Here is a 48,393-nt window from a genome sequence, read left to right as displayed (position 1 = left end):
CCCCGGTTAACTTCGAAGACCCTCGAACGCCGCGTCGAACTCCTCCTCGGCGATCAGGAACGCATAGGAGTCGAAATGAAATAACTTGCGCGTTTCGAACCCTCCACAGGCCTGTGACCTGCGATGATGCTCTCGATCACGTATTTGTTACTTCATTACGTCCCCATAGTGCTGCGCAGTGATCGACTCAACCGGTGCGGTGGCGAAGTCCAAGGTGACACCGTTTGCGGTGACGACCGGGATGAACGGTCCCCGCGCGGCGCCGACCTTGAGACCGAGGATATCCGCTAGAAACTCGGCCGATTCCCGGTTGTTCCGGGCATGCACAATAGTATGATTCAGCTCGACTGGCATATGGACCTTCTCCGTAAGTCGCTTTGTCGGCACTTCCAGGGCCCGTGGTCCTCGGTGGAGATACCGGGAATGCTCGGATTCGGAATGTCGTAGTCCGCGAAGACGGCGGGGAGCCGGCCCCACCACCTGATTATCCCACCCGGTCCTCGCCGTCTACCCGGTCCTCGTGCTGCCGGCGGTGCTCGTGGGATGGGTGCTCGTGGGATGGGTCATGCTCGTCCGGATCAAGCACCCGTCCTCGGACGAGGGAGTCGACGTGCAGCGTCACCGCGTCCCGGGTGACGTCGAGCGGAGCGACGACGAACCGACCGATTGGCAGGTAGGCGCCGTCGGGCCGGGAGTCCCAGCTGTGCAGCCCCACCCACCAGCGGTCCCGCGCGTCGGTGAAGGCATGGGCCCCGCTCGGTCCGAAGCCGACCTTTCCCCCGGTCAGCATCGGTTCGTCCGCCGGCCGGCAGGGCCCGAGCGGCCCCTTGCACGACGCGGTCGCCACCACCTGCCGTCCACCGAGCGGCGACGCGGCCGAATAGAGCAGATGGTGACGCCCGCGGGTTGAGATCATCGATGGTGCCGAGATCCGCCCCTGCTGCCAGGACAGGCTCGGGCGGAGCATGACGGCGGGTTCGCTGGCGAGCACGAGTCCGTCGGGTCGCAGCCGCTGCGCCCACAGCGTGGGCGGCGCGCCGTGGTTCCGGTCCGAGCCGCCGCCCGCCCCGGGGCTTGCCCAGGCCAGGTAAGCGCGTCCGGCTTCGTCGACGAAGGGGCTCGGATCCGAACTGCCGCCGTCCGCGGTCTGGCAGATGAAGGGCGCGAGAGAGGTGTCGACGAACGGACCGTCGGCGGAGTCGGCGGTCGCCGCGGAGATACAGCGGACGTCGAGGCCACGCACGGCCGTCGCGTAGTACATGACGAACCCATGGCCGAAGGCGCCGACGGCCGCCGGGCCGAGGCCGCCCGTGGGGTCGGCCCAGGGCGGCAGGGTGTGCAGCGCGGCCGGCTCGATCGTCCAGCTCCGGCGGTCCCGGCTGGAGAGCACGTCGACGGTGCCGGGGGAGTCCGGGTCCACGCCGAAGGCATAGGTCGTCCGGTTGTGGGTGATCAGGGACGGGGTCGAGAACTCGATCCCGGGGACGAGGACGGCCCGGGAACCCGGGCCCGGACCGGACCTGGCAAGGTACAACCCGCCTAGGACGATGATGATGACGACCACCGCGGGCTGGCGCCGAGTGAAGTCGATCAGACCCTGAGTGAGCCCGGCGCCCCGCTCTCCGGCCATCCCGCCACCATCCTCAGCGTAAGTATCTGAGTGAGCATCTAATGGCGGAGTGTATTCACGATCAGCTCGACTTCACCGGACGCGGGTCGGTGCCGGCTCGGTCGGTGCCGGTTCCACCTGGGCCGGCTCGGCGGACAGCTTGTGCAGCAGGGTGGCACTACGGGCGTTCACCCCGACCAGGCTCACCTGCGTGCCGCGTTCGCGGTACTTCGCGCACACGTCGTCGAGGGTGGTGACCGCCGCCGAGTCGAGAAGGTGGGCTTCCGAGAGGTCGATGACCACCCGTCCGGGATCGCGCGCGTAGTCGAAGGCGTTCACCAGATCACTGGTCGAGGCGAAGAACAGCGTGCCCTGGACGGAGTAGATCCTCTCCCGGCCCTCCGGGTCGAGCACGCTGGTCACCAGCGCCAGATTCGCGGCCCGGCGGGTGAACAGCAGCGCGGCCAGCACGACGCCCACCCCAACGCCGTAGGCGAGGTTGTGGGTGGGCACCACGACGGCGACGGTCGCCACCATGACCGCGGTCTCGCTGCGGGGCATCCGGCGCAGCGTCGAGGGCTGGATGCTGCGCCACTCGAAGGTCATGACCGACATCATGATCATCACCGCGACCAGCGCCGACATCGGGATGACCCGCACGAGGTCGCGCAGCGGGACGACCAGCATGAGCAGGAAGCCGCCGGCGGCGAAGGTCGACAGCCGGCCCCGCCCGCCCGAGCTGACGTTCACCATCGTCTGGCCGATCATGGCGCAGCCGCCCATCCCGCCGAAGAAGCCGTTGACGATGTTGGCGATCCCCAGGCCCCGGGATTCGCGGTTCGGGTCATGCGTGGTGTCGGTCAACCGATCCACGATCTGCGCGGTCAGCAGCGTCTCCACCAGGCCGACGGCGGTAAGCGCCACCGCGTACGGGGCGATGATCCGCAGTGTCTCCCAGGTCAGCGGCACGTCGGGCACGCCGGGGACGGGCAGTGAGCTCGGCAGCCGGCCCTCGTCGCCGACGGTGGGGACGGAGATGTCGAAACCGGCGGTGACGAGGGTGAGGACCGCCACCGCCACGAGCGGCGGCGGGACCGCTCTGGTCAGGCGGGGGACGGCCAGCAGGATGGCGAGGCCCGCGGCGACGAGGGCGTAGACCTGCCACGACTTGCCGATCACGTGCGGTATCTGCGCGGTGAAGATGAGGATGGCCAGCGCGTTGACGAAGCCGATCATCGCGGCCCGCGGGACGAACCGCATCAGCCGTGCCACCCCGAGCCGGCCGAGCACGAACATCAGCAGGCCCACCCCGATGGTCGTCGCCAGCAGGTAGTTCAGGCCGTGGTCGCGGACCAGGGGGGCGGCGACGAGGGCCATGGAGCCTGCCGCCGCCGAGATCATCGCCGGGCGCCCGCCGGTGAACGCGATGACCACCGAGATGGTGAACGACGCGAACAGACCGACCTTCGGATCGACCCCCGCCACCACGGAGAAGGAGATCGTCTCCGGGATCAGCGCGAGCGAGGTCACCAGGCCGGCGAGCAGTTCCACCCGGACGTAACGAATCCCCGGCCAGTGGCCGGTGAGGCGGCGGGAGTACCAGGGGCCGCCGGGGGCCGTCCGGCGAACGAAGCCCCCGGCGTCGGCGGCCTCTCGGGCGGTTGCACCAGGCATGGCGGCGGCCTCCCCTGCCCTGCGACGAGGGGGCTACCTTCCCCGAGTCCGGTTAGTCCCACTTGACTATACAAAGGCGGTTTCGTCGTGACAGCGGGTGGGTTCGCCGGTCAGGCCCGAGGCGCGCCGAGGCGTACCAGATCGCGCTGCATCTGGTCGATCTCCATCGACTGGGCGAGCACCATCGCCCTGGCCATCGCCCGTACCCGGTCCTCACCGGCGTGCATCGCCGCGTACTGGGCGATGGCCAGCCCCCCACGATGGTGGCGCACCATCAGGGTGAGGAAGAGGACGTCGAGGTCATGGCCCCGGATCGAGGCCAGCCGTTGCAGCTCGGCGGGGGTCGCCATGCCCGGCATGCGCGCGGTGTCCCGCGGGTCGCTGGACGCGTCCTCCGCCGCATCCTCGGCCAGGCCCGGCATGGTCATGCCGGGCCTGGCGGCGCCGTGACCGTCATGACCATCCTGCCCGCCCGAGGCCCCGTTGACGGTGCGGGAGTCCCGCATCCACCGCATCGGTATCCCGGAGGTGGACTGGGGCCGTCCCCATCCGGACAGCCACGAGGACATGATGCCGATCTCGCGTTGCTGGGTCAGCGCGATGTCCTGGGCCACGCTGCGGGTGTCCTGGTCACCGCCGTGACTGAACTCGATCATGGCCATCTGCACCGCCTGGGCGTGATGCTCGGACATGTCCCGGGCGAAGCCGACGTCGACCGACCCCTCAGCCGGTGGCCGGCTGGCGAGGTTGCCCAGCGCCGCGCCGGCCGCCAGCAGGCCGGCTACCACGGCGAGCATCACCGGCGCCCACCACAGCCGGCTTCGGGCCCAGCGGCGTCGCGGCCGCGCGTCACTCCCGCGCGCCGCATCGCCGTCGCTGGCCGGCGGGTCGTCGCCGGCTGGCCGGTCGTCGTTCGCCGTCGTCATGATCACCTCGGTTGGGCGGGTGAGTTGCCCGGGCAGGTGGTCAAACGTGCAGGTGGGAGTTGAAGACGAACGTCCGCTTGCCCACCTGGACGCGGGTGCCGGGGATCAGGGGAGCCGGCTGGTGCGGGCTCAGCGGCGTCCACACGGTCGCCTCCGGCGGGGCGATGTAAGTGCCGTTCGCCGAACCCTGATCGGTGATGACCGCGTCCCAGCCGTTGAGGGTGATGATGGCGTGTACCCGGGAGACCGCGCTCTCGCCGTCCTCGACCGGCAGCGCCCGTGCCTTCCCGGCCCGGACCGCATCGTCGCGGTCCGGCTGGCGGCCGATCACCAGGTCCATGTCGACGTTCATGGTCTGGCCGTCGTCGAAGACGAGGACGCCGACGGGCGGCCGGGGGCCCCAGACCGTGCGGGTGTTCTGCTGGGCGAGCGACAGGCCGCACTCGGAGCAGTACGGCGCCTGCGGGTGGTTGAAGTGGCCGTTGGCGCACAGCACGCCCTCGACCTGAGGCTCGCCGCTGCTCGGCAGCATCGTCGGTGCCTCGTCGTCCTCGATGAGGTCGGAGATGGTGAAGCTCTGGCCCGGGAGCTGGGTCAGGGCGTCGTGCTCGTCGTCGGTGAGGTCGTCGCCCAGATCGTCGGAGAGGCCCTCGCGGTGGCCGACGGGCCCGGCGTGGCCGGCGTGGCCGTGCCTGCCACCCAGATCGCTCCCGGCACGCGGGATCGAGTCACGCTGGGCCAGCTCGGTGGGCGGATCCTCGTCGAGCTCGTCAAGGTCGGCCGCCTGCGTCGGTTCGGCGGCGGCGCGGCGCCGGTGGGCCTCCTCCTCCTTGCTGCGCAGGGGGGCGAGCGCCGGCGGGGTGGTCGACATCGGATCGGGGGCGCGAGTTCCCGGCGTGGGGATGGGCGCGGCGCCGGTCATCGGCTCCCGGACCGGATCGAACCCGACAAGCAGCTGCTCGGCGGAGGCCTTCGGCGCGGGCAGCGACGGCGTGTCGCTGAGCAGCAGACTCACCCCGATCCCGGGCACGGCCCCGATGCGCAGGTCGAGCGGGAAACCGAGATCGCCGAGCCCGCCGGGGAAACCCGTCGGCCCGACCATGCCGGTGGGGCCGACGTCGATCCGGCTGATCTCGGTGGGCAGCAGCCGGTCGACCCACGTGGCCGAGTCGACGCCGGAGAGCGTCACCCCGGAGCTGCCCGTCGCGACGACGTCCATCGCCCCGTGGACCAGCGCGGCGACCCGGTCATTGACCGTGGTCAGCAGGCTGAAGTCGGGCACCCGATCCGGATCGGCGTCGGCCAGCAGCCCTGCGACCCGGCGCACCAGCCGGCGACCCATGGTCGACGCGGTGGCGCCCACCTCGGCGGCGACCTCGGCGCACAGCGCCAGCAGCCTGGTGGTCGTCTCGGCCGTCTCCGACCGGCCGGCACGGGCGACGATGAGTGCGCCGGGCAGCCGGACGACCACTCCCGCCCGATCTCCGCGCCCGGATTCCACGACCACCCGGAAACGGTCCAGTCCCGCCATGACCTCGCCCCTCGTATCCCGCACCTCGAAGGATCCCGACCTTGAAGGATCCCGCACTCCGAACATCGGTGCCGATCTTCAGGCTATCGGCTCCGGTGCGTATCCTCGCCGCCTATCCTGCCGTGCCGCGCCGGCACCGGAAACCGCCCGTCACCGCACACCCGTGGTCACCGCACACCCGTCCTCGGGTCGGTCACCCCAGCGCGCGGTCGAGATGGATCGCGGCACTGATCAGGGCGAGGTGGGTGAACGCCTGCGGGAAGTTGCCGAGCGCCTCCCCGGAGGAACCGATCTCCTCGGCGTAGAGCCCCACGTGGTTGGCGTAGGTGAGCATCTTCTCGAAGACCATCCGGGCCTCGGCGACCCGACCGGCCCGGGTCAGTGCCTCCACGTACCAGAACGAGCACAGGTTGAAGGTGCCCTCGTCACCCGTGAGGCCGTCGCTGCCGTCCGCGGCGTACCGGCGCACCAGACTGTCGCTGACCAGGTCCCCGCTGAACCGTTCCAGGGTCGACAGGAACCGGGGGTCGGTGGGGCCGGAGAACTTCACCAGCGGCATGCACAGCAGGGATGCGTCCATCCGTGGTGAGCCGGGGAACTCCATGTAGGCGCCGCGGGTGGGGTTCCACGCCTCGTTCTGGACGAACCGGTAGGCCTGCCCGGCGTAGTCCTTCCATTCGTTCGTCGGCCCGGGCAGGCCACGCTGGCGCGAGATCCGGCAGGCCCGTTCGAAGGCGACCCAGGTCATCACGGCTGAGTAGGTGAAGCGATGGCGCCCACCCTGGGTCTCCCAGATGCCCTCGTCCGGTTCGTCCCAGTGCTTGGCCAGCCAGTCGAGCTGGCGGCCCAGCGCCTCCCAGAGCTGGAAGGAGATCGGGACCTGCTTGTTGTACAGGTACACCGAGTCCATCAGCTCGCCGTAGATGTCGAGCTGGAGCTGTGTGGCGGCGGCGTTGCCGACGCGCACCGGCTTCGAGCCGCGATAGCCGGACAGCTGGTCGAGGACCAGCTCGTCCAGGTCGGCGTTGCCGTCCACGCTGTAGAGCACGTAGAGCCCGGAGTCCTTGGGTGCCTCGTGACATCGCTGTTCGAGCCAGTCCATGAACGCCGCGGTCTCGTCGGTGAAGCCGAGCGCCATCAGCGCGTACACCGTGAAGGCCGCGTCGCGGATCCAGGTGTAGCGGTAGTCCCAGTTGCGCACGCCGCCGAGCTCCTCGGGTAGCGAGGTGGTCGGCGCGGCCACCAGCGCCCCGGTGGGCCGGTAGACGAGCAGTTTGAGGACGAGAGCGCTGCGTAGCACCATCTCCCGCCACCGGCCGTGATAGCGCCCGCGCCGGATCCAGGCCTGCCAGTAGTTCAGCGTCCGGGTGAACAACGTCTCCGCCTCACCGATGATCAATGGGCGGATGGTCGAGTTCCACTCGAGCACGATGTCGGCACACTCGCCCATCGCCAGCTCGAACTCGGCGACCACGGCCGTGGCCTCGACGCGCAGCGGCAGGGCCGTGCGCAGCACAAGGGTGCCGGCGGTCGACTCGAACACCGCGCCCGAACCGGGTACCAGGGTGACGGTGTGCGGGGCTCGGCCGTAGTCGAACCGGGGGTCGCAGCGCAGCCGGAACGTGGCGGTTCCACGCACCGCTCGCGCCTGGCGGACCACGACGTGCGGCGTCTCGGTGACGTCGCTGTCCACCGGGACCATGAAATCGATGACCTCACCGACCGCGCGGGGGGCGAGGAAACGGGTCATCAGGATGTTCGAGTCGGGTAGGTAGAGCTGCCTGGCCCGGGAGTCCGGACAGTGGATGCGGAACGATCCGCCACGGTCGGCGTCCAGCAGACTCGCGAAAACCGACGGCGCGTCGAAGCGCTGCGGGCAGTACCAGTCGATCGTGCCGTCCGTGGCGACCAGGGCCACGGTACGCAGGTCGCCGATGACCGCGTGCTCTTCGATGGGCGGATAGTCGGTGTCGGGCATTCGTGGGCTCCGCGAAACGTGACCGGCCGAGGTCGGCCGTGGGGGTTGCGGGACAGGGGGGAGGATGGACCACGTTGTCGCGGCCCGCCGGGAGCCGCCCGCGTCCTCCGACCGCCGCCGGTCGCCACGCGATTCGGTGGCAACCAGGCGAAGGTAACCCGTTGCGGAGCCCACGGGACCATGACCGGGCGTAAGCCACAGTGGCCGCGGGGAGCCGGTGAACGTGCGATGCCGGCGGTGGTTCGTGGCCACATCGGTGGCTACCAGGATCGTTGGGACCGGTTCACCGGTGGGGAACGGTAGTTTCCGGCGCGGGTGTGCGGGTGTTGCCGGATGCGCCCTGGTGGGGTCTCGGCGCTCGGGCCCCCACGGCGGCCACCTACGATCACGCTATGGCCGCCCACCCATCGATCGCCGAGGACGGTCGTGCCACGTTGGTGATGTTCGCCCGGGGTGACCGGGTCTTCCCCGTCGACGACCTCGGTGGCGGGGTCTGGTCGCGGCGCGGCACGGTACTCGCCGTCCACCCGGCCGGCCGTCGCGAACCGGCCGGGAACGCTGACCCCGTGCGGGTCGAGTCGGCCCGCGGTGTGACCCCCATCACGGCCCGAGCGACCGTGCTGTGGGACGACGGCACCGCGGAGGTGATGGCGGAGGACCAGCTGTGTCTTGTCTACGACCAGGAGGCACCTGTCGGTATCCGGGTCGTCACGCTGCCGATGGTCGAGCCGGTGGACGTGGTGCAGCACGGTGGCCACGTCGTGCTGGTCCTGCGCGACGGTCTACTGACACCCGCCGACGTGGAGATCCTGCGCGACAAGCTGCGCTCGGTGCGTGCGGCGCTGGCCTCCACACGGCCGGATCCGTCGTCCGTCGCCGAGCTGCGCCGCCGGGATCTCGACCTGCTGCGGGCCCTGATCGCCCAGTTGACCGGGGGATAGCCCGGCACCGCGGGGTACGCCGGGGGTACAGCCCGGCTCGGTGCCGGACGGCTCAGGACGTCGAGTAGGGGCCGGGGCGCACCCCGGGGCCGTAGGCGTTGCCGTTCATGCCGGCCCGCGGCTGCTCGGTCATCGCCTGGCTGACCTTCGACGCGATCGCCTCCGTGAGCCGGATCGCCTGGGTCAGCGACAGGTTCAGCACGATCTCGCTGTCATCGGTCATCGCGAAGCGTACCGACACATCCGCCATGGTGGTTCCTCCCAGTCTCGGCCCGCCCGACACCCGTCTCCGGTGGTTGGAGGTCGGAGGGAGGCCCGTTTGGGCGCTCACTGCCGCACGGCCTCGGGGCATGGTGACCGCCCCACCCTCTCGGATCGACTTCTCGAGCTGTACGCGACCCCCCCGTTCAAGGACCAGGGCGGTGCTGCTAGTGGCGTCCTTGTTCGGCTCTTCGTGACCGTCCAACTTCGATAACCCCTGTCGCTGCGGCTGTCGCCGTTCCGGCTTGCCGATTCGTAATGGTTGCATCGCCTACGGTGGTGATGCCACGAATGGGGCGCGAAGTCGTGAGTCGGATCACGTTGAGGCGACGCCGCGGGCCTCGTCGGGGTTCACGGGTCGGCACCGTGGGCCTGGTGTGGTGTCCTGTCAGATCCAGCCCGGGAACCACATCCGGGCGCGCCACGAGGAGTAGGGGATCACCTCGGCGGCCAGGATCGGGTAGAAGTACGCGAAGAGCAGCACGACGATGATCGTGTAGATTCCGACCGACAGCGCCCCGACCAGGCGGCGGGTCTCCGACGCCTCGCGCGGGCCGAGGACGAGCCCGGCCAGCGCCGTGATGGCGAGGACCAGGAACGGCAGCGACGGCAGCGCGTAGAAGAAGAACATCGTGCGGTTCGGGAGCAGCAGCCACGGCACGAAGGCCGAGCCGAACCCGACCAGCACCAGGGCCGCCCGCCAGTCCCGCCGGGAGACCCACCAGGCGAGCATCGCGACCAGCGCCGCCGTGCCGACCCACCAGATCGCCGGGTTGCCCAGAGCGAGGACCTCCCGGGAGCAGCCGGCCGGATCGTGGCAGCCCGAGGTCCCGTACGCCGGCGAGGAGTAGTAGTACGCGACCGGCCGCGCCATCACCAGCCAGCTCATCGGATGCGACGCGAAGGCGTGCCCCTCGTGGAGTCCCTCGTGGAACTTCAGCACCGCCATCTGGTACTTCCACCAGCCGTGCCACGCGGCGCCGAAGCCGTTGCCGTAGTAGTGGCGGTAGTAGCCGCCGTCGGTGGCGAACCAGCCGGTCCAGGTGGCGAGGAAGGTCACGATGGGGACGAGTAGGAACCCGGCGAACCAGGCCGGGCTGTCCCGGCGCAGTGCTCCCAACACGGGTCGGCGGGCTCCGCCGGTGCGCCGCGCTCCGATGTCCCACGCGAGGGCGAGCGCCGCGAAGCCGATGATCGTGTAGAGGGCGCTCCACTTCACCCCCATGGACAGTCCCAGGGCCACCCCGCAGGCCAGCCGCCAGGGGCGGAACCCCAGCCGCGGCCCGTACGTGTCGAGGAGGCGGTCGGCCCGGGTGGGCGGAGCCGCCGCGGTCGAGCCGCTGTCCGGGCCGGCGGCATTGTCCCCCAGAGGTGCTGATCCGGGACCGGAACCAGCCGGTTCCAGGCGGTCGGCGAGCCGGCGGCGGCCGTCGTCCCGGTCGAGCAGCAGACAGGCCAGCGCCACGACGACGCCAGTCATCAGGAAGATGTCGAGGATCCCGATGCGGCTCTGCACGAACTCCAGCCCGTCGAGGGCGAGGAGCAGACCGGCGAAGCAGCCCAGGAGCGTGGAGCGGAACATCCGTCGGGCGGCGCGGGCGAGGACCAAGACAGCGAGCGTCCCGAACAGCGCGGACGAGAACCGCCAGCCGAGCTCCGGACTGCCGTGCGAGACCCCGGCACAGTCGGTATAGCCGAACAGACCCTCGGAGGCGGCCATCAGCCACTTGCCGAACGGCGGATGGACGACGTAGGCCGGACCGGAACAGGTCGTCGAGTTGATCTCATACCCGGCCGTCAGCAGGCCCCAGGCGTCCTTGGTGTAGTAGACCTCGTCGAAGTAGATCCCGCGGGGCTCTGTGAGGTGCCAGAAACGCAGCAGCCCGGCGACGATCGCGACGGACAGGGTCGCCAGCCACCCTACGAGCGGCGACCGCGGCATCGGTGGGCACAGCCGCTCACGCACCGAGAGCGGCCGACCGCCGGCCGGGCCGGAGGAACCCGGGCCGGCCACCCGCGCCGCGTCCCCGCGACCGGTCGCCGTCCAGGGCAGGTGGGCCGTCGTCGCCGTCACACCGATCAGGGTAGGTCCTGGCTCCTGACAGACTGGTCGGGTGTCCGGGACCCTGGTGCTGTGCGGTGCCCCCATCGGCGACGTCCGGGACGCCAGCCCTCGGCTCGGCGAGATCCTTGCCACCGCGGATGTGATCGCCGCCGAGGACACCCGCCGGGTCCTACGGCTGGCGCACGCGCTCGACGTGACGGTGTCCGGGCGGATCGTGTCGTGCTACGACGCGGTGGAAGGCACCCGGGCCGCCCAGCTCACCGACTACCTGCGCCAGGGTGCCACCGTCGCGCTCGTCACCGACGCCGGGATGCCCGCCGTCTCCGACCCCGGGTTCCGGGTCGTGGCCGCAGCCGCCGCCGCGGGGATGGCCGTGACCGTCGTTCCCGGTCCGTCCGCCGTCACCGCGGCCCTGGCCGTCAGCGGGCTGCCGACGGACCGCTGGACCTTCGAGGGCTTCCTGCCGCGCAAGGGCGGCGACCGGCGTGGACGCCTTCGCGACCTGGCCGGCGAGCCGCGGACGATGGTGTTCCTGGAGTCCCCACACCGGCTCGTGGCCGGCCTGCGCGACCTCGTCACGGCCTTCGGCGCCGACCGTCCGGCGGTGCTCTGCCGCGAGCTGACGAAGACCTTCGAGGAGATCGTCCGCGGCGACCTCGCCGATCTGCTCGGCTGGGCCACCGACGGCCGGGTTATCCGGGGGGAGTTCACGCTGGTGGTCGCCGGCGGTACCCGGGGCCGGGCCGGGCCAAGCGTGGCTGGGCCGATCATCGACGGCAGGATCCTGGTCGCCGAGGTAGCCCGACGAACCTCGGCGGGGATGTCCCCGAAGGACGCGCGCAAGGCCGTGGCCGCCGAGTACGGCGTCTCCCGCAACGAGGTCTATGCCGCGGAGCTCGCCGCCCGGGCCGGGGACCGGGCCGACGGGCGCTGAGCACGGTCGGCGGTCAGCAGTGGCGTTGGAGAACGAGGGCCTTGCCCAGGGCCGCCCACTCGTAGGCGATCACGTACGGCCAGGCCCGGCGCGGGGGCGGGACCCCCTGCATCCGCGTCTCGCCGTCATAGCAACGGTCGAGGCGCAGCCGGGCGCGCGTGCTCTGTGAGGTCGAGGCGACGACCATGAGCGAATGCCACCCGCGGCGTGCCGCCGCCGCGGAGGTCCACCGCGACTCGCCCTGGGTCGTCCGCGGATCGGACGAGAAACAGATCACCTCGACCCCGGGAATGGGCCCGGGGCACGGGTCCTTCTCCGTCGGCGCCGAGACCGCGAGCACGGGTGCGTAGCCGGCTCGCGTGAGTGCGACGGCGCGTTCGAGCCGTCCCGGACTCCCGGCGAACATGACGATCGCGTCCACCGGGGCGGGAGCATCCTGGTGCGGAAAGACGAACAGCCGGGCTGTCGCCACCGCGAAGGCCACCGTCAGGCCACCGAGGATGCCCACTGCGGCCCGGCGGCGCCACGGCCCCGCGGGAGCACGACCGAGCGGACCCGCTGCCATGTTTCCCCCTCCGCGGGCCGCCAAGTGCCGCCGTGAGTTTCTCAGTACCACGGCGGCACCCGAACCAACCACCGTTCACCCGCTCCGGGTGGTCCACCCCCCCCGGATGGGCCACCGCTCCGGACGGTTCACCCGCCCCGGATGGCCCGTCGGCGGCGGAGGCCCACTCACGTGGTGGGGAGTGTGCGCGAGGCCGGAGGCGTCCGAGGCTGCGCGGTCCGAGGCTGCGCGGTCCGGGGCTGCGTGGTCGGGGGCGTCGTCTCCGATCCGGCCGTCGGCGTGGGAGGGCTGATCGAAAACGTGCCCGTCCCCGGCGAAGTCCGCGACGCCGTCCCCGGGCGGCTGGTGAACAGCCGGGGATGGGCGAATGGTGCCCGCGCCGACTCACGGGGCCAGACCGTCCGGGAGGCACCGGCCTGCCACTGCACGATCGGGATCTGGTGGCCGACCTGGAGCCCCGTCGCCTCGTCCAGCCGGAAGCGACCGAGCAACGTGGTCGTGTCGATGCCCCGGGCGGCGGCGAGCACGGAGGTGTCCTGCACGCCTCCGCAGTAGCGAATGGCCCGTCCCAGGATCAGCCCGGTGACGTAGGCCCAGGCCGCCGTTTCGGTCGGCGCGACGCCGTGCAGGGCGGTGAAGTCGGCGGTGAACTCCCGCGCGGTCGGACCGGTCGCGGTCGGCTGGGTGCTCTCGGGCATCCAGCTGCCCGGCGCCAGCAGCTGCTCGCGCAGGTCGCCCAGGCTCGCGGTGGCCTGCGCGCTGACGGCCGTGGAGAAGGCGGCCGCCCGCCACGGCCGGCGCAGCAGGATGTTCGCCGCCGCCAGCTCGTCGTCCGGGCCGGCGTGGACGATGAGGATGTCGCCCGGGGGCAGCCGGGTCGCGGTGAGGGCGGCCTTGCCCGGGGGGAAGACGTGCGAAGCCACCTCGAACGACTGCGCTACCGCGGCGGCCTTCGTTACCGATGTGATCTCGACGGCGGTGTCCCCGGAGGCGAGCAGGACGACCTTGCGGGCCCGTCGATCGGCCGCCCGCACGGCGGCGAGGACCCCGCGCGGCCAGGTCGAGGTGGCCGCGGCGATGTTCACGACGTTCGGGAAGGCCTGCCGGACGAAGCGCGTGGACGGGGCGCCGGTGTTGAAGACCACCCGGTCCGTCGCAGCACAGGCCGCGAGTGCCGCCCGGTGGCCGTAGGGTCCGAGCAGGGCGTCGGGTCCCGCGGCCACCGCGGCGCGCATGGCGGCGGCCGGATCGGGATACGCGTCGTAGGCGGTGAGACTCACCTCGTCCCAGGGCGGTGGGAGGCGTTCGTCACGCGCCCACAGGGTGACCCCTCGTAGCCCGGCGAGGCCCTGGGCGGCGTCGGGACCGGTCAGCGGGGTGACCAGGGCAACGGTCAACGGTGTCGTCATCGCGTGGGGTCCTTGCGCTTGCTCACCCGATTAGCGTCCCATGCCGGGTTGTCTGGCACACTCGGCGGCGGTCGTAGACTTCAGACTTCAGGAAACGAAGGGCGGGCACGGGAGGGCGGGCGAGGTGGCGCAAAACTCTGGCCGGTCGGGTGATCCGCCGCCACCGCCGGACCCTCTTCCTGTGGCCGTGGTCGACAGCCACTGTCATCTCGACCTGATGGGCACCGAAGTTCCGGCGGCGATCGCGGCGGCCCGGGCAGTCGGTGTCACGCGGGCCGTCACCGTCGGCATCGACCTGCCCACCAGCAGATGGCAGGCCGAGGTCGCCGCGGCGCATCCGGAGATCTACGCCGCCGTCGCGATCCATCCTAACGAGGCGGCCCACGGGGTCACCGAGGAGACGTTCGCCGCCATCGCCGAGCTGGCCCGCGCCGATCGCGTGCGCGCGATCGGCGAGACGGGCCTGGACTACTTCCGCACCCCACCCGAGGCGCATGCCGCGCAGCAGGAGAGCTTCCGGCGCCACATCGTGATCGCCAAGGAGACCGGCCGGGCGCTGATGATCCACGACCGGGATGCCCACGACGACACGCTGCGCATCCTCGGCGAGGAGGGCGCCCCGGAGAAGGTCGTCTTCCACGCCTTCTCCGGGGACACGGCGATGGCGAAGATCTGCGCGGACGCCGGGTACGTGATGTCGTTCGCCGGTAACGTCACCTTCTCCAATGCCGCCAATCTGCGGGAGGCGGCGGCCGTCGCCCCGGCGGATCTCATCCTGGTGGAGACCGACGCGCCGTTCCTCACCCCGACCCCTTGGCGGGGCCGGCCCGGCGGCCCGTACCTCATTCCGCTGACGCTGCGGGTGCTGGCCGAGACCCGCGGCGTCGGCGTCGCCGAGCTCGGCACGCACATCGCCGCAAACGCGGAGCGGGTGTTCGGGCCCTGGTAGACACCGACGCGCTGTTCTCGCCGGCTGAGCTTCGGGCCCTCGCGCACGAGCTGGACCTGCGGCCGACGAAACGGCGCGGGCAGAACTTCCTCGTCGACGCGAACACCGTCCGCCGGCTGGTGCGGCTCGCCGGCGTCGGCCCGGACGACACGGTGCTGGAGATCGGGCCAGGACTCGGGTCGATGACCCTGGGGCTCGTCGAGGCGGCGAAGGCCGTCGTCGCTGTCGAGGTGGATCGCCCCCTCGCCGCGGTCCTGCCGGTGACCGTGGCCGCCCGGCTGCCGGCCGACGTCGCCGAGCGGTTGCGCGTGGTGGCCGCCGACGGTCTGCGGGCCACCTCGGCCGACCTGCCCGCCGACGTGGCTGCGCCCGGGGTGCTCGCCGCGAACCTGCCCTACAACATCGCGGTGCCGCTGCTGCTCGGGCTGCTGGAACGGCTGCCCTCGCTGCGCCGCGGGCTGGTGATGGTCCAGGCGGAGGTCGCCGACCGGCTCACCGCGCCGCCGGGCAGCCGGGTGTACGGGGCGCCTAGCGTCAAGCTGGCCTGGTACGCGCACGCCCGGCCGGCCGGCGCGGTGCCCAGACCGGTCTTCTGGCCGCAGCCGAATGTCGATTCAGGGCTGGTGGCCTTCACCCGCAGGCCCCTGCCCGGTCCGGCGCGGCTGCGGGCGGACGTTTTCGCCGCGATCGATGCCGCGTTCGCGCAGCGCCGCAAGACCCTGCGTACGGCCCTGGCGCCCTGGGCCGGATCGCCCGCCGCCGCCGGGGAACTGGCGCGTGCCGCCGAGGTCGATCCCGGTGCCCGGGGCGAGACCCTCGATGTCGCGGCCTTCTGCCGGCTGGCCGCCGCCCGCGCCGCCCGTTCCGACTGACCCGCCCGTTCCGACTGACCCGTCCGGTGGAACGGGCGGGGGGAGGGCGGAACAGCGGGGGAGGCCAGAGCGGGGAAGGTCAGAGCGGGGAAATCCCGATCGCGCGCCGGACCCCGGCGAGCACTGGCCGGGCCCGGTCGCGGGCCCGCTCGGCACCCGCCGCGAGGATGTCGTCCAGCTCGCTGTCCGGGGTGATGAGCTCGGTGTAGCGATCCCGCAGCGGTGACAGCCAGTCGTTGAGCGTCTCGAACAGGGCGTTCTTCACCTCACCCCATCCAGTGCCACCCTGCTCCAGACGGCTGCGCATCTCCTTGATTGCCTCGGGAGCCGCGAAGTTCTCGAGCAGGACGAAGGCCGCGGAACTGTCCGGGTCCTTCGGGTCCGCCAGCGGGGTGCTGTCGCCCACGATCCCACGGACGAGTTTCCGTAGCTGCTTCTCCGGCGCGAAGAGGGGAATGGTGTTCCGGTATGACTTGCTCATCTTGCGGCCGTCGATGCCGGGCAGTACCTTCGCCGAGCTCCCGGCCGGGAGGACCACCTCCGGGATCTTCAGGCTGAACACGTCACCGAACAGATGGTTGAAGGAGCCGGCGATGTCGGCGGCGTATTCCACGTGCTGCGACTGGTCCTGACCGACGGGGACCACGTCGGCATTCATGATGAGAATGTCGACGGCCATCAGAATCGGATAGTTGAACAGGCCCATGTTGATGCCGGCATCCAGATCGGGGACGCCGGCCTCGGCGTTGCGGTCACGGGCTGCCTTGTAGGCGTGGGCCCGGTTCATCAGACCCTTGCCGGTGACGCAGGACAGCACCCAGGCCAGCTCGAAGATCTCGGGGACGTCGGACTGGCGGTAGAAGATCGTGCTCGTCGGGTCGAGTCCGAGCACGAGCCACGTGGCCGCCACCGAGCGGGTGTAGCTCGCCAACTCCTCGCGACTACGCACGGATGTCAGGGCGTGATAGTCGGCGACGAAATAGATCGACTCGTAGGTCGAGGTGAGCTCCAGCGACGGCCGGATCGCTCCGATGTAGTTGCCGAGGTGCGGCTCGCCCGTCGGCTTGATCCCGGTGAGAGACACCTTCGGCTGTTGCGCTGCCATGGCAGGGCAGTCTACGGACGCGGGGCAGCCGCCGGGACGCCCCAGGTCGTTCTTCGCGGCCGTTCGCCTGCCTGCGCCTGTCTCGGTGGCGGGGTGGGAGATCCGAGCCTCGGTCAGGCGTCTCCGCCGAACAGGCCGGTCACCGACCCGTCCTCGAACACGGCCTTGATGGCCGCGGCCAGCAGCGGGGCGATGGACAGTTCGGTGATCTTGTCGATGCGAGCCTCGCTGGGCAGGGGCAGCGTGTTCGTGAGGACGACCTCGCTGATCTCCGAGTTCTTCAGCCGGTCGGCGGCGGGGCCGGACAGCACACCGTGGGTTGCCGCCGCGATGACGCCCGCCGCGCCGTGCTCCTTGAGTGACTCCGCGGCCTTCGTGATCGTGCCGGCAGTGTCGATCATGTCGTCGACGATGACGCAGGTCCGTCCGTGCACCTCGCCGACCACGTCGAACATCTTCACCTGGTTGGGAACGTCCGGGTCACGCCGCTTGTGGATGATGGCCAGCGGGCAGCCGAGCCGGTCGGTCCACCGCTCAGCCACGCGGACCCGGCCCGAGTCGGGGGCGACGACGGTCACCTCGGACGTGTCCAGCTTGGACTCGATGTAGTTGGTGAGCAGCGGCAACGCGAAGAGATGGTCCACCGGCCCGTCGAAGAAGCCCTGAATCTGGGCAGTGTGCAGGTCGACCGACATGAGCCGGTGCGCGCCGGCGGTCTTGAACAAATCGGCGACGAGGCGGGCCGAGATCGGCTCCCGGCCACGGTGCTTCTTGTCCTGGCGCGCATAGGGGTAGAAGGGCGCGACGACGGTGATCCGTTTGGCGCTGGCCCGCTTCAGCGCGTCCACCATGATCAGCTGTTCCATCAGCCAGGTGTTCACCGGGGCCGAATGGCACTGGAGCACGAAGGCGTCGCAGCCTCGAACCGATTCGGAGAAGCGGACGAAGATCTCGCCGCTGGCAAACTCGTAAGCATTGGTGGGGACGGGCTCGACGTCGAGCGCGGCCGCGACCTCCGCCGCGAGGCCCGGGTGCGAACGTCCCGCGAAGAGCATCAGATTGCGCCGGTTCTCGGTCTGGTAGGCCACCGCGTACTCCTCGGGCGTGACGGCGTGGTCGGGCTGGCGTGGTCGGGCTGGCGTGGGCAGCCCCCGGGCGGGTGACCCGTTCGGGGGAACGGCCGTGAGGCCGCACGGTTCAACACTTGGGCCTACCCGGTCCCGCCCCTGTTGGCGCAGGCGGGACGGTACCCACGTGCCCGGATCGCCGCCCGCGACTCTGGCGATACCCGCCGGCTGCCGCCCGCGGACCCCGGGCCGCCGACCCGGGCGGGGCAGACCGGGCGGTGTGCATCCCCTCGCTGGCCAGAAGGTTCGGACGGACGTCTCTTTACATTCTGCTTCCCGGTTTTACGTTCTGCTCCCCGCGCCGGGAATACCGGCGATGCCGGCCTCGCCCTTGCCGGTAGGCGGCAACTCACTCCGGTGCGCCACGTCACCCTGATGAGCTGGGATCGGCACGGCGGCCTCGGCCGCGGACGGTTGTGGCATTTCATCGGGACGCTCGGGATCTCCGGCACCGCCGGGGGCCGGGACGCCGGCCGCGGCGGCCGCTCGTGCCGCCGGGCTGCCGGGACGGCGGCGGGAGACCCAGCCTTCGATGATCCGTTGCCGCCCCTCCCGGACCGCCAGCGCGCCCGGCGGAACGTCCTCCCGGATCACGGATCCGGCGCCGGTGTAGGCCCCGTCCCCGACCGTGACCGGAGCAACAAGCATGGTATCACTGCCGATCCGGACGTCCGAGCCGATCATCGTGCGGTGCTTGGCCACCCCGTCGTAGTTCACGAAGACCGTCGTGCATCCGATGTTGCTGCGCTCGCCGACCACCGCGTCGCCGACATACGCCAGGTGCGGGACCTTCGTCTGGTTCCCGAGATCGGCCGACTTCGTCTCGACGAAGGAGCCGATCTTGCCTTCGCAGCCTAGCCGGGTGCCCGACCGGAGATGGCTGTAAGGCCCGACCACGGCCCCGGCGCCGATCTCGGCCCGCTCGGCTGTGGTCCGCAGGACGGTCGCGCCCGCGCCCACTGCCGTGTCCGTCAGGGTGCACTCGGGGCCGATGACGGCGCCGCGAGCGACGTGCGTCCGGCCGTGCAGGAAGGTGTTGGGGGCGAGCGTCGTGTCCGGTTCGAGGATGACGTCGGCGTCGATCCAGGTGGTCTGCGGGTCGACGACGGTGGTGCCGGCGCGCATCGCCACCTCGACAATCCGGTCCCGCAGCACCCGTCCGGCGGCGGCGAGCTGGACGCGGTCGTTCACCCCACCGGCTTCGCCGGGATCGTCCACGACCCGCGCGGCCACCGGCCGCCCGGCGGCGACCAGCAGCCCGACGACGTCGGTGAGGTACTCCTCACCTTGAGCATTGTCCCTGGTCAGCCCTGCGAGTGCGGTCTGGAGTGGGCCCGCGGCGAACGCGTACACGCCGGTGTTGATCTCTCGGATCGTCGCGGTGGCGGCGTCGGCGTCGCGATGCTCGACGATGGCCCGGACCGCGCCGTCGCCGTCGCGCACCACCCGGCCGTAACCGATGGCGTCGTCGACAACGGCCGACAGGACCGTTGCCGCGGCCGCCCGGGCATGGTGCTGGGCCACCAGGGCAGTGAGCGTCGCGCCGGTCAACAGCGGGGTGTCGCCGGGCAGCACGACCACCGTGCCGCTGGGCGCCAGCTCGCCGAGCGCCGCCAAGGCCACCCGGACGGCATGGCCCGTGCCGTGCTGGCGGTCCTGGACGACCGGGACGACCTCGGGAGCCTGCTCCGCCAGCATCGCCGCGACCTGTTCGCGGCCGTGGCCCACGACGACCGCGGTACGCGCCGCCGCGAGGGCTCCGGCCGCGCTTAGCACGTGGTGGAGAAGGGAGCGCCCGGCGATGTGGTGCAGCACCTTCGGTGTCGTCGAGCGCATACGCTTGCCCTCGCCCGCTGCCAGGATGATGACGGCCGCCGGACGTGATGATGTCACGCGATCTCCCGAGTCTTCGGACCTGGACAGCGGTGGGGCGACGGCGCCCACACTACCCGTCGACCGGAAGGCGCCGGCAGATGCCACGGCCATCCCGGGAACACGCCGGCCCCGGATTGGGAAATGATGTGTGCCTGTCTGCCGCCGTGGTGATGGTGCGGCGGTGCTTCCGGAATATTCTTTTCGATGGTATTACTGATGGTGCCCGGTAGCTCCGGGCCCGGTAGTGCTCCGCCGCCACGACTCGAACGTGGACTAAGAGAACCAAAATCTCCTGTGCTGCCGATTACACTACGGCGGACCGCGAGAAAACATGCCAACTCTACCATCGTGGGGTGGCTCGGATGGTAAAAGCCGGGCCACCGCCGGCTACCCCGCCCGCCGGCCGGCGCGGGCGGGCGTCCCGGACCGGGTTTGGTTGGCTGCCGTTCATCTCTTCGTCGCCCGACTGCCACTGGCTGTCATCTAATAACATCAAATTTTATTAGATGTCGCTATTCGTCATCGGCTTGTCATCGACCTGCCGGTGACCGTGGTGCGCGGCGGTGCCGATCGATCCGGGTCGGCGACCGATGGTTTGTTTGCGTGGCGGACGTAGAGGCGGGGGGACGTTGTCATGTCGGCGGGCTACCGTGGCGGATGGAGCGCCGGCACAGTGGGCCAGCCGCGACGGACGGAACGAGGCGATGACCGCTACCGACACGGTGACACCGAGCGACAAGCGGGCACCGCGGGACGACCGCGAACCCACCACGGGCCCGGTTCCCCGCCGGGCTGATCCCGCGAACAGCCGCGGCAACGCCTCGCGGCTCCGTTCGATGACGAAGGCCCGCGTCGAGCAGGTCGTGATGGTGGTGACGATCGTGGTGCCGCTGGTCGCCCTGGCGGTCGCGATCCCGGCGATGTGGGGGCGGTGGATCTCCTGGCGGAACGTCGTCCTCGCCGTGGTGTTCTACGGCATCACCGGCCATGGCGTGACGATCGGCTTCCACCGTTACTTCACCCACCGCGGCTTCCGGACGTCCAGGCCGGTGCGGATCGCGCTGGCGGTCGCCGGCAACATGGCGATCGAGGGCCCGGTCATCCGGTGGGTGGCCGACCACCGGCGTCATCACGCCTTCAGCGACACCGAGGGCGATCCGCACTCGCCATGGCGTTACGGTCCGGGGACGTGGTCGCTGATCAAGGGTCTCTGGCACGCCCACGTGGGTTGGCTGTTCGACGTCGAGCAGACCGACCAGCGTCGGTTCGCCCCGGACCTGCTCGACGATCCCGACATCATGAAGGTCAGCCGCTCGTTCGCGCTGTGCGCGTTCGCCAGCCTCGCGCTGCCCGCCATGATCGGCGGCCTGTGGGGGGGTTCGTTCGCCGCGGCGCTGGAGGCGTTCTTCTGGGCCGGGCTGGTCCGTATCGCGCTGCTGCACCACGTCACGTGGTCGGTGAACAGCATCTGCCACGTCCTCGGCTCGCGTCCTTACCGGTCGCGGGACCGGTCGACCAACGTGTGGCCGCTGGCCCTGCTGTCGATGGGCGAGTCCTGGCATAACCTGCATCACGCCGAGCCGACCTCGGCCCGGCACGGGGTGCGGCCCTGGCAAATCGACACCAGCTTCTACCTGATCAAGCTGATGGAGACCGTCCACCTGGTGCGGGACGTCCGCTGGCCGGACCCGGCGCGTCTCGCGGCGAAACGCGCTACCGCCTGACCGGGCGGCGGGTGGCGGCGGCTTGTCAGCCACCCTCGATCTCGGCGGCGAGGGTGAGCCAGGCCTCCTCGGTGCTGTCCTTGTCCGCGACGACGGCGCGCAGCTCGGCGTCCAGCGTCAGCAGACGCCCATGATCCGTCGCGGCCTCGGCCAGCTCGTGATGCAGCTCCTGCTCGCGTCGGCTCAGCAGGTCCAGGGCGCGCTCGAGCCGGGTCAGCTCCTTGCGGGCGGCGCGCAGCTCGCTTCCGGACAGGGCGGGCGGCCCACCTGTCCGCCCAGCTTCGGCGATGGTGGTGCCCTGTCCGCCGGTGGCCTGCCCGCCCGCTCCGCCGCCGGAGGCCGACGAACCCCGGGATGACGGTGCCCGGGCCGCGGCCTCCTCCCGGGCGGCCGCGCGCCGGGCGAGGTACTCCTCGATGCCGCCGGGCAGCATGCGCAGGTGCCCGTCGCCGAGCAGCGCCAGCGTCACGTCGCAGGTGCGTTCGAGGAAATAGCGGTCGTGGCTGACCACGATCAGGCTGCCCGGCCACGAGTCGAGGAGGTCCTCGAGCGCGGTTAGGGTGTCGGTGTCGAGGTCGTTGGTCGGCTCGTCGAGGAGCAGCACGTTCGGTCTGGCCATCAGCAGGCGCAGCAGCTGCAGCCGGCGGCGTTCGCCGCCGGAGAGGTCCCCGACCCGCGTCCACTGCCGCGACGACGGGAGGCCGAACTGCTCGAGTAACTGGCCGGCGGTCCGTTCCCGGCCTTTCTCGACCTCCAGGACCCGCCCGACCTGTTCGACGGCCTCCAGTGCCCGCAGTGGCGCCGGTAGTTCGGCGATCTCCTGGGACAGCAGAGCCGGTCGCACGCTGGCCCCCACCCGGACCCGGCCGGCGTCCGGCGTCACCGCACCCAGCAGCACGCGCAGCAGGGTGGTCTTGCCGGCTCCGTTGATACCGACCAGCCCGATCCGGTCCCCCGGTCCGACCAGCCAGGTGACGTCGTCGAACAACGTCCGGTCCCCGATCCGGACCGTGACATGCTCGGCGTCGTAGACGTCTTTGCCCAGCCGGGATGCCGCGAAGCTGCGCAGCGCCATGGTGTCCCGGGGCGGTGGCTCGTCGGCGATTAGCGCATTGGCCGCGTCGATGCGGAAGCGCGGCTTACTGGTCCGGGCGGGCGGGCCGCGGCGTAGCCAGGCGAGTTCCTTACGCAGCAGGTTCTGGCGCCTGGCCTCGGTGGCGTCGGCCCGCCGGGTGCGTTCGGCCCGTGCGAGCACGTACGCGGAATAGCCGCCCTCGTACGCGTCGACGCGCCCGTCCACGACTTCCCAGACCCGTCCGCACACCTCGTCGAGGAACCAGCGGTCGTGGGCCGCGACGAGCAGTCCACCGCGGAAGCCGGCGAGATGCCGGGCGAGCCAGGCGACCCCCTCGACGTCCAGGTGGTTCGTCGGCTCGTCCAGGATCAGCAGGTCGGTGTCCTGGACGAGGAGCCGGGCCAGCGCCACCCGGCGGTGTTCCCCGCCCGACATCGGCCCGACCGGGTCGTCGAGCCGTTCGAGCAGCCCGAGCCCGGCGAGTATGCCCCGCTGCCGGGGATCCGCCGCCCACTCGTGCTCGGCGACGGTGCCCACGACAATCTCGCGCACGGTGCGCTCGGCGGGGAGCATGTCGGCCTGCGCCAGGGTGGCGACCCGGGTGGAACCGGCGGGCACGACCCGGCCGGCGTCCGGGGCCACCTCGCCGGCGATGATCCGCAGCAGGGTGGACTTCCCGGCCCCGTTGCGCCCGACGACCCCGATCCGTTCCCCGGCGCCGATCCCCAGGCTCACCCGGTCGAGCAGCGTCCGGGTGCCGAACGCGGCGTCGACGTTCTCGAGGCTGACCAGGACGGCGCTCACGGCGCTTCGCCTGCCCCCTCCACCATCCTGGCGCCGCTCGCCGGCCCGGAGGCCCGGCGTACCGCGCGGGCGACCCCCATCCCGGCGAGGCTTGCCGCGAGCGCGATGCTCTCCTGCGCTCCGGCCGCGAGGAAGGCGCAGGTCGGACCGGAGCCGCTCACGATCGCCCCGACGGCTCCCAGCTCCCGGCCCGCCTCCAGGACGCGGCGCAGGGACGGCCGAAGCCGCAGCGCCGCCGGCTGCAGGTCGTTGACCAGGGCGGCCCCGAGCTGACCGGGGTCGCCGGTGCGCAGCGCGGCGAGCACGTCGTCGGCGGGGGTCGGGCCGGTCCGCAGTTTGCCCTCGGTCAGCCGGTCGAACTCCTTGTAGACCGCGGGGGTGGACAGGCCGCCGTCGGCGAGCGCGAACACCCAGTAGTACTCGCCCGTCGCCAGGACGTCGGTGAGCTGCTCGCCGCGCCCGGTGCCGAGTGCGGTGCCGCCGGCCAGGGGGAACGGGACGTCGCTGCCGAGCTGGGCGGCGAGCCGGGTCAGGGTCGCCCGGTCCAGTCCGGTCTGCCACAGCGCGTCGCAGGCGACGAGCGCCGCCGCCGCGTCGGCGCTGCCCCCGGCCATCCCCGCGGCGACGGGGATGCCCTTCGCCAGGGTGAGATGAACACGTTCCGAGGTGATGCCCGCGGCCTCGGCAACCAGGTGAGCGGCCCGGACGGCGATGTTGTCCCGGCCAGTGGGGACGATGGAGACCTCCGGCGTGGGCGTCGCCGGACCCAGCGACGCCGGGTCGGCGCCCTCCCCGGACACCTCGACGGTCACGACTACGTCCCCGCCGGACCGGCCGTCCCCGCCGTCCCCGCCGCCGTCGCCGGTGGTCGATAGCCCCGAGCCGTGGAACTGCGGGGGATCGACCGACGTCGCCGAGACGTCGTCGAACAGCGAGACGGCCTGCAGCACTGTGATGACGTCGTGGTAGCCGTCCGGTCGGAGCGGCCCGACGCCGAGATGCAGGTTGACCTTGGCCGGGGCTCGCACGGTGACGGTAGCGGGGCCGGCTCCGGCGCTTCGGCGCGGACCCGGGTGGGATCGAGGCAGCGGATGCTCCTTCGCTCGGACGCACGCGCCCGCTGGGCGGCGTGGCGTTTCGGTGGCGGCCGGCACCCAAACCTATCCGCCCGCGCCGGGAGCGGATGAGCGTCCGCCCGCGAAGGATCGCGAGGGGCGCAGCGAATCGGCCCCCGGCGACGCGGCGGGGACGATGCGCGCTTCCGTTCAGTAATCGTAGCTGTGCCGACGGGAACGGGTTGTTGTCCGACCGGAGAATTCGGGTATCCCTGATCGTGAACGACCGCACCGGAGAGCGCCCGGACGGATCGTCCCTCGACGTCCCGCTCCTGGTCGGACCTGACCCCTTCCACCGCTTTGGGCGCTCCGACGATGCCGGCCAGGAAGGAGCACCATGACCACCACAACCAGCGCGGCCGGGCCCGAGGCGAAGACCTCGGACGCAGGTGGTGCGCGTCGCACCACCGTGCCGGAGCGCAAGACGTCCACCGAGCTGGTGACCGGCCGGGGCCGGACGTCGATCGCGGACGCCGTCGTCCGCAAGATCGCCGGTGTCGCGGCACGCGAGGTCTCCGGGGTACACAGCCTGGGCTCGGGTGGGGCCCGCGCGATGGGTTCGTTCCGGGCCCGCATCCCCGGCGCGTCGGCCAGCGTCTCCCAGGGAGTCGCGGTGGAGGTCGGGGAACGGCAGGCCGCGATCGACCTCGACGTCGTCTGCGACTACGGGGTCTCCATCGTGGATCTGTCCCACTCGATCCGGCACAACGTCGTCACCTCCGTGGAGGGAATGACGGGCTTGGAGGTCACCGAGGTGAATATCGCGATCGACGACGTCTACATCGGCGAGGAGGAATCGGAAGAGCCGCGGCGGGTCGAATGAGTACGAACCCGACGGCGGCCGGGCCGGTGAGCGGGTTCGCCTGGGATCCGGATGCCGTGGCCCGGACCGTGCTGTCCTGTCCCGGTGTCGTCCGGCTCATCGGCGCGCCGGTCCGGCACGAGGATCGTCACCGCGTTCCGGACGGCGGGGCGGGTGCCGCGGCCGAGGTCGCGACCTACCTTCCGGGCCGCCGGGTGGAGGGGGTACGGGTACGGCCGGACGGGATCCTGGTGCAGATCGTGTGCCGGTACGGGGAACGGCTCGGTGAGCTCGCCGCCCGGGTGCGCGCCGCGGTGCTGGCGGCCGAACCCGGCTGTCCCCGGGTCGACGTCGTCATCCGTGATCTGGCGATTCCGGATCCGGACCTGTCGTGCCCGGAGGGGCCGGACGCGGCGGTGGTCGGTCCGGAGACGCTCCGTTCGGGGGTGCCGGATGCGGGGGTGGCGGAGATGGGGGCGTCGTGACCTCCGATCGGCGGCAGGAGTCATCCCGACGCCAGCTCGACGCCGCCCGACGCAGGGCCGAGATCCGCGCGTTCATCCGCACGCACCACCCGGATCGGGGAGGTGATCCACAGGCGTTCGCCGCCGGCCTGCGGGCCCTGCGATCCGCGCCGGACGGGCCGGCTGGGCCGGACGCGCTGGGTGTTCCGGGCGCCCGCCTCACCACCCATCATCGGCCCACCGCCGCGGGCATCCTGTTCGCCTGGGTTCGCGGTCGCGGGCGCCGGTGTCCCGACTCCGCGCGCCGGTGTCCCGACTCCGCGCGCCGGTGATGGTCGTACCGCTGGGTGCGGTTCGGCCCCGGCCGTGGTCCTCGGGTGCGCTGAGGCGACACCGGGTCCGCGGGACCGCACCCCGGGCCCGGTTCCATGTGACGATCACGCGGGACGCCCCTCGATCTGCCGGTCCAGAGGGGCGGACCGGGTACCGCGGCCGCAGGATGGGCCGGGCTGGATGGGCCGGGCTGGATGGGCTGGGCTGGATGGGCTGGGAAAGGGGAAGAGCCACATGCGATCGAGCGCGCTTGGCCTGATCATCGGTCTGATCGCCGGACTCGCCCTCGCCTTCGGGGGCTTCGGCGAGTTTCTGATCGTGCTGGTCTTCGGTGCGATAGGGCTGGTTATCGGCAAGGTGGTGGATGGTGATCTCGATATCACCCGTTACGTGGGCGGTGACCGGCGTCGGGGGCGGCGGTGAACGAGAGGGAGCGTGTGCGACCGGGCCGTCCCGCGGGTAGGCGGTCAGGGGCCGGTTCCCTGCGGGTGGCGGACCGGGTTGTCGAGAAGATCGCGGCCATGGCGGCGGCGGACGTTGTCGGCGTTACCGGACCGCCACGCAGATTCCCGCGCCGTGGCGGCGCGCGGCGTCGTGGGCGTGCCGGGCGGCCACGGGTCTCGGCGAAGATGGAGGGAGCCACCGCCCGGCTGACGATGTCGTTCTCCGTGCGTTACCCGATCCCGGTCACGGAGACGGCCGAGCTGGTCCGTTGTGAGGTGCGGGACCGGGTCGCGGCGCTCACGGGTGTGCGCGTGGCACACCTGGACATCGAGATCCCGTCGCTGTCCTCCGATGGGTAGCGGCCATCTTCTGTCCCGCCGGTTCGCGTTCAGAGCACGGGTAACAAGAGCACGGGTAACAGGCAAGGCTGGGCTCGGTGAGGGGAGGGTGCCGTGCGGGTGGGGCGTAGGATCGTTGCCGGACTGCTCGCCGCGCTGACCGCGGCCGCCGGGGTCATCACCGTCATCGAGATCGTGGCTGCGGCCGGCGGTGGCAGGGGCTACGCCGTGGTCGACTGGCCGGCGTGGGCGGACGGCCTGGCGGGCACGGCCTGGTCCTCCGGGGCGGTCCGACTGGCCGCGGGGATCTGCGTTCTGGTCGGCCTGCTGCTGATCTGGCTCGGAGCGCGGCGCGGAACGCCGTCCCGACTCACCGTGCGGCGCAGCTGCGCGCAGACCATTGTCTTCGTCGAGCGGCGAGGGCTTGCGCGGGCGCTGAGCTCCGCCGCCCTGACCGTCGACGGGGTGCGGGCCGCCCGGGTTCGGGTCCGTGACCGGACCGCCGACGTCCGCCTGCGTCTTCGGCCGCGTGCCGCCGGTGGCGCGCGGGAGCGCGCGGGTGCCGTCCTGGCCTCCTTGCTTGCCTCCTTCGAACTGGCTGAGCCGCTCGAGCTGCGCATCCAGGCGACCCCACCGGCCGCGGACCGGACCGTCAACGGGGCGGGACGGACCGGTGGCGGTGCGGCATGACCGAGACACGGGCAGCGGGAGGGCAGACCGCCGAGGGCCGCTCGGCGGGTGGCGGGGTACCCACGGAGCCCGGCGGTGGGCCGGCCGGGCTGTCCGAGCCACCGCCCGACCGCCTCAACCGGGTCGCCCTGGTCGGAGTCGGGTTGCTCTGCCTCGCGGCCGGTGTTCTCGCGTTGCTGGTGGGGGCCGGTGCGTTCGGAGACGGCGTCGCCGACGAGGCGGTGCTCGATGCCGACACCCGTTCCTACCCGACCTCCCACACCTGGTTCTGGCTCGCCGTGGGGATCGGTTCCGGGCTGGTCGTCCTGCTCGCCCTCGGGTGGCTTCGGGCGCAGACGGCGCTGGCGGCGCGGCGCCGTGGACTCTACGTGACGGATGATGCGCTCGGCGGTGTCCATCTGTCCGCCGCGGCACTGACCGACGCCGTCGAGGACGACGTGTTCGGGATCGCGGGCGTCGAGGCGGTGCGGGCGGTGCTGCGTGGCCGGCGGGAACCCGTGCTGGAGATCGCGGTCACCGTTGTCCCGGGGCCGGGGGTCGCCGGTGTGCTCGACGACATCCGTGGCCCGGTGCTCCATCGAGCCCGGACCGCGGTCGGTCGTCCGCGGCTACCCGCCAAGGTGGAGGTCCGCCCCGCTGCCACCATCCGGCCGCAGGTGCGCTGAGGTGCGGCCCGGCGTGACCGGGCAGGGTGACCAAGGCCGCGACGCACCAAGGGTCTTGACAGAACGGGGTCGTTTCCCCCTTGCCGTGGCGCGTCCGGTACTGTGAAGGACCGCGCCGCGGTGGTTCCACCGCCCTCCGGCGCCGGATCCCCAGTTTAGGAAAGGATGAGCGCCGCCATGTCCGAGGTCCGCATCGCCGCGGAGCCGCGCACCGAGTTCGGTAAGGGCGGGGCTCGTCGCACCCGTCGGGCCGGCAAGGTCCCGGCCGTTCTCTATGGTCACGGTAAGCCGCCGCGTCACATTGCGCTGCCTGCACACGACCTACTCCACGCCTTCAAGACCGACGCCGGCACGAACGTCCTGTTGACGCTCGAGCTGGCCGAGGGGACCGAACTCGCGCTCGCGAAGGACGTCCAGCGCCACCCGATCAAGGGCAGCTTCGAGCACATCGACCTCGTGCTCGTAGCCCGGGGCGAGAAGGTCGTGGCCGATATCCCCGTGCAGGTGATCGGGGAACCACACCCGGACACCCTGGTCGACCAGCAGGTCACCACGATTGCGGTGAAGGCCGACGCCACCCGGCTGCCCGGCCCGATCGAGGTCGACATCACCGGGCTCGAGCCGGGTACGAGCATTTTCGCCCGCCAGCTGGTGCTGCCGGCCGGCTCCGAGCTCGACGCCGACACCGACCTGGTCGTCGTGCAGTGCCTGGCCAAGCGGACGAACGCTCAGCAGGAGGCCTCGCTCGGCGAGACTCCGGTGGCGGAGGAGGCCGGCGTCGCGAGCGCGTCCGTCTAAGCGGATCCGCTCCATCGCCGATGTTGTCTGCCGATGGTAACCATCCCGGCCGACGATGGGCCCTGGCTCGTCGTCGGCCTCGGCAATCCCGGACCGACCTATGCCGGCAATCGGCACAACGCCGGCTTCATGGTCGTGGACCTGCTCGCCGAGCGGACCGGGTCGCGGCTGAAGTCGCACCGTTCCCGGGCCGATGTCGCCGAGACCCGCCTGGCCGGGGCGCGGGCGGTCCTCGCCCGCCCGCTCTCCTTCATGAATCTCTCCGGCCATCCTGTCGCGGCGGCCCGGAGCTTCTACAAGGCCGAGGTCTCCCGGCTCATCGTGGTGCACGATGAGCTTGACATCCCCTTCGGGGCTGTGCGGCTCAAACGCGGCGGTGGGGACAACGGCCACAACGGTCTGCGGTCCATCTCCTCGGCGCTCGGGACACGGGACTACCTGCGGGTCCGGGTCGGCATCGGCCGTCCGCCCGGCCGGATGGATCCGGCCGACTTCGTGCTGCGGGACTTCACCCCGACCGAACGCCGTGAGCTGCCCCTCCTGCTCGAACACGCGGCCGACTCGGTCGAGATGCTCATCGCCGACGGTCTGGAGCCCGCGCAGAACCGCTATCACGCGTTGCTCTGAACCGCTCGACGGACACCGCGTGTTTCTGCCGGTCCGGTGGGCACTCCGGGTGCTTGGGTACTTCAAGTGTTGGTGTGGATGCGAAAGGTCAACGGCATGGCCGGTTGCCGGGAAACCGGGGGGCGGAGGCTTCGTGCACTGGCATGAGGGGGAGAGAAAGGGCGGGCGAGCGCGGAGGAGTGCCGGATGCTGGCGTTGACGGCGGGCCCGCCGGCCGATGGTCGGGCGTACAGCGTCGTGGCCCTCGGGGCACACGCGGACGACGTGGAGATCGGCGCCGCTGCCACGATCATGCAGTTGCTGGCCGCCCATCCGGAGGCCGCCGTGCACTGGGTGGTCTTCTCGAGCGAGGGCGAGCGCGGCTCGGAGGCGGAGGAGAGCGCGCGTGAACTGCTCGGCTCCTCGCTCGGTTCGCTGCACCTGCACGAGGTCCGGGACGGTTTCCTCCCTCGGGAGTGGAGCGGGGTCAAGGAGGTCCTGCTGCAGATCGCCCGCCAGGTCACCCCGGACATCGTGTTCGCCCCGGCGCTCGCGGATGCCCACCAGGATCACCGGGTGCTCGGCGAGCTGGCGTGGCAGGCCTTTCGCGGGGCGCTCATCCTCGGCTACGAGATCCCGAAATGGGAGGCCGACCGGCTGTCCCCCAGCCTGTACGTCCCGATCCCCGAGGAGACGGTCGGGGCAAAACTCGACCATCTCAAACGTCATTTCCGCAGCCAGCAGGACCGTGCCTGGTTCGACGACGAGACCTTCCGCGCAACCCTGCGGCTGCGCGGCGTCGAGTGCGGGACGCGCTACGCGGAGGCGTTCGACGCCCGCAAGGTGATGCTCACCTTCTGATATGTCTCCCGCCCACCGGTCTCCCGCCTACCACCCTCCTCCGTCGGCCCGGTGAGGCCCGGCGGGAGTGGCCCGGCGGGAAGGACTCAGGCTGGCGTCAGATGTTCCTGGATGCGACCGATGAGTGCCGCGTGGTCGAGTTCCTGTAGCACGTAGGCCCGGCCGGCTGTTCCGATCTCGGCCGCCTTCCAGGGCTGTTCCAGCAGGCCGCAGGCGGCGTCGGCGAAGGCCCCCGCGTCCTCGGCGACGAGGAGGTGGGTACCGGGCGTCCAGCCGAGGCCGCGGCTGCCGGTGGGTGTACTCACGACTGGCGTTCCCGTCGCCATTGCCTCGATCGCCTTGATGTTCACGCCGGATCCCGAACGCATCGGGTTCACCGACAGGGTGGCCGTGGCGAGGTAACCGGCAACGCTCGGCACGTCAGTGTGCAGCTCCACGCCCTCGAAGCCATCGAGCCATGCCGCCAGGCCCTCCTCCGGACACCGCCCCACCACCTGGAAGGTCGCGTCGGGATGGCGGACCCGGATCGTCGGCCAGCAGCCGCCGAGGAACCAGCGCAGGGCTTCGATGTTGGTCGGGGTGTCCAGCGAGCCAACAAAGATCAGCTTCTTGCCGGCGCCGTCCCGAGGTGCCGGCTTCCGGCCCGGCGGGGCCGACCCGGTCGGCTCGGTGCCGGTCGGCTCGGTGCCCGTCGATGCGGTGAGGGCACCGACAGGCAGGAACGGCGGCAGGTGGAACGTCGGGATGCTCGCCCGCGTACGCCGCCAGTTGTGGTCTTCCAGCGAGATGTCCGCGATGCAGGTGATGAGCGGAGAGTGGTGCATCGAAAGCTCCGCCAGTCGCAGTTTGTGATACTCCAGCTCGTAGGCGACGGTGCGCGGCCCCGAGCTGTTGCGGGCCAGCACCCGGAAGAACTCCGAGTCGACGTTGTGCGCGCGCACCAGATGTGGCAGCTTCCAGATCCGGGCGACCTCCTCGCCGAGATGCGACGTCCGGCAGCTGTAACTGATCACGGCGTCGGCTCGTGGCGGCGTCGACTCCAGCGCGCGGCGCAACGGGCCGACCGGCCGGGAGGCGTGCATGAATGGCCGGGCCGTCAGGTGTGCCCGTGGGCTGTCGTCACGAGGCAGCCGGATGACGGCCGAACCCGGCACGGCCTCCTCGTACGCGGCGATATCCAGGTTCTCCCGGGAAGGCACCAGGACCTGCATCCGAACGCCGGCCGCGGAGGCTGCGGTGAGGAAGCTGAAGGTCTCCACCCGTCCGCCCGCGTCCGCTGGGAGAAACGGTTCCTCGACAACGACGATCCAGCGCGTGGAGTCGCTCACCGGACAACTGTAACGACCGTGGGGTTGGGTAACGACTGCGGGCTCGGTACTCGTGCGGGGTGTCGCGGACAGTTGCAGGTAGATGACAAGAGTGTCGTGAGGTGAAGGTGGGGTCGAGGTGCGCGCATGTCCGCCGGGGGGTCCATCCGATTCCGCGGGACGACTTTGGCGCGGTGCGGGTGCCACGGCTGCGCGGCGTCATGGCGTCATGGCGTGTCATGGAGTCAATGGCGCCGTACCGCAAAGGACGGAGCCGTTGGTTGTGGCTGACCGGCGGAACGCTACGGTAACCGCTATGACAGGTGTCCGGACCATCGGTCGAGGTGCCGCCGTCGCGGCGCTGGGAGCCACAACCGTTTACGGTCACGTTTTGTATCCGATCTATATCGGATTGCGCAGCCGTGGCCTGGAGTCGACGGCACCGCCGGACCCTGAGATCTGGCCGGGATTGAGCGTGGTCGTCTCCGCCTATCGCGAGTCGGCGGTGATCGGGGCGAAACTGGATGAACTCACCGGCACGGACTATCCCGGGCCGATGGAGATCATCGTCGTGGCCGACGATCCGGAGACGGCCGAGGCCTCGCGCCGGCCCGGCGTGCGGGTGCTGTCGTCCGGGGAACGCCTCGGCAAGGCGCGGGCGGTCAACCGGGGAGTCGCCGCCGCCACCCACGAGCTCGTGGTGCTCACCGATGCGAACGCCGTGCTCGCGCCCGGTGCCCTGCGGGCAGCCGCCCGCCATTTCACCGACGAGACGGTCGGCGCGGTGGCAGGGGAGAAGCAGGTCGACGATCCCGACGGCGCCCAGGGCTTCTACTGGAAGTTCGAGTCCTGGCTGAAGCGCCGCGAGTCGGCGACCGGCGCGACCATCGGCGTGGTCGGCGAGATGCTGGCCTTCCGCCGCCAGGCGTTTCGGCCCCTGCCCGCGGACGTGGCCGTCGACGATGCCTGGCTGGCTCTCGACATCCTCGAAGGGGGGCTGCGGGTCGTCTACGAACCCGAGGCGTACTCGATCGAGTCGTCGAGCCCGGACTACTCGGCGGAGTGGGAGCGGCGGACCCGCATCGTTGCTGGCAACCTCGACATGCTCTGGCGGCGCCGGGCGGCGCTGGTGCCCGGCGCGCTGCCGGTCACCCCGCAACTGTGGGGCCACCGGCTGGTCCGCTCGTCGTTCGGCCCGTTGGCGCAGGTCGTCCTGGTGGGGCTCGCCCTCCCGGCCGCCCGCCGGAGCTGGATCGCCCGGCTGTTCCTGGCGGGCAACGCCGTCGGCGCTGTGAGCACCGCGGCGCTGCTGACCGGGCGCACGCCGCCCGGTCCGACCCGCCTGGTCGCGCAGGTCTTCTTCCTCCAGGCCGTCGCGCTCGGCGGGGTGCGGCGCTTCGTGGCCCGGGACCGGCCCGCCGTCTGGCCCAAGCCGGAGCGGCCGGCCGTGGCCTCCGCGACGTCACCGGCGCCCACGGGGCCGGTCCCGCCACCGGGGCAGACGACGCCGCCCGGCCCGCCGACCGAGCTGGCCCCGGCCGGCAACTGACCCAGTCCGGCAACTGACGCCGCTGACGCCGGCCGGAACCGGCTTTGGCTGGAGAACCCACCTTGGCCCGTCACCGGCTACGCCTATCGAAATACCATCCCGCTCTGGGGCGGGAATACCGTGTGGTACAGGACCGCAGGACCGCAACACCGCACGAGGCGTGGACATCCACCTGAGTGCGCGTCAGCACACGCAGTGAGGAGCGTGCCGCCATGTCCGTCGAGAAGCCCAACTGGTCCAGGTGGCAGTACGAGCTGGTACTGGTCAGTTTTCACAGCCGTGGCCAGCTCGAGCAGCTCTTCGCGACCCTTCCGTTGGACATGCCGGTTGTGATCATCGATAACGCCGAGGGCGTCGACCGCGTTGACGAGCTGATCGCGGGCCGGCCCAACAGCCGTTACCTTGACTCCGGCGGCGGCAAGGGATTCGCGAAGGCCGCCAACATGGGCATCCGTTCGTCGCGCTACGAGTACGTGGTGCTCGGCAACCCGGACAGCCGGCCCACCGTGGAGGTCATCGACACGCTGGTCGACGACCTCATCGCCGATCCCGAACTGGTGACCAGCGCGGCCACCATGAAGGGGCACGACGACAAGCCCGAGCTCGGTAACGGCGGCTGGGAGCCGACGCCCCGCCGGGTGCTGCTGCACGTGCTGGGAGCGCACAAGGTGGCGCCGAGCTCGGCGCTGTTCGCCCGGCCGACACCGGGCCGCCCGATGAACCCCGAGTGGCTGACCGGCGCCTGCATGGCGGTCCGCCGGTCCACCTTCCTCGAACTAGGTGCCTTCGATGAGACGTTCTACGTCTACAACGAGGACATGGCGCTCGGCCGGGCGATCCGTGAGGCGGGGCTGCGGCAGAAGCTGCGCACCGATCTGCTGGTACCCCACGGGGCGGGAGGTTCCGGGGCCGGTAAGACGTGGATGCTGCAGATGCGCGGTGCGTCCATGGTGCGTTATCTACGTAAGCACAATGCGCCGGCCCGGGTGAACGTGATGCGCTCGATGCTCGTCGCCGGCTACGCCGGGCGTACGGTGCTCTCTCGAGCCCGGGGCAGGAAGGCAGTGGCTGACGAGCACGCCGCATATATCAAGGGCCTGCTGGTCGGGCCGCCGGCCAAGTAGCCGCGCCCGTTCCCTCGTTCGTTCCCTGCCTGTTCAGCGGGCTGGCTGTCCGATTCGTCCCTCTGGACAGGCAGGGAAGTGAACTCGGTGGTCCCGGGCTCGGTGGTCCCGGGCTCAGGTGAAGCGGGCTACCCGCCATTCCCGGCGACCGCGGCGGACCAGGATGACCGAGCCGTGCAGCAGATCCTTGGTCCCGACGGTGGCTTCCACGCCGACCCGTTCCCCGTTCACCAGGACCGCATGGTTGCCCAGGTGCTCGCGCGCATCCCGCTTGCTGTTGGCGAGGCCGGCGGCGATCAGCAGATCGACGACCGGCCAGCCGTCCTCCTCGAGCCGGGCGGCCGGCTCCTCGACCGTGGGCACGTCGGCGAAGATGTCGGAGAGCAGATCCGCGCCGATCGCCTTCACGTCCCCGCTGAACAACGCTGTCGACGCCGCCTCGGCCGCGTCGACCGCGGCTTGGCCGTGCACCAGTGCGGTGATCTCCCGCGCCAGGTGACGCTGCAACGCTCGCCTGCCCGGAGCCTCGGCGTGCTCGGCGAACAGCCGCTCCAGCGGCTCACGGTCGATGAGCGAGAAGAACAGGGCGAACCGGCGTGCCTCGTCGTCAGACAGATTGATCACGAACTGGTACAGGGTGTAGGGCGAGGTGCGGTCGGCCGAGAGCCAGACCGCTCCCTTCTCCGACTTGCCGAACTTCGTGCCGTCCGAACGCAGCAGCAGCGGGCAGGTCAGCCCGTGTACCTGGGTGCGCAGCACCCGTCGCACGTAGTCGATCCCGGCGACGATGTTGCCCCACTGGTCGGAGGCGCCCATCTGGAGGGTGACCCCGTGGCCCTCGCACAGGCGGCGGAAGTCGTACGCCTGGAGCAGGGAGTAGCTGAACTCGGTGTAGGTCAGGCCGACATCGGGATCGTCCAGCCGCCGGCGCACCGAGTCACGGCGGACCATCTCGGTGACGGGGAAGTGCTTGCCGACGTCCCGCAAAAATTCGATCATCCCGAGTCCGCCGAGCCAGTCGGCGTTGTCGACGAACTGCGGGAGCTGGCCGGAGTCCAAGGCCCGGGCGAAGACGGATTCCATGATCTCCTGTTGTCCGAGCATGTTTGTCCGTACCTCCTGGGCGGTGAGCAGGCTGCGTTCCACCGACTTGCCCGACGGGTCGCCGATCAGACCCGTGCCACCGCCGAACAGGGTGACCGCGCCGATCCCCGCCCGTGCGGCCCGGATCAGCAGGGTCATCGGCAGCAGGTTGCCGATCGTCAGCGAGGGGGCCGTCGGGTCGAAGCCGATGTAGCAGCGCCGCCGTCCGCTGTCGAGGTGCTCCCGCAGTTCGGCGGGATCGGTGCTGTCGTGGAGGAGTCCACGCCAGGACAGCTCGTCCAGGAGCGCGTGTGTCATGGGCCCATGGTAAAAGTGGCGCGCCGGTCCACCGTGTCACGGCGAGATCACCCGGTAGGGGAGTGCGGGCGGACGCGGCTGCCCGTGCGGCCGGGCCCCGCCCGCGCCGCGCGCTGCCAGGCGTACAGCAGATGTGTCACGATCCCGAGCAGGACGCCCAGCGAGGCCGCGATGCCGAGCCCGGCGGCCCAGGCCAGTGGCGAGAGTTCCGACGAGCCCGGGCCGGCTGCGCCGATCTGACCGGTGCTCGTGAGCGTGGCGTCGTCCCCGTGGGTCGTCGCGTCGTCGGCGGATCCCCGGGCCTGCCCGCCGGGCATGATGCGGCCGGCGGCCGGCGCGGGCCCGCCCACCCCCCAGCGCGTCGGTTCCGACAGCAGCGGATTGGTCCTGACCACCGGCACGGCCCGGGTCAGCGCCGCGACGGGGTCGACGATGCCGAAGCCGAACTCATCGTCGCGGCCAGGAGGGCCCGCATCCCGCGCGGTGTAGACGAGCCGCTCGATGACGTTGGGTGCGTCCAGGTCCGGCTGGGCGGCCCGGATGAGGGCGACAACGCCCGCGACGATCGCCGCGGAGTTCGAGGTACCGCCCCCGGTGTCCAGGCCGTCCGGGGAGACCCTGGTCGGGACGGGGGCCCGGATACCGGGGGCCGGCGCGGCGATGACGGCCCGCGGCCCGCGGGCCGATTCCCGCCAGAAACCATCAGCGGCCGTCGATCCGGTCACCGCGACCACTCCCGGGATGCTGGCGGGGGAGTTGATCGCGGTGTCGCCGGACTCGACGTTCCCCGCCGAGGCGACCACCACCACGTCGTGCGCGAGGGCGTAGCCGACCGCCTTCTCCTCGTCCGGGGTCGCCGCCCCCGTCGAGCCCAGGGAAAGGTTGATGACGTCGGCGCCCAGGTCGACCGCCCGGCGGATGCCGATCGCGACCTTCTCCGAGTTCGCCTCGGCGCCGGTCGAGACGGGCAGGATCTTGGCGGCCGGGGCGATGCCGCGGACCTCGGGCCGGCCGTTGTCGTTGCGACCGGCGATGATGCCCGCCATGGCGGTGCCGTGCCCGTTCGGATCATTGTCGCGCCAACCGTCCCGCGCCGCCCCGGGACCGATACCGGTACCGGGAAGCAGCTGACCCCACAACTTGGGCTGGCTGGCGTCGACCCCGCCGTCGATGACGGCCACCACCGTGCCCGCGCCCTGGCTGATCCGGTGTGCCTGGGCGAGTCCCAGGACAGCGTGGTACCACTGCGAGCCTCGGGCGGGCGCGATCGGAGCCGGGTCGGGCCCGGCCGCGTGCCGGCGGGACGACGGCGCCGGCCGGAGCGGTCGTCATCACGAGGCCGACCAGCAGGCCGAGCATGGCGCGGTGGTGCATGAGGGGGTCCTGCCTCCGGGGCTACCGCTCGGCGGGCGTGGCTGATCGTGTCCGGTTACGCGCCCTGTTTGAGGAAGTTTTCCACATTGCATGGTCTAGGCAGACCACTGTTACCAAGCAGGTAGCTCGTCCGGATGGCCCGGCGTGGTTTTCCCGGCTTCAGCGCCTTCGACGGCGCAGGAGACGGCCGATGCCCGGTGGGGCGTGCCGCTGCCGGGTGACCGCCTCCCCGGTCCCGGTCCCGATCGACGCGCAACCTCCACGGACCGCGGCACGCTCCTCGCGTCCCCGGCTGCCGCCTTGGCCTGATGGCCGCTCCGTCGCGTATCAACACTTACGTGACGGTAGAGTGACGAGAAAGTGCGTATGGGCGCCGCGAAGAGTCGCACCGGGAGGGGCCGCAGCAATGACCGACAGAAGGGACGTCGGCACAGGCGTCGGCGAGGGCGTCGCGTCACCGCCGGGACACCCGCGGATCGCCGAGCTGACCGCGCGCGCCGCCACGAGCGAGATCCCGGCCGCGGCGCTGTGCCGTGATCTCGCCGTCGCGCACGAGCGGGTCGGCGACGACGCCGGAGCCGTGCGGTGGGCCCTGGCGCTCACTGACGCCGGCAGCGATCTCGGTGCCTGGTCGGCCGTTGCCGGCGTGCTGCGCCGCGTCCTGCCGCGGGTCGCGCCGCTGCCGAGGTCCGCGCGGGTGGCCGTGCTCGGCAGTTACACGACATCGCAGTTCGCCGCGCTGTTGCCGCTGGCCGCGGCGCGGGCCGGGGTCGCCGTCGAGGTCTACGAATGCGGCTACGGGCAGTACCGCCAGGAGATCCTGGACCCCGCGAGTGAGCTCTACCGGTTCCGGCCCGACGTCGTCGTGCTCGCGGTGCACGCTGGGGAGACCGCCCTGCCGGCGGTCGCCGACGACCCAGCCGCCGCGGTGGCCACCGAGGTCGAGCGTTGGACGTCGCTGTGGGACATGATCATAAATCGGTGCGGGGCCCGGATCGTCCAGCACACCTTCGCCATCCCCGGCGAGGTCGCGCTCGGCCATCTGGCGCTGCGGGTTCCCGGCTCCCGGCCGACGATGCTCGCGCGGGTCAACGCCGAACTCGGCCGGGTGTCCGGCCAGCGGGGCGACGGGGTCGCCTTCGTCGACTGCGAGCGGCTCGCCGCCGACGTGGGCAAGCGTGCCTGGTTTGACGCGCGGTACTGGCACCGGTCCAAGCAGGCGGTGTCGCTCGCGCAGGTGCCGCTGTTGGCCCGGCACACCGCCGCGGTGATCGGGGCCCAGCTGGGAACGAGCCGGAAGTGCCTGGTCCTCGACCTCGACAACACCCTGTGGGGCGGCGTGCTCGGGGAGGACGGCCTGGCCGGCATCGCGCTCGGCGACGGCGCCGTCGGGGAGGCGTTCGCCGCGTTCCAGACGTACGTCGCCGAGTTGAAGGCCCGCGGGGTCGTGCTCGCCGTCTGTTCCAAGAACAACGACGCCGACGCCCGGGAGGCGTTCGAGCGTCATCCGGGGATGCGGCTCGGCCTTGATGACATCGCGGTGTTCAGTGCCTGCTGGGACGACAAGCCGACGCAGATCCGCCGGATCGCCGCCGCGCTCGGCCTCGGCCTCGACGCGCTGGTCTTCGTCGACGACAACCCGGCCGAACGCGAGGTCGTCCGCCAGCTCGTTCCCGAGGTGGACGTCGTGGCGCTGCCCGCCGATCCGCACGGCTACGTCCGGGCGCTGGCGGACTACCCCTTCTTCGAGGCCACCGCCCTCACGGCCGAGGACGCCGCGCGCACCGCCGCGTACCGGGCCCGGGCCGAGACGGCCGCCGCCGCGGCGGCGGCGACCTCGCTGGAGGACTTCCACCGCGGGCTGGACATGACCGCCACCGTAGTCTCGCTCGACGACATGACCCTGCCGCGGGTCGCCCAGTTGGTCGGCAAGACCAACCAGTTCAACCTGACCGGTCGCCGCCGGGGCGCCGCTGAGATCGAGCGGCTGGCCGCCGACCCCGGCACGGCGGTGTTCTGTGTCCGGCTCGCCGACCGGTTCGCCGACCACGGTCTGGTCGCCGTGGTCATCGCGGTGGAGTCGGCGGGCGCGCTGGACATCGACACCTGGCTGATGAGCTGCCGGGTGATCGGCCGGACCCTCGAGGACGAGGTTGCCGCGCTTGTTCTCGCCGAGGCCCGCCGCCGCGGCCTCGCCCGCGTGACCGGGCACTACCGGCCGTCGGCGAAGAACGTTCTGGTGGCCGGCCTCTACGAACGGCTCGGTTTCGAGCGGGTCGGGCGGGTCGACCCGGCGCCGGCGACGCTGCCGGCCGGGAGATCAGCCGGGGTGGTGCCCGCACCTCCGGACGGGATCACCTCGGCTGCGGAGACGACGTACTGGAGCCGTGATGCGCGGTCACCGTACCTGCCGCCTGGGCTCATCCGGGTCGTCGTGGCCGAGCCGTCCGGCGCCGTGGCCGGGCTGTCCCCCCAGGTGCTCCCCCAGCCGTGGCTGCGGGACCGCAAGACGGAAGAGGTGCCCCGCTGATGGTGCAGGAGCGACTGCGGCAGATCTTCGATGGCACGGCCGGCGATCAGGACACCCGGGATGCCTCCGACCTCGGGCTGTGGGAGATCCTGCAGGAGGACTGGCGCCGGCACTACAAATCGTTCGCCCACCCGGGCCTGCACGTGCTCGCCGTCTATCGCATCGGGCAGTGGCGGCGCACCCGGAGCCGGCCCGTCCGCGGGATCGTGACCGTCTTCTACAAGGTGGTCAACAAACTGATCATCCGTAACCTGTACGGGGCCGAGCTCGACGAGCAGGCGCGGCTCGGCCGCCGGGTCCACATCGGCCATCACCAGGCGATCCTCATCCCGCCGCATTGCGTGATCGGGGACGACTGCACCCTGCGGCACAACCTGACCATCGGCTACGCGAGCGGTACGGTGGACCCGCGGGACGTGCCGAAGGTCGGCAAGCGGGTCGAACTCGCCCCCGGGATCCATCTCATCGGGGCGATCAGCATCGGCGACGACGCCAAGATCGGCCCGGGCTCGATCGTGATGACGGACGTGCCGGCGGGCTCGACCGTCTTCGCCGCTCCCGCGCGGGTGATGCGCCCGCCGGTGCGTTGAGACCGTCCGGGTGACGCGTCCGCCGGCACGCTGAGACCGCCGACGCGCCACTGCGGGATGTCGGCGACCGGCTCGTGGGATCGACTCGGTACGGTTTGAGGCCGGAACGCCGGTGTCCGATTGGACCCGACCTGTGCCGTTGCCGAGATGGGGAGGACTCGCGGATGAAGGTGCTCGTGACGGGCACGGAGGGGTACCTGGGGTGCCTGCTCGCGCCCGAGCTGCTGCGCGATGGCCACGAGGTCATCGGGGTGGACACCGGCTACTACAAGTACGGCTGGCTGTACCGCGGCGTCGACCGGACCCCGTTGACCCTTGACAAGGACCTCCGCCATCTCACGGTCGAGGACTTCGCGGGGGTCGACGCCGTCGTGCACATGGCGGAGCTGTCCAACGACCCGCTCGGCGCGCTCGCCCCGGACGTGACGTACAAGGTGAACCACGTCGGCTCGGTCCGGCTGGCGAAGCTGGCCAAGCAGGCCGGCGTCGAACGGTTCGTCTACATGTCCTCCTGCAGCGTCTACGGCGTCGCGACCGGTGCGGACGTCACCGAGGCCTCGCCGGTGAACCCGCAGACCCCCTACGCCGAGTGCAAGGTCTACGTGGAGCGTGACGTCGCCCCGCTGGCGGACGACACCTTCTCGCCGACCTTCCTGCGCAACGCCACCGCCTACGGTGCCTCCCCGCGGCAGCGATTCGACATCGTGCTCAACAACCTGGCCGGGGTGGCCTGGACCACCGGCGAGATCGCGATGACCTCGGACGGCACCCCGTGGCGCCCGCTGGTCCACGGGCTCGACATCGCGAAGGCGATCCGCCTGGTGCTGACCGCACCGCGCGGCATCGTGCACAACCAGATCTTCAACGTCGGCGACAGCGAGCAGAACTACCAGGTGAAGGAGATCGCGGACGCGGTTGCCACGGTGTTCACCGGCTGCACGCTGAGTTTCGGTGACAACGGCAGCGACAACCGCAGCTACCGGGTGTCGTTCGACAAGATCGCCTCCACCCTGCCCGGCTTCTCCTGCGACTGGAACGCGCTCAGGGGCGCCCAGCAGCTGCACGACGTCTTCACCCGCATCCAGCTCGACAACGAGACGTTCACCGGCCGCGGGCACACCCGGCTCAAGCAGCTTCAGTACCTGATCCGTACCGGCCAGCTCGACGCCGACCTGTTCTGGGCCCACCCATGATCATTACGTCGACGCCGATCGCCGGGGTGATGATCGTCGATGTCGAGCCGTTCTCCGATGCCCGCGGCATGTTCGCGCGCACGTTCTGTGCCGGCGAGCTCGCCGCCGCGGGGCTCACGGTCGACGTCGCCCAGTGCAGCGTGGCCTACAACGCCTCCGCGGGCACCGTCCGCGGGATGCACTGGGCGGGGGAGCCGGTGCGGGAGACCAAGCTGGTGCGCTGCACCCGCGGCGCCCTGCTCGACGTCGTCGTCGATCCCCGCCCGGACTCGCCGACCTATCTGCGGCACGTGGCGGTGGAGCTCTCGGCCGACAACCATCGGGCGCTGTTCATCGACGCGGGCCTGGCGCACGGGTACCAGACGCTCGTCGACTCCACCGAGGCGACTTATCAGATGAACGTCCCGTTCACGCCGGGACACGACCGTGGGCTGCGCTTCGACGACCCGCGGCTGGGCATCGTCTGGCCGCTGCCCGTCTCGGTGATCTCCGACAAGGACCGTGCCTGGCCGCTGCTGGCCGGCGATGGTCCGGCCGGGGGCCAGGCCGGACCGTCCGGCGACGCCGTGCCACCCGGGTCTTCCGGCATTTAGCGTGATGTAGCTCACACATTTGGCGGGGTCGGCGCGACAGCCTGAATCCGTCGCCCCCGGTTCGGCCAACCGTCGGGCGAGGGCCCCGCTCCACCAGTGAAAATCAACGCTGGCAGGGAAAAGTGGGCGGGGCGTGGGGTGTTGCCCGCGAACGGGGGCGGGCGCGGGGAGGCATCCCGTGGTCGGAGGGTGGTGCCACGGCTTCCTCTCGGCGACTGTGGGTCATGTGGGGGGGGGGTGTCCACCGGCTAGCATGACCCGGCGTGCGCAGCACCCGTGACCGCCGATCTTCGCCGGAAAATCATCGGGCTGCCGTCGGCGGTGCCGGCGGTGGCATCTCGCCGACGGAAACGAGCGCTCGTCCGGCGGTCGCCGCTGCGGCGGTGGGTGGCGGGTGTCCGGCCGATGACCGGTGCCCGCACGCCCGGGGTTCGCGCTCTCCTCCGTGCCTTCGCCGGCGATCGCCCGGCGGCGTGGCGGCCCGTCCCGGCTTCACGAAGATCATGTCGTTCGCGGGACCGTCGCGTCCTTCTGGTCGGATGGGCGGTCATCATGTCGTTCGGCCTCTCGTTCGGCCTCGCGGCCGGCTGGCACAGCCATTCCCGTCCACCAGATCGTGAAGATCGATGTCGACACCTCACCTAGGGGAACGCATGTCATCCGCAACCCCGGCCCAGCGCGGTAGTGGCACCGCCGAGGCCGACGCGACCCAGAAGCAGGATGTTCCCGGCGGCCTCGCCACGGCGGTAACCGCCTGCCGGTCCTGCGGCGGACCGGCCCCGCGCCTGTTCCTCTCCCTGGGGTCCACCCCCATCGCCAACCGCCTGGTGCGCGCCGACGCCCTCGACGCGACCGATCCGTCGTTCCCGCTTGAGGTCGGCTTCTGCGAGGCCTGCGCACTCGTGCAGCTCACCCACGAGCTGCCGGCGTCCGAGATCTTCGACGAGGACTATCCCTACTTCTCCTCGTTCTCCGACATGCTCGTCCGCCACGCGGAGAAGCACGTGATCGACCTGATCGCGAGCCGCAACCTCGGGCCGGACAGCCTGGTGGTCGAGGTCGCCAGCAACGACGGCTACCTGCTGAAGGCGTTCGTCGAGCGGGGCATCCCGGTCCTCGGGATCGAGCCGACCCCCGGCCCGGCCGCGGCCGCCCGGGAGGCGGGCGTGCCGACCCGCGAGGAGTTCTTCGGCGCGGAGCTCGCCCGCCAGCTCGTCGCGGAGGGCCGCAAGGCCGATGTGATCATCGCGAACAACGTGATGGCCCACGTCCCGGACCTCAACAGCTTCGTCGAGGGCTTCTCGATCCTGCTCGCCGACGGCGGCCTCGTCGACGTCGAGAACCCCGGGGTCGGCGCGTTGCTGGCCCACACCGAGTTCGACACGGTCTACCACGAGCACTTCTGCTACTTCTCCACGATCGCGGTCGACGTCCTGATGCGCCGGCACGGCCTCGCGCTCGTCGGCGTCCAGGAGTTCCCCGAGCTGCACGGCGGCACCCTGCGGTGGAGCATGCAGCACACCGCCGCCGCGGAGCCGGCCGAGTCGGTGGCGGCGGTGCTCGACGCCGAGCGGGCCGCCGGGCTCGACACGTTCGACCGGTACGCCAGCTTCGGCGACGACGTCCGCGCCGTGCAGGACGAGCTGGTGGCGTTGCTGCGCTCGCTGCGCGCCGACGGTAGGACCATCGCCGCCTACGGCGCGGCGGCCAAGGGAGCGACCCTGCTGAACTCCAGCGGCATCGGCACCGACCTGCTCGATTTCGTCGTCGATCGCAACATCCACAAGCAGGGCCGGTACCTGCCCGGCGCCCGGTTGCCGATCCTCGATCCCGCCGTCCTGCTGGAGCGGCAGCCTGACTACCTGCTGCTGCTCGCGTGGAACGTGAAGAAGGAGATCATCGCCCAGCAGGCCGAGTACGCCGCGCGCGGCGGCTCCTTCATCGTGCCCGTTCCCCGGCCCGTAGTGCTGTAGGCAACCCATCGTGGTCTCAGGCCGTCGTTATTTCCGTCCGCGGTTGTGCGGACCCTGCTCGCTGGGCTGGCCGAGCCGGTTGGGCTGGTCGGGAGAGCGGGTATGACGGACAGCGACGGGGACCTGAGAGCCCCGGGTGGGGAGGACGACTCCCCATCCGAGGGTTCCCCTGACGAGACCCGGTACGTGCCACGATCGCAGCGCCCCGCGCGGGCGACCGGGCAGCGTCCCGGCGAGCGGACCGAACGTCCCGGCGAAGGGTTCGAACGCCGTGGCGACCGCCGACCCGGCGAGGGTTTCGAGGTGGTCACGGGGCCGGTCCGCCCGCAGCCCGCTCCGGCGCCGCGGCCCGGGCCCGGGCCCGGGCCGTCCGGGCCCGCGATCCAGCCGCCCGTCGGCGACCCGCACCTGTCCCAGCCGCCATCCCGCCCGGTGACGCCCCCTGTCCGTCCGGGGGCCGGCGAGCCACCGCCCGGCGTCGTCACCGCCACGATGGACCTGAGCGCGCTGCAACGCCGGTTGCGGGCGGAGAAGACCGAGCTCCTCCATCGGGTCGAGGGGCAGGCTCCCCGGCATCGCCGCTCGGACCGGCGGGCGCGCCGAACCGACGAGACCGACCCGGAGAGCACGCAGATCTTTCCGCGGCAGCCCCCCGCTGGGCGTGACGGCCGATCTCCCGGGGCGGGCGCCGCGCGGTCCCGCGGTCGACGAAGGCTCGCCGCGGCGGGCGGCGGCGAGCGTGCCGCGGCCGCGTCCTTCGGGCCGGGGCCCGGTAACGGGGCCGAGGGCCTGGCGGACGATCTGACCGGCGGCGAGCGTCCGGGCGGCGAGGGTTCCGGCGGCCGTGGCGGAGCCAGGTCGAAGGCGATCTGGACGCTGATGGACCAGGCCGTCTCCAGTGCGACGAACGCCGCGATCTCGTTCCTGATTGCCCATCAGGTCAGCGACGTCGAGTACGGCGCGTTCGGTATTGCGTACACGTTGTTCTCCATCGTCATCGGCCTGGTCCGTGCCGGGAGCTGCATGCCGCTGAGCATGTTCTACTCGAGTGTCACCCGGAGTGACTTCCGGGCGGCGGCCACCGCTACCACCGGCTCGTCGTTCGTCTTCGGCGTGGCCGTGGGAATCACGTTCGTCGGTCTGGGCCTGCTGCTCGGCGGCCCGGTCGGGTCGTCGTTGTCGGCGATGGGCCTCGTGCTGCCCGGCCTGCTGCTGCAGGATGCGTGGCGCTATGTCTTCTTCGCGATGGGGAAGCCCTTCGGCGCCTTCGTCAACGACACCGTCTGGGCGGTCGTCCAGATCCTTGGGATCTTCCTGCTCATCCACCGCGGTGTGACCGCATCCCCGCCGCTGCTGCTCGCCTGGGGGGCCTCGGCTCTCGTCGCGGCCCTGCTGGGGATAGCCCAGGCCGGCTTCTGGCCGTCGCCCGGCGAGACCCTTCGATGGCTTCGCAGGAACAAGTCGAACTCCGCCTACCTGGCGGCGGAGTTCATCACTGTCCAGGGCGCGATGCAGACCTCGCTGCTGGTGATCGGAGCGGTGGGTTCGCTGGCGACGGTGGGCGCCCTGCAAGGCGCGCGCACGCTGCTCGGCCCGACCACGGTGGTCGGGGTGGGGGTCGTGAGCTTCGCGTTGCCGGAGTTCTCCAAGCGGACCTCCATGACCCGCCACGCCCGGGAGCGCGCCGCCTACGCTCTCTCGGCCCTCGTCCTCGCCATTGGCACGGCGTGGAGCCTGATCTTCTACCTCCTTCCGGAACGTTACGGTCAGGTGTTGTTGGGCGACTCGTGGGATGGCGTCAAGAACATCCTGGGGCTGTCAATCCTGCACTATCTGGCCGCGTCGGTCGCGGTCGGACCGGCATGTATGGTCTACGCACTCGGAAAAACTAAGATCACATTCCGGGTCAATGCAGCCTTTGCGCCAATGTTGTTTGGTTTTCCCATCATTGGGTTGCTTGTCCGGGGCGCGCGGGGCGCGGTCGTCGGCTATAACATCGCTTTCTGGTCCATTGCACCGGTGTGGTTTGTACTGCTCCGCCGGCTCGGTCGGGAGCACGACGTGGAGCAGGCCGCGCTACGGGACGCGGAGCGGGCGGCGCGGAGCGGCTCCGGGCCTGCTCCCGCCCCGGCGGAGCCGGGAGGACGAGAGACGAGAGTTGCCGCGCCCGCGCCGGGCCGGGATGAGCGACGCACGCCGGTCGAGACGGTCGAACGCCGGCGAATCTGACCATCGAATGGATCCCGTGGATGATGTCGAGGATGTGGATGTCGCTCCGGAGCACGGCCCTCGCCGGCCTGGTCGCGGAACCGGATCGCGGCGTGGTGGGCGGGGCACCTGAGCGTCCGTGCGGCGTCAGTCATAGCTATAGACCGTTTACTATCCGCTATCGGCTATGCTCACAAATCGGTTCCGTCAGATCTAGACCGTGGTCCGGCAATCGGGCCGGATGCTCCTGTGGGGGGCCACATTGAGTTCGCTTCATGTCCCGCTGGAGGAGTCGTTGCGTCGTCTCACCGGCACTCCGATCCGGATGCGGGCCCGGTCCGCCCGTTCTGAGTCCGTGGCGGGTGCGTCATGAGTCGCAACGTGCAGGCGGGCAACGAGACCAGCCGGGCTCCCTCCGCCCCGTCCCTGCTTCGTATCCTCCAGCCACGGCTGCTGGTCGTCGCCATCGTCGTGGTCATCTTCGCGGCTCTGGCGGCCGCCTACTCCAAGACGCAGACGGCGACCTACCGGTCGAGTGCCCGGGTCTTCCTCTCGACGGATTCGGGCACGCTCGGTGCCAACTCGGTCGACGCGACCCGCTTCGTGCAGACCCAGGCGCAGTTCGCCCAGTCCTCGGCGGCCGTCGCGGAGATCGCGAAGGAACTCAAGCTGCCCGAGGTGGACGTCGCCGCCCGGCTCAGCACCTCGCCGTCCGACGAGGGCTACTTCTTCGTCATCGAGGGGAAGGGCTCGAGCCAGCAGGGGGCGGACGCGCTGGTCAAGTCGGCCGAGGATGCCTACAGCAAGCTCTTGACGACTTACGGCCCCAACAGCCAGGCGAATATCAGCGCCATGATCAAGCTACGTGACGGGCTGGTGGCGGAGCAGGCCGCCGCGGGTCAGAGAGCCGGTATTGCCGGGAGCGTCGACAACACCGTCCGCAACACGCAGATCGCGAACCTCAACACGCAGATCGCCACCGCCCGCACCGCCTCCGCGCTGGCGAGCACGTCGATCAAACTGGCCGAGCCGCCCGTCGCCCGGGGCCAGAGCGGGCCGAACCTGTTCCGTAACACGCTGGTCGCTGCGATCGTCGGGCTGCTCGGTTCGATCGCGGCGATCTGGATCATGTATCAGCGCCGGCCCACGATCCTCGACCCGCACAACCCGTCCGACACCCTGGGCGTGCCGCTGATCGCAGTCCTGGAGCCGGGACGGACCACCGCCAGCGCGGCCGAGACCCTGGTCTCGGCGATGTCCGCGGTGATGTCCCCGACGAGCAAGGTGGTCGCGTTCACCCCGGCGTCGCGGGGGGACCTGACCGCCGACCTCGTCGCCTCCGTGGCCGCGGCCTGGTCCGATGATCAGGGCGTCGTCCTGATCCTGGACACCTCGCCGTCGTCCGAGGTGCGGGGAGTTCTCGAGGGACTGCCCCGGGCGACCTCCGGGGAGCTGCCTCGCTGGGCGCACGAGCCGACCTGCCTGGCACGCTCGTCCGGCACCGGGCGGGGGCACATCCTCTACAACCGAGTGTCGCCGGCCCGGGCCGCCCGGCCCGGTGGCCTCGCCCCGATCCTCGCCGACCGGGCGCCGGTCGTCGACCTCGTCATCCTCGTCACCTCGGCGCTGGCCGAGCTGCCGATGACCGCGGCCTCCGCCATCCAGGCCGACGCCGTCGTGGTCATCACCTCCACCGAAACCAGTCTCAAGGAGCTCGAGCAGGTGCCGCGGGACTGGCCGGCGCTCGCCGAGCGAGTCGTGGGCGTCGTGCACGACGGCCGGACCGGCATCCGCCGGGCCGTCGCGGCGGCCCCGGAGCGTCGTTCGTCGGTCGACACCATCACCTCCAACTCCCCGGTGGGGGACTCGGCTCCGGTGAGCAAGCGGGGCGGCGGCGTGGACTCGGAGGCCACCGACCGCTACGCCCGCCCCGGCAAGCGTTAGGACAGCCCGTAGCCGCGAGGGTCCGGGGGCCCCGAGGTTCCCTGATTCATTCCAGACGGCTCTGGAT

The 48,393-nt window shown here is 71.2% G+C and carries 42 protein-coding genes and 1 tRNA gene; 24 read left to right on the top strand and 19 right to left on the bottom strand.

Annotated elements, in window-relative coordinates:
* Positions 1-147: 147 nt before the first annotated feature.
* The 6 genes from AC08OU_RS03200 to AC08OU_RS03175 form a co-directional block, all read right to left on the bottom strand.
* A complete protein-coding gene (locus AC08OU_RS03200) occupies positions 148-354 on the bottom strand; it encodes a VOC family protein (RefSeq protein ID WP_476601311.1) in 207 nt (68 codons plus the stop codon).
* A 130-nt stretch (positions 355-484) separates the two neighbouring features.
* Positions 485-1,630 carry a family 43 glycosylhydrolase gene (locus AC08OU_RS03195; protein WP_476601310.1) on the bottom strand — a complete coding sequence of 382 codons (1,146 nt, stop codon included), beginning with the start codon at positions 1,628-1,630 and terminating at the stop codon, positions 485-487.
* A 72-nt stretch (positions 1,631-1,702) separates the two neighbouring features.
* Positions 1,703-3,283 (bottom strand): SulP family inorganic anion transporter, encoded by a 1,581-nt coding sequence (locus AC08OU_RS03190; RefSeq protein WP_476601309.1) that lies wholly within the window; start codon positions 3,281-3,283, stop codon positions 1,703-1,705.
* Positions 3,284-3,393: 110 nt separating this feature from the next.
* The gene (locus AC08OU_RS03185) at positions 3,394-4,209 is read right to left on the bottom strand and encodes a DUF305 domain-containing protein (RefSeq protein WP_476601308.1); all 816 of its coding nucleotides are present in this window, start codon (positions 4,207-4,209) and stop codon (positions 3,394-3,396) included.
* A 40-nt stretch (positions 4,210-4,249) separates the two neighbouring features.
* On the bottom strand, positions 4,250-5,740 hold the full coding sequence (locus tag AC08OU_RS03180) for an FHA domain-containing protein (protein ID WP_476601307.1): 1,491 nt from the start codon (positions 5,738-5,740) through the stop codon (positions 4,250-4,252).
* Between the two features lie 193 nt (positions 5,741-5,933).
* Positions 5,934-7,718: a glycoside hydrolase family 15 protein gene (locus AC08OU_RS03175; protein ID WP_476601306.1), complete on the bottom strand. Its 1,785-nt coding sequence runs from the start codon at positions 7,716-7,718 to the stop codon at positions 5,934-5,936.
* A gap of 392 nt (positions 7,719-8,110) precedes the next feature.
* Between AC08OU_RS03175 and AC08OU_RS03170 the strand changes: the two genes are divergently transcribed.
* The gene (locus tag AC08OU_RS03170) at positions 8,111-8,659 is read left to right on the top strand and encodes a hypothetical protein (protein ID WP_476601305.1); all 549 of its coding nucleotides are present in this window, start codon (positions 8,111-8,113) and stop codon (positions 8,657-8,659) included.
* A 52-nt stretch (positions 8,660-8,711) separates the two neighbouring features.
* Here the strand turns inward: AC08OU_RS03170 and AC08OU_RS03165 are convergent, their stop codons facing one another.
* A complete protein-coding gene (locus AC08OU_RS03165) occupies positions 8,712-8,909 on the bottom strand; it encodes a hypothetical protein (protein ID WP_006541195.1) in 198 nt (65 codons plus the stop codon).
* 399 nt (positions 8,910-9,308) lie between these two features.
* Entirely contained in the window at positions 9,309-10,994 is a 1,686-nt protein-coding gene (locus AC08OU_RS03160) for a dolichyl-phosphate-mannose--protein mannosyltransferase (protein ID WP_476604268.1), read from the bottom strand.
* Positions 10,995-11,034: 40 nt separating this feature from the next.
* Between AC08OU_RS03160 and rsmI the strand changes: the two genes are divergently transcribed.
* Positions 11,035-11,919 (top strand): 16S rRNA (cytidine(1402)-2'-O)-methyltransferase, encoded by an 885-nt coding sequence (gene rsmI, locus AC08OU_RS03155; RefSeq protein ID WP_476599593.1) that lies wholly within the window; start codon positions 11,035-11,037, stop codon positions 11,917-11,919.
* Between the two features lie 13 nt (positions 11,920-11,932).
* Here the strand turns inward: rsmI and AC08OU_RS03150 are convergent, their stop codons facing one another.
* Entirely contained in the window at positions 11,933-12,484 is a 552-nt protein-coding gene (locus AC08OU_RS03150; RefSeq protein WP_476599595.1) for a YdcF family protein, read from the bottom strand.
* A gap of 167 nt (positions 12,485-12,651) precedes the next feature.
* Positions 12,652-13,893, bottom strand: coding sequence for a type 1 periplasmic-binding domain-containing protein (locus AC08OU_RS03145; RefSeq protein WP_476599596.1), 1,242 nt, complete (start codon positions 13,891-13,893; stop codon positions 12,652-12,654).
* A 124-nt stretch (positions 13,894-14,017) separates the two neighbouring features.
* On the opposite strand from AC08OU_RS03145, the gene AC08OU_RS03140 reads away from it, so the two are divergent.
* Together AC08OU_RS03140 and rsmA are read left to right on the top strand one after the other, a co-directional pair.
* Positions 14,018-14,842: a TatD family hydrolase gene (locus AC08OU_RS03140; RefSeq protein ID WP_476599598.1), complete on the top strand. Its 825-nt coding sequence runs from the start codon at positions 14,018-14,020 to the stop codon at positions 14,840-14,842.
* Between the two features lie 56 nt (positions 14,843-14,898).
* Entirely contained in the window at positions 14,899-15,714 is an 816-nt protein-coding gene (gene rsmA, locus AC08OU_RS03135; protein WP_462202722.1) for a 16S rRNA (adenine(1518)-N(6)/adenine(1519)-N(6))-dimethyltransferase RsmA, read from the top strand.
* 79 nt (positions 15,715-15,793) lie between these two features.
* Here rsmA and AC08OU_RS03130 read toward each other — a convergent pair whose 3' ends face one another.
* The 4 genes from AC08OU_RS03130 to AC08OU_RS03115 all read right to left on the bottom strand — a co-directional run bounded on the left by AC08OU_RS03130 (position 15,794) and on the right by AC08OU_RS03115 (position 20,140).
* Positions 15,794-16,819, bottom strand: a complete 1,026-nt coding sequence (locus AC08OU_RS03130) for a tryptophan--tRNA ligase (RefSeq protein WP_476599600.1) — start codon at positions 16,817-16,819, stop codon at positions 15,794-15,796.
* 113 nt (positions 16,820-16,932) lie between these two features.
* Positions 16,933-17,907, bottom strand: coding sequence for a ribose-phosphate diphosphokinase (locus tag AC08OU_RS03125; protein WP_462186364.1), 975 nt, complete (start codon positions 17,905-17,907; stop codon positions 16,933-16,935).
* Between the two features lie 321 nt (positions 17,908-18,228).
* Positions 18,229-19,839: a bifunctional UDP-N-acetylglucosamine diphosphorylase/glucosamine-1-phosphate N-acetyltransferase GlmU gene (glmU, locus tag AC08OU_RS03120; RefSeq protein ID WP_476599602.1), complete on the bottom strand. Its 1,611-nt coding sequence runs from the start codon at positions 19,837-19,839 to the stop codon at positions 18,229-18,231.
* 229 nt (positions 19,840-20,068) lie between these two features.
* Positions 20,069-20,140 (bottom strand) — tRNA-Gln (locus tag AC08OU_RS03115).
* A 385-nt stretch (positions 20,141-20,525) separates the two neighbouring features.
* Here AC08OU_RS03115 and AC08OU_RS03110 point away from each other — a divergent pair.
* A complete protein-coding gene (locus AC08OU_RS03110; protein ID WP_476599604.1) occupies positions 20,526-21,545 on the top strand; it encodes an acyl-CoA desaturase in 1,020 nt (339 codons plus the stop codon).
* Between the two features lie 25 nt (positions 21,546-21,570).
* On the opposite strand, the gene AC08OU_RS03105 is transcribed toward AC08OU_RS03110, so the two are convergent.
* Together AC08OU_RS03105 and AC08OU_RS03100 are read right to left on the bottom strand one after the other, a co-directional pair.
* Positions 21,571-23,424 (bottom strand): ABC-F family ATP-binding cassette domain-containing protein, encoded by a 1,854-nt coding sequence (locus AC08OU_RS03105; RefSeq protein ID WP_476599605.1) that lies wholly within the window; start codon positions 23,422-23,424, stop codon positions 21,571-21,573.
* Entirely contained in the window at positions 23,421-24,452 is a 1,032-nt protein-coding gene (locus tag AC08OU_RS03100; protein WP_462186368.1) for a 4-(cytidine 5'-diphospho)-2-C-methyl-D-erythritol kinase, read from the bottom strand. Before AC08OU_RS03100 ends, AC08OU_RS03105 begins: the two co-directional genes overlap by 4 nt.
* Positions 24,453-24,876: 424 nt before the next feature.
* Between AC08OU_RS03100 and AC08OU_RS03095 the strand changes: the two genes are divergently transcribed.
* The 10 genes from AC08OU_RS03095 (at position 24,877) to AC08OU_RS03050 (ending at position 30,540) form a co-directional block, all read left to right on the top strand.
* Entirely contained in the window at positions 24,877-25,362 is a 486-nt protein-coding gene (locus tag AC08OU_RS03095; protein WP_476599608.1) for an Asp23/Gls24 family envelope stress response protein, read from the top strand.
* Positions 25,359-25,826, top strand: coding sequence for a hypothetical protein (locus AC08OU_RS03090; RefSeq protein WP_476593135.1), 468 nt, complete (start codon positions 25,359-25,361; stop codon positions 25,824-25,826). The genes AC08OU_RS03095 and AC08OU_RS03090 overlap by 4 nt, the downstream gene beginning before the upstream one ends.
* Entirely contained in the window at positions 25,823-26,137 is a 315-nt protein-coding gene (locus AC08OU_RS03085; RefSeq protein WP_476599609.1) for a GTP-binding protein, read from the top strand. The genes AC08OU_RS03090 and AC08OU_RS03085 overlap by 4 nt, the downstream gene beginning before the upstream one ends.
* Before the next feature lie 235 nt (positions 26,138-26,372).
* Entirely contained in the window at positions 26,373-26,561 is a 189-nt protein-coding gene (locus AC08OU_RS03080; protein WP_462186371.1) for a DUF2273 domain-containing protein, read from the top strand.
* A 65-nt stretch (positions 26,562-26,626) separates the two neighbouring features.
* The gene (locus AC08OU_RS03075) at positions 26,627-26,941 is read left to right on the top strand and encodes an Asp23/Gls24 family envelope stress response protein (protein ID WP_476593133.1); all 315 of its coding nucleotides are present in this window, start codon (positions 26,627-26,629) and stop codon (positions 26,939-26,941) included.
* Between the two features lie 99 nt (positions 26,942-27,040).
* Entirely contained in the window at positions 27,041-27,610 is a 570-nt protein-coding gene (locus tag AC08OU_RS03070; RefSeq protein WP_462186373.1) for a DUF6286 domain-containing protein, read from the top strand.
* Positions 27,607-28,275, top strand: a complete 669-nt coding sequence (locus tag AC08OU_RS03065) for an Asp23/Gls24 family envelope stress response protein (protein ID WP_462186374.1) — start codon at positions 27,607-27,609, stop codon at positions 28,273-28,275. The genes AC08OU_RS03070 and AC08OU_RS03065 overlap by 4 nt, the downstream gene beginning before the upstream one ends.
* 177 nt (positions 28,276-28,452) lie before the next feature.
* A complete protein-coding gene (locus tag AC08OU_RS03060) occupies positions 28,453-29,073 on the top strand; it encodes a 50S ribosomal protein L25/general stress protein Ctc (RefSeq protein ID WP_462186375.1) in 621 nt (206 codons plus the stop codon).
* 33 nt (positions 29,074-29,106) lie between these two features.
* Positions 29,107-29,700: an aminoacyl-tRNA hydrolase gene (gene pth / locus AC08OU_RS03055; protein ID WP_462203374.1), complete on the top strand. Its 594-nt coding sequence runs from the start codon at positions 29,107-29,109 to the stop codon at positions 29,698-29,700.
* Between the two features lie 186 nt (positions 29,701-29,886).
* Positions 29,887-30,540: a PIG-L deacetylase family protein gene (locus AC08OU_RS03050; RefSeq protein ID WP_476593129.1), complete on the top strand. Its 654-nt coding sequence runs from the start codon at positions 29,887-29,889 to the stop codon at positions 30,538-30,540.
* An 86-nt stretch (positions 30,541-30,626) separates the two neighbouring features.
* Here AC08OU_RS03050 and AC08OU_RS03045 read toward each other — a convergent pair whose 3' ends face one another.
* Positions 30,627-31,868: a glycosyltransferase gene (locus AC08OU_RS03045; RefSeq protein ID WP_476600779.1), complete on the bottom strand. Its 1,242-nt coding sequence runs from the start codon at positions 31,866-31,868 to the stop codon at positions 30,627-30,629.
* A gap of 295 nt (positions 31,869-32,163) precedes the next feature.
* Between AC08OU_RS03045 and AC08OU_RS03040 the strand changes: the two genes are divergently transcribed.
* Both AC08OU_RS03040 and AC08OU_RS03035 read left to right on the top strand, forming a co-directional pair.
* Entirely contained in the window at positions 32,164-33,396 is a 1,233-nt protein-coding gene (locus tag AC08OU_RS03040; RefSeq protein ID WP_476600777.1) for a glycosyltransferase family 2 protein, read from the top strand.
* 212 nt (positions 33,397-33,608) lie between these two features.
* Entirely contained in the window at positions 33,609-34,520 is a 912-nt protein-coding gene (locus AC08OU_RS03035) for a glycosyltransferase family 2 protein (RefSeq protein WP_462186381.1), read from the top strand.
* Between the two features lie 114 nt (positions 34,521-34,634).
* Here the strand turns inward: AC08OU_RS03035 and tyrS are convergent, their stop codons facing one another.
* Positions 34,635-35,921, bottom strand: a complete 1,287-nt coding sequence (tyrS, locus tag AC08OU_RS03030) for a tyrosine--tRNA ligase (protein WP_476600775.1) — start codon at positions 35,919-35,921, stop codon at positions 34,635-34,637.
* Positions 35,922-35,968: 47 nt separating this feature from the next.
* Entirely contained in the window at positions 35,969-37,102 is a 1,134-nt protein-coding gene (locus AC08OU_RS03025; protein ID WP_476600773.1) for a S8 family serine peptidase, read from the bottom strand.
* Positions 37,103-37,701: 599 nt separating this feature from the next.
* Here AC08OU_RS03025 and AC08OU_RS03020 point away from each other — a divergent pair.
* The 7 genes from AC08OU_RS03020 (at position 37,702) to AC08OU_RS02990 (ending at position 48,326) form a co-directional block, all read left to right on the top strand.
* A complete protein-coding gene (locus tag AC08OU_RS03020) occupies positions 37,702-39,825 on the top strand; it encodes an HAD-IIIC family phosphatase (protein ID WP_476600771.1) in 2,124 nt (707 codons plus the stop codon).
* Complete coding sequence (locus AC08OU_RS03015; protein WP_476600769.1) at positions 39,825-40,415, top strand: serine acetyltransferase; 591 nt, start codon at positions 39,825-39,827, stop codon at positions 40,413-40,415. Before AC08OU_RS03020 ends, AC08OU_RS03015 begins: the two co-directional genes overlap by 1 nt.
* A gap of 164 nt (positions 40,416-40,579) precedes the next feature.
* Entirely contained in the window at positions 40,580-41,608 is a 1,029-nt protein-coding gene (locus tag AC08OU_RS03010) for an NAD-dependent epimerase/dehydratase family protein (protein WP_476604267.1), read from the top strand.
* Positions 41,605-42,201: a dTDP-4-dehydrorhamnose 3,5-epimerase family protein gene (locus AC08OU_RS03005; protein ID WP_476602273.1), complete on the top strand. Its 597-nt coding sequence runs from the start codon at positions 41,605-41,607 to the stop codon at positions 42,199-42,201. Before AC08OU_RS03010 ends, AC08OU_RS03005 begins: the two co-directional genes overlap by 4 nt.
* Before the next feature lie 653 nt (positions 42,202-42,854).
* Positions 42,855-44,174 carry a methyltransferase domain-containing protein gene (locus tag AC08OU_RS03000; RefSeq protein ID WP_476602272.1) on the top strand — a complete coding sequence of 440 codons (1,320 nt, stop codon included), beginning with the start codon at positions 42,855-42,857 and terminating at the stop codon, positions 44,172-44,174.
* 102 nt (positions 44,175-44,276) lie between these two features.
* Positions 44,277-46,403: a hypothetical protein gene (locus AC08OU_RS02995; RefSeq protein ID WP_476604266.1), complete on the top strand. Its 2,127-nt coding sequence runs from the start codon at positions 44,277-44,279 to the stop codon at positions 46,401-46,403.
* A gap of 348 nt (positions 46,404-46,751) precedes the next feature.
* Positions 46,752-48,326, top strand: coding sequence for a Wzz/FepE/Etk N-terminal domain-containing protein (locus tag AC08OU_RS02990; protein WP_476602309.1), 1,575 nt, complete (start codon positions 46,752-46,754; stop codon positions 48,324-48,326).
* Positions 48,327-48,393: the final 67 nt, after the last annotated feature.

This window comes from Frankia sp. CcMO1 (genome assembly GCF_977945845.1).
The sequence above is the reverse complement of the archived record's forward strand: the minus strand, read 5'-3'. Positions and strand labels throughout refer to the sequence as shown.

What these genes read in the sequence shown, in the direction of transcription:
- AC08OU_RS02990 (WP_476602309.1), top strand. Translation starts at nt 46,752, where the DNA reads ATGAGTCGCAACGTGCAGGCGGGCAACGAGACCAGCCGGGCTCCCTCC.
- AC08OU_RS03200 (WP_476601311.1), bottom strand. Translation starts at nt 354, where the DNA reads ATGCCAGTCGAGCTGAATCATACTATTGTGCATGCCCGGAACAACCGG.
- AC08OU_RS03020 (WP_476600771.1), top strand. Translation starts at nt 37,702, where the DNA reads ATGACCGACAGAAGGGACGTCGGCACAGGCGTCGGCGAGGGCGTCGCG.
- AC08OU_RS03095 (WP_476599608.1), top strand. Translation starts at nt 24,877, where the DNA reads ATGACCACCACAACCAGCGCGGCCGGGCCCGAGGCGAAGACCTCGGAC.
- AC08OU_RS03005 (WP_476602273.1), top strand. Translation starts at nt 41,605, where the DNA reads ATGATCATTACGTCGACGCCGATCGCCGGGGTGATGATCGTCGATGTC.
- AC08OU_RS03175 (WP_476601306.1), bottom strand. Translation starts at nt 7,718, where the DNA reads ATGCCCGACACCGACTATCCGCCCATCGAAGAGCACGCGGTCATCGGC.
- AC08OU_RS03090 (WP_476593135.1), top strand. Translation starts at nt 25,359, where the DNA reads ATGAGTACGAACCCGACGGCGGCCGGGCCGGTGAGCGGGTTCGCCTGG.
- tyrS (WP_476600775.1), bottom strand. Translation starts at nt 35,921, where the DNA reads ATGACACACGCGCTCCTGGACGAGCTGTCCTGGCGTGGACTCCTCCAC.
- AC08OU_RS03050 (WP_476593129.1), top strand. Translation starts at nt 29,887, where the DNA reads ATGCTGGCGTTGACGGCGGGCCCGCCGGCCGATGGTCGGGCGTACAGC.
- AC08OU_RS03015 (WP_476600769.1), top strand. Translation starts at nt 39,825, where the DNA reads ATGGTGCAGGAGCGACTGCGGCAGATCTTCGATGGCACGGCCGGCGAT.
- AC08OU_RS03110 (WP_476599604.1), top strand. Translation starts at nt 20,526, where the DNA reads ATGACCGCTACCGACACGGTGACACCGAGCGACAAGCGGGCACCGCGG.
- AC08OU_RS03190 (WP_476601309.1), bottom strand. Translation starts at nt 3,283, where the DNA reads ATGCCTGGTGCAACCGCCCGAGAGGCCGCCGACGCCGGGGGCTTCGTT.
- AC08OU_RS03060 (WP_462186375.1), top strand. Translation starts at nt 28,453, where the DNA reads ATGTCCGAGGTCCGCATCGCCGCGGAGCCGCGCACCGAGTTCGGTAAG.
- AC08OU_RS03130 (WP_476599600.1), bottom strand. Translation starts at nt 16,819, where the DNA reads ATGGCAGCGCAACAGCCGAAGGTGTCTCTCACCGGGATCAAGCCGACG.
- AC08OU_RS03180 (WP_476601307.1), bottom strand. Translation starts at nt 5,740, where the DNA reads ATGGCGGGACTGGACCGTTTCCGGGTGGTCGTGGAATCCGGGCGCGGA.
- AC08OU_RS03035 (WP_462186381.1), top strand. Translation starts at nt 33,609, where the DNA reads ATGTCCGTCGAGAAGCCCAACTGGTCCAGGTGGCAGTACGAGCTGGTA.
- AC08OU_RS03165 (WP_006541195.1), bottom strand. Translation starts at nt 8,909, where the DNA reads ATGGCGGATGTGTCGGTACGCTTCGCGATGACCGATGACAGCGAGATC.
- pth (WP_462203374.1), top strand. Translation starts at nt 29,107, where the DNA reads ATGGTAACCATCCCGGCCGACGATGGGCCCTGGCTCGTCGTCGGCCTC.
- AC08OU_RS03000 (WP_476602272.1), top strand. Translation starts at nt 42,855, where the DNA reads ATGTCATCCGCAACCCCGGCCCAGCGCGGTAGTGGCACCGCCGAGGCC.
- AC08OU_RS03170 (WP_476601305.1), top strand. Translation starts at nt 8,111, where the DNA reads ATGGCCGCCCACCCATCGATCGCCGAGGACGGTCGTGCCACGTTGGTG.
- AC08OU_RS03040 (WP_476600777.1), top strand. Translation starts at nt 32,164, where the DNA reads ATGACAGGTGTCCGGACCATCGGTCGAGGTGCCGCCGTCGCGGCGCTG.
- AC08OU_RS03080 (WP_462186371.1), top strand. Translation starts at nt 26,373, where the DNA reads ATGCGATCGAGCGCGCTTGGCCTGATCATCGGTCTGATCGCCGGACTC.
- AC08OU_RS02995 (WP_476604266.1), top strand. Translation starts at nt 44,277, where the DNA reads ATGACGGACAGCGACGGGGACCTGAGAGCCCCGGGTGGGGAGGACGAC.
- AC08OU_RS03150 (WP_476599595.1), bottom strand. Translation starts at nt 12,484, where the DNA reads ATGGCAGCGGGTCCGCTCGGTCGTGCTCCCGCGGGGCCGTGGCGCCGC.
- AC08OU_RS03185 (WP_476601308.1), bottom strand. Translation starts at nt 4,209, where the DNA reads ATGACGACGGCGAACGACGACCGGCCAGCCGGCGACGACCCGCCGGCC.
- AC08OU_RS03065 (WP_462186374.1), top strand. Translation starts at nt 27,607, where the DNA reads ATGACCGAGACACGGGCAGCGGGAGGGCAGACCGCCGAGGGCCGCTCG.
- AC08OU_RS03010 (WP_476604267.1), top strand. Translation starts at nt 40,580, where the DNA reads ATGAAGGTGCTCGTGACGGGCACGGAGGGGTACCTGGGGTGCCTGCTC.
- AC08OU_RS03145 (WP_476599596.1), bottom strand. Translation starts at nt 13,893, where the DNA reads ATGACGACACCGTTGACCGTTGCCCTGGTCACCCCGCTGACCGGTCCC.
- AC08OU_RS03195 (WP_476601310.1), bottom strand. Translation starts at nt 1,630, where the DNA reads ATGGCCGGAGAGCGGGGCGCCGGGCTCACTCAGGGTCTGATCGACTTC.